This is a genomic window from Comamonas sediminis (assembly GCF_041107495.1).
Lineage (GTDB): Bacteria > Pseudomonadota > Gammaproteobacteria > Burkholderiales > Burkholderiaceae_C > Comamonas > Comamonas sediminis.
Genome location: NZ_JBGBDC010000001.1, coordinates 288358 through 346028 on the forward strand (window position 1 = coordinate 288358; position 57671 = coordinate 346028).

Sequence of the window (57671 nt, forward strand, 5' to 3'; positions counted from 1 at the left end):
CGACCAGGTCAGCCTGGAATGCATCCACTCGCATGTACCGCCTGACCTGATGAAGCTGCTGGCCGGCAAGGATGTGATGGTCGGGGTGATCGATGTTGCCAGCGACACCATCGAGACGCCCGAGGAAGTGGCCGACACCATCGCCCGGGCACTGGAATTTGTGCCCAAGGAACGCCTCTTTCCCTGCACCAATTGCGGTCTGGCACCGATGTCGCGCGACGTGGCCTGGGGCAAGCTCAAGGCGCTGGCGGCGGGCACACGGCTGGCCAAGGAGCGCTTGGCCGCCGCTTGACCCCAGCCTAGCCTGCCAATGTCGGCCGGGCGATAGCGCAGCAGACACCAAGCGGGTTTTGGAGGCAGTGAAGCCCAGCCTCGTCCTACAGACGCTGGCAGGGCAATTGGCGAAGATGGCGGCCCACCATCACCGGGGAACCGCATGGATACCATCAACAACAACACCGCGGCCGATCCGACGCCTCCTTCGCCGCCCCTGATACCGACACAAAGCGGCACCCTGGAGCTGCACGACATCACCATCGTCGACAAGGTCAAGCTCAAGAAAGCCATCTCCGCAGCTGCATTGGGCAATGCGATGGAGTGGTTCGACTTCGGCGTCTACGGCTTTGTGGCCTTTGCGTTGGGCAAGGTGTTCTTTCCCGATGCCTCGGCCAGCGTGCAGATGATTGCCGCGCTGGGCACGTTCTCGATTCCGTTTTTGGTGCGGCCGCTGGGCGGTCTGTTCTTTGGCGTGATGGGTGACAAGTTCGGCCGCCAAAAGGTGCTGTCGATCACCATCATCATCATGGCCGCCAGCACCTTCTGTATCGGCCTGATACCGTCCTATGCCAGCATAGGCATCTGGGCGCCCATCCTGCTGCTGCTGTGCAAGCTCGCGCAAGGGTTTTCGGTCGGAGGGGAATACACCGGCGCTGCTATTTTTGTCGCCGAGTTTGCGCCGGACCGCAAACGCGGCTTTCTGGGCAGCTTTCTCGACTTCGGCTCGATCGTCGGCTTTGTCACCGGTGCCGGCGTGGTGGTCTTGCTGCAAAGCCTGCTGAGCGAAGCGCGCTTTCTGGAATGGGGCTGGCGGGTGCCCTTCTTCCTGGCAGCACCGCTGGGGCTGGTAGGCCTGTATCTGCGCCATGCGGCCGAAGAGACCCCTGCGTTTCAGCAGCAGCTCGACCAGATGGAAAAGGATGACCAGGAGGATGTGGAAAACCGCCCCCGCATCTCGTTCAAGGAAATCGCAACGCGTTACTGGCGCCCGCTGCTGGTGTCCGTGGGTCTGGTGCTCACCACCAACATCACGTACTACATGCTGCTGACCTACATGCCCAGCTACCTGTCGCATAACCTGCAGTACTCGGAGGACCACGGGGTGCTGATCATCATCGCGGTGATGATCGGCATGCTGTTTGTGCAGCCGGTCATCGGCCTGGCCAGCGACCGCTTCGGACGCAAGCCCTTTGTGATCTTCGGCTCCATCGGCTTGCTGGTGCTGGCCATCCCCGCATTCAAGCTGATCATCAACGGCCAGATCGCACTGATCTTTGTCGGCCTGTTCATGCTGGCTATTGTGCTGAACTGCTTTACCGGTGTGATGGCGTCGACCTTGCCGGCCATGTTCCCCACCCGCATCCGCTACAGCGCGCTGGCGGCATCGTTCAACATCGCCATCATCGTCGCCGGTCTCACGCCCACGATCACCGCTGCGCTGGTCGACACCACCGGTAGCCTGTACCTGCCGGCCTATTACCTGATGTTCGTAGCGGTCATCGGTATCATCACCGGCATCTTCATGAAGGAAACCGCCAACCGCCCGTTGCGCGGCGCCACCCCGGCAGCCTCCAGCAAAAAAGAGGCCAAGGAGCTGCTGATCCAGACGCTGGACCATATCGAGCAAAGTGTCGAGGAGATCGATGGCGAGATCGCGAAGCTGCAAGCGCAGATCGCTGAGCTGGAGTTGCGCAAACAGAAGTACATCGACCTGCACCCTCGCCTGGATTGACAGCAGGCACTGCGCGTGGCGCGCAGTGGCCCGGTACCGGCATCCGCCGCCGCAGTGGCAAGGGCCCGGCTAGCGCACCAGCCCGCAGAGCCGATGAAACGCGCTGTCCATCTCCGCGACCAGTGCCTGCATCTGCGCGGCCACCGTCGTAGGCCCTTGAATGCCGAACACGCTCTGCCCGGCCGCCTCGTAGACTAGCGAGACGCTGTTGTGTTCGTGGATGGAGGCAAACACATCGCCGGTCAGCGCCTGCTGGTGTGGCATGCCCAGCGGCGCCGGCGCATCGGCCTCTTCCCAGGCATCGATCCAGGCACTGCGCACCACGCGGCAAGGCTTGCCGCTGTGCGCGCGGGAGATGACGGTATCTTCGCTGCTGCTGGCGACCAGCCGGTCCAGCAACGCGGGTGGCGTGTGGTTCTCTTGTGCGGCCATCCACAGGGTGCCCAGCCAGGCGCCCTGCGCGCCGGCGCAGATGCAGCCCAGGATCTGCCCGCCTGTGGCAATGCCGCCAGCGGCCAGCACGGGAACGTTCTGCGCCCCGGCGATCTCGACAATCTGCGGCAGCAGCGACATCGTGCCCACGGTGCCGGTATGGCCTCCCGCGTCATAGCCCTGGGCCACCAGCACGTCCACGCCCATGTCCAGCGCCTTGCGCGCATGGCGCAGCGATCCGATCAGCGAGAACGTGAGCTTGCCCCTGCGCTTGGCCTCCGCTATCAATTCGGCGCGCAGGCCGATGGCGGTGGCCACAGCGCAGGCCTGGGAGTTCAGCACCGCATCGATTTGCGCCTGGAACAGCGCCTCCGACCGCGCATGGGCGGTAAAAAAGCTGGGCTGGCTGGGCGGCTGGATCGCAAAGCGCTGCCGCAGCCCGGCCACAAACGCCACATGCGCGGGCGGCAGCGCCGCCTGCAGGCTTTGCGGATCGGCTTGGCTGGGCACATCGGCCGGCAGCATCAGGTCAATGCCGTAAGGCAGACCGCCCAGGCGCTGCTCGACATCGCGCACGATGGCCGGAATATCCTGCGGCGCATCGCGCGCGAGCCCCAGCACCGGAAAGCCGCCGGCTTGGGCAATCGCGACCACGACATCGGGCTCGTGCGAGAAACCAAAGATCGGATGCGCTATGCCCAGGCGCTGGCAGAGCGGTGTTTGAAATTGCGGCATGGTGCTGGCCTTGTCTGAATGCTGCCATCAGTTCGGCTCAATGCCGGCCTGCTGGATGACCTGGCCCCACTTCTCGCTCTCCTGCGCGATGAAGCTATCGAACTGCTCGGCGTTCTGCGGTGCCAGCTCCATGCCCAGCGATTCGAGCTTGGTCTTGACATCGGGCTGCGCGAGGATCTGCGCAATATCGGCCGACAGCTTTTGCTGCACGGGCGCCGGTGTGTTGGCCGGGGCCACAAAGCCAAACCAGGTGCCCACGTTATAGCGGGGCAGTTGCGCCGCTTCGGCCACGGTCGGCAGATCGGGCGATGCGCTGGAGCGCTTGGCAGTGGTGACGGCCAAGGCGCGCAGCTTGCCGCTTTTGACATGCGGAATCGCGAGCGCCGAGGTCAGCGGCATCATGTTGACCCGGCCGGAGAGCAGGTCGTTCAAGGCCTCGGACTGGCCTTTGTAGGGCACATGTGCGAGCGCGATATGGGCCTCTTGCGCCAGCAGCTCGCCCGACAGGTGGTTGGAGGTGCCCAGGCCGGCGGTGGCATAGGTCAGCGGTGGCGCGCTCTTCTTGGCCAGCGCGACGAACTCGGCCATGGTCTTGGCTTGCAGGCTGGGGTGCACGACGATGATATTGGGCACATAGCCAAAGCCGGCAATGGCCTTGAAGTCGCGCACGGGGTTCCAGGTGATGCTCTTTTGCAGCGCGGGCGCCACCGCATGGCTGGGGCTGACCGCCAGCAGGGTGTAGCCATCAGGCGCCGATTTGGCGACATAGTCGGTGCCGATGGAGCCGCCCGCGCCCGTCTTGTTCTCCACGATAAAGGGCTTGCCGTATTGGGTAGAGAGTTTGTCGCTGATGATGCGCGCGACCGAATCGACCACCCCTCCCGCCGAGAATGGAACAATGACCTTGACCGGCTTGGTGGGATAGCCTTCCGCCTGGGGCTGCGCCTGCGCAAGCGCAGTGGCGGCCAGACTGCACGCCAGCAAGGCGCGTGCCGCATGGGCGAGGGATGGGATGGTCTGCATGGCTGTGTCTCCTGAGAAGGGTGGATTGCGCTTTTGTCGGTCTGCTCTCGTTGTTGTCTCTGCGCGCGGTGCTGTTAAGCCGCTAAGCAGTCAGCGCCGCCATCGTGCGTTTGGCGATGTTGGTGATGTGGACCTGGCTGGTGCCTTCGTAGAGCCGGAACAGGCGCACATCGCGGTAGAAGCGCTCGGCCACATTGCCGGCCACATAGCCGCTGCCGCCGAAGATCTGCACGGCCCGGTCGGCCACACGGCCGCAGGTCTCGGAGGCAAAGAGCTTGCACATGGACGCTTCCATCGTCACGTCCTGGCCCTCGTCGCGCTTGCGGGCGGTCTCCAGCACCAGGGCGCGGGCGGCATGCACCTCGGTATTGCTCTCGGCAATCAGCTGCTGCACCAGCTGGAACTCGCTGATCGGCTGGCCAAACTGCTGGCGGCGCTGCGCTTGCAGGGCCATCTCCTGCACCAGGCGGATCGCGGGGCCCACGCAGAGACCGGCGAGGTTGATGCGTTGCTTGTTGAGCGCGCGCATGGCCGTGCGAAAGCCCTTGCCCTCCAGGCCGCCAACGATGGCGCTTTCATGCACGCGCACCTGGTCCAGCACTACCTCACCGACGGGCGAGCCATGCTGCCCCATCTTGCGCATCGCGGGCGGTGTGGACAGCCCTGGCGTGCCGCGCTCGATCAGAAAAGCACTGATGCCGTTGGCGCCCTTGCTGCCGGGCTCGGACCGGGCAAACACGGTGAACAGATTGGCAATTGGCGCATTGGTGATGAAGCACTTGCGCCCGCTGATGACAAAATGCGCGCCATCGCGCACGGCGGTGGTCCGCAGCGCGGTGGCGTCCGAGCCGGCCTCGGGCTCGGTCAGCGCAAAGCAGCCCGTCACCTCGCCGCTGGCCAGCAGCGGCAGGTACTGGCGCTTCTGCGCCTCGGTCCCATCGACCACCAGCGACTCCGACGCAATACCGGTATTGCCGCCAAAGCGCGCGCGGAAGGTGGTCGCTACCTGCGAGACCTCAATATTGACCAAGGCCAGCTCCTCGGTCGTCAGGCCCGCGCCGCCATAGGCCTCGGGGATGCTGTGGCCAAACAGACCCAGCTCGCGCATGCGCTGCACCACCGGCTCGGGGATCAGGTCCTGCGCATCGACCTGTTCCTCGATCGGCTGGCATTCACTGCGTAGAAAGCTGCGCAGCTCAGCCAGCATCGCTTCAAACGTCTGGGGGTCTCGGATCATCACTCTTCTTTCTGAGGTTGTGGACGGGCGCTGGTTACCGGGCTTGGGGTTCTCAAGCCCTAGCGCATGCCCAGCGCCAGTTCCAGTTGAAAAACGGCTTCCTTGAGGAGCGGCGCCACCTCGCGGGTGAGCAGGTTCCTGGATGCTCGGTGGGTGGACAAGGTGCAGTTCAGCGCCACCGGCAAACCGCCCAGGTGGGTACGCACCGGCACGGCAATCGCATGAATCTCCTTGCGCCAATCGCCCTTGGAGTGGCAGTAGCCCTCGTCCTTGAAGCGCGCTACATCGGCCTGCCAGTTGGGCAGCTGGGCGTCGTACTCGGCACGGTCCTTGACCTGGAGGTAATTGAGAATGGCGCGCTGCTCGGCCGCCGGGCAGGCCAGGATCAGCGCACGGCCTATGGCGCTGGACAGCAGCGGGCGGGTGGAGCCAATATCGGGCAGGTGCTGGTTGGTGGAATCGGCCCGCACCGAGTCGATATAGACCACCAGATCGCGGTCGCGCACGCCCATGTTGACGGTGCAGCCGGTGCTGCGCGCCAGCGACTCCATCAGCGGCTTGGCCGATTGGCGCACGGCCATGCTGGCCAGCAGCGGATGGCCCAGCGACAGCACGCCGGGGCCGAGCCGGTACTTTTGCAGCTGGCCGTCGCGGCTCAGATAGCCCAGCAAGGTGAGCGTATAGGTCAGCCGCGAGACGGTGGGCTTGGGCAGGCCGGTGCGGTCGGCAATCTCCCGGTTACCAAGCACGGGGCTGGCCGGTGTGAACGCGCGCAGCACCTCCAGACCGCGTGCCAGGTTCATCGAGAACTGGCGGTCTAGCGTGAGGTCATGGGGGCTGACGAGCCCGGGCAGGGAGATGGTGTTCACGGGGCGTTGGGCGGTGGTTCGTGTGGTCATGATTGGGGCGGCGTCCTTTCCAGGTCAATCGTTTGAGCCGAGTGTTTCGATCAGCGAAACATGCTATTGCAGCCGCCAATCCGCTGTGGGACAAAGCGGCTATTGCGCTTACTGCACAAAGAGTTTTCATGACCCACCACAACCCCATGACCCACCCTGGCTCGCTGGCCGGCGTACGCATCCTGGACATGGCCACGGTGCTGGCTGCGCCCAGTGGCGCGACGATGTGCGCCGACCATGGCGCCGATGTCGTCAAGCTGGAGCTGCCCGATGGCAACGATGCACTGCGCCACATGCAGCCCATCAAGAATGGATCACCGCTGTGGTGGAAGGTGGCCAACCGGGGCAAGCGCGGCATCACCCTGGATGTGCGCAAACCGCAGGGGCGCGAGCTGCTGCTGGCCATGCTGGCGCAGTTCGATGTGCTGGTGGAGAACTTTCGCACCGGCAGCCTGGACCGCTGGGGCCTGGACATTGCCACCCTGCACCGCGCCAACCCGCGCCTCATCGTGGTGCGGCTGACCGGCTTTGGCCAGACAGGCCCCTACCGCGCCCGCGCCGGCTTTGCGCGGGTGTTCGAGGCGATGAGCGGCTTCACCAACCTGACAGCACCGGCGGGCGGCGCGCCCATGCACAGCAACTACCCGATCGGCGATGCGGTGGCCGGCATCTTCTGCGCGTTCTCCATCGCCGCAGAGACTGCCCGCCTGCGTGCCGACCCCGAGGCCCGGGGCGTGGAGGTGGACCTGTCGGCCACCGAGGCGCTGTTCCGCATTCTGGACCCGCTGCCCGTCGAGCATGAACAGCTGGGCCTGGCCCGGCGCGGCGAAGGCAATCTGGCCACCTACACGGCGCCGTCGAATATGTACCGCAGTGCCGATGGCGTGTTCTTCTCGATGGTGGCCTCGTCCCAGGCCGTCTGGCTGCGGCTGTGCAAGGCCATGGGCAAGCCCCATCTGGCCGAGGACCCGCGCTTTGCCAGCCTGCCGCACCGCGTGGCCCATGTGCATGCGCTCGATGCCATCGTCAGCGGCTGGTTTGCCGAGCATGGCTTTGCGCTGATCAGCCAGAAGCTGGAGGCCTGCGAAATTCCGTTCAGCAAGGTCTATGACATCGCCGACATCGAGGCGGACCCGCATTTCCGGGCACGCGAGGCCATCATCCGCCTGCCCGATGCCGACCATGGCAGCCTGCCTGCGCCCTGCATTGTTCCGCGCATTATCGGCCGCGACATGCCGGTGCCCCGCACCGGCCCGGCGCTGGGCGAGCACAACGCCGAGGTCTACGGCGCGATGGGGGTGTCGGCCGATGCACTGGCGCAGTTGCGCGCGCAAGGCGTGGTCTGACCGTATACATCAATAGAGTCGCTAACACGGCCCAGCAAACCGAAGGTTTGCGATTGAGACCAGGCGTCGAGCCGCAGGCAGTACAGTAGTACGACAAGGTTCGGCAACGACGTATCAAGGGTTGTGTTAGCGACTCTTCAGGAGAACTGCATGAACTGCTACCAGGCCATGGTCACGCGCAGCGCGGACAAAGCCATCCACTCCCAGATGGAGACCTTGCAGCGCGGTGAACTCGCGTCCGGCGAGGTACTGGTCCAGTCGCACTATGCGGGCGTGAACTACAAGGACTGTTTGTCGCTGCATGGGATGGCCAGGATCATCACGCAGTTCCCCCGCGTCGCGGGGATCGAGGTGGTGGGCAAGGTGCTTGAATCACGCAGCGAGCAGTTCCGGCCTGGTGACATGGTGCTCAGCCATGGTTTCCAACGCGGCATTGATGTGGATGGTGGCTTTGCCGAGCTGGTGCAGGCGCCCGCCGAGCACCTGCAAGCGCTGCCCGCAGGCCTGAGCGCCGAGCAGGTCGCCATTCTGGGCGTACCCGGCTTTACCGCCGCCATGGCGCTGGAGCGCTTTGAAGAACTGGGCCTTCAGCCCGACAGCGGCCTGGTCGCCATCTCCGGCGCCGGAGGCGCCGTGGGCCGGTTGGCCATCCATATGCTGCACCGTGCCGGCTACCGCACCGCCGCGCTCACCCGCAACCGCAGCAACGAAGCAGCACTGCGCGCGCTGGGCGCCAGCGAGGTGATCGACATCAGCCAGGTGGTGGATTCCAAGCGTCCCATCGAAAAGCCGCAGTTCGCGGCCGGCATCGATAACGTGGGCGGCGCGGTGCTGTCCTGGATGCTGCGGTCTCTGAGCGATGGCGGCCTGCTGGCCAGCGTGGGCAATGCCTCGGGCAACAGCTTTGACGGCAGCGTGCTGCCCTTCATCATGCGCCGCGCGCAGATGTTCGGCATCGTCGCCAACGCCCCTTGGCCGCAACGGCGCCGGCTGTGGGACAAGCTGGCCGGTGACTGGAAGCCGGACTTTGCAGCGCTGCAGCCCGGTGTGCGCTTTATCGGGCTGGACGGGTTGCTGGCGCATGCGGCGCGGCAGTTAGAGGGGGCGACGAGTGGGCGCACGGTGGTGAGGTTTGGGGCCGCGTGAAGCTAGCCTATTGGGACACGCGCAAGGCATTCAAGCTGGATGCGCCAGCTGCACCATCAGTCCAGCGCACCCAGCCCCGTCGCATTGCCAAATCGGTCGCGCAGGCGCAGGAATGGCCCTGAACGCCCCATGTCTGGCAGATAGGTGGAATAGTGCGAACGCCACTGGTTGCCGTCCGGCTCGCCACAGCTCATGTTGGAGCCGGGTGTCAGGCCCACAGGCAGACAAAGAAGTTTTCCATCCGCAGTGATGACACCCTCGCCCTGCACACGATCAAACCGGGTAACGACCTCGCCGCTTCGGGCATACCAGTCACCAAACATGCGTTCAGCAAAACTGGCTGGCACATCGGTTTGCAGACGCCGGATCTTAACGGGCGGCTCACCGGGCAGTTGCAACTGTCCTTGCGTCCACCAGACGTTGCGGTCTATGGCGCCGCTTTCCAGCGGGGGGCTGTAGAACTCCACCATGGCATTGCCCGCCTCGGCCTCCAGCTCCGCCGTACTTGCCGGGCCGCCCAGGCTGCGCCCTCCCCGGTATTGCCGCAACGGAATCGTTGCCACGCTGGCGCGGCTGCCCGGACCTTTGCCCTTGTAAATGGCGCTGCCCATATGGAAAGTGGGCTGGCCATCTGCACGGTAATGGAACAGCTGCAAGATGACGGTGTCGCCTTGCACATCCAGCGCAATGCCACGACCGGGCTTACCCGTCAATTCATCTTCCACCACCCAGGTACCGTTCATAGGCATCAGGATGTTGGTCGTGACGGACGAGTAACAGGTCACCTGGCAGGCGGGGCCGTATCCGAAATTGGAAGCCAGATAGCTATGGTGCTGGACCGGCGTGATCGTGGTGCGGCCTTCAACGTAGGGGGCTTCATTCAGGGCAGCGCCCAGATCAAAACCAGTGATGGTCTTGGTATGGGGATGGCTGCCGCCCATGCGCAACACGCCTTGGATATCAAAGCCCGCAAACTGCAACTCCATGCTCTCGATATCAGCGATGTCGGCAGGTCTTTGAGCGTCCTTTGGCGTGCATTGCATGCGAGCCGTTCCTGGCAGCACATCACATTGGAACAGGGGTTGGTAGTCAACCATCCCAATGACGCTGGGCTTGATCCATCCCATATGGGTGATGCCGTCATCGGTTCGCCAAAGCTGCGCCTGGGTGGTGTAGTCAGGCTGCCCTTGTGCATCCAGCGTAAACAGCCGCAATGAGCGCCCGCCTTGTTGTGCCAGTGGGTTGGTGACGCCCGGTGCATCACTGGTCACTATGAGGCGCTCGATCGCCACCGCTGATTCGCCAGGGAACTGCAGCGTTCCCTTCAGGCCATTGCGAAAGCTGACGGTCACCTGCCCTAAGCTCCGGTCCTCCACGGCTTCCTGCATCGGCCCGGCCAGACTACGCCCATTCTTGTAGCGCATCAGCGGAGCGGTAATGCTATTGCCCTCCATCTGGCCCGTCGCAGTGTAAAAGGTCGCGTCACCATTTTTCTCGTATCCGAAGACCTGCATGAAGAAGGTGTTGCCTTGCACATCGATGGCTAAACCTCGGCCGGGTTTGCCATTGATTTCACTGCTCACGATCCAGGTGCCTGATTGCGGGGTGAAATCCCGGCCTGCCCAGCTGGAAGAGGCGTAAAGAGTCGATGCAGATATGGCGAGAATGGACGCCAAATACGGAATGTGCTTGGTTTTTGCCACCGGGTCTCCCTTGATTTTGTGACAGTATATTCACCAAACAAATAATGACTTAATCCTGAATTTCGTTTATTCAGATGAAAAGCATGGACTTGGGCATTGCAACGTCGCCATTTGTTGGACGCAGATCCATAGGAGCGGCTAGAAAAATCTCAACGCCCCACCACCCTCACGACCCCATGCGCCTCTCGCTCAATCCGCACCGGCAGCGACTGCGCCAGCAGCGCCAGGCTGGCCTCCGTGTCCTTGAGCGACAGGGCGCCCGATAGCCGCAGCTGGGCCACCGCGGGATCGCAGTGCACAGGGGCCATCCGATACCGGGCGATCTCGGCCACAACGTCGGCCAACGGCATGTTCTTGGCCAACAGCATGCCCTGCTCCCACAGCGCGGCGCTGGCTTGCACATCGGTTGGCGGGCTGATGCTTTTGTTGCTGAAGTCAGCGGTGTGTCCCTCTTGCAGCAACTGGGTAGCGCCTTGCTGGTTGGTGATGACGACGGTGTGGCTGAAGACAGCGACGCGGCTGGTGTCCGCATCCACCCGGCGCACGCTAAAGCGCGTGCCCAGCGCCTGCACGGAGCCTTGCCGTGTTTCCACGACAAAGAGACGGTAGCGGGGCGAGGGGTCGGCATGCGTGGTCACCAAGATCTCGCCCCCCAGCAGCCGCACCCGGCGCTCTTGTGCGTTGAAGCGGATGGCGACCGCGCTGGCGGTGTTGAGCGTCAACGTAGAGCCATCGGGCAGCAGCATGGAGCGCGACTGCCCCACAGCGGTGGCCTGGTCGGCCATCCAGTCGCGCCAGGACAGCTCTCGCCAGGCGAGCCAGCCGGCGGGGGCCGCCAGCAGCAGGCCACCCAGCCAGGCCAGGCTTTTGCGCCGGTCGGGCCGCTGCACGGCATTCAAGGTTTGCTGGCAGACCTCGGCAGGCACTTGGGCAAACACGCCCAGCATGGCTTCGGCCTTGTGCCAGGCCGCCTCATGCGCGGGACTTTGGCTGCGCCATTGTTCAAAGCGCGCCTGCTCCTTGGCAGTGGGCGTTTCATAGCGCAGCCGGATCAGCCAGTCGGCCGCTTCGCTGAGCAAGCTGTTTTGCGCGGCAACGCCTGCCATCACGCGGCCTCCAGGCAGCGCAGCAAGGCCTTGTGGATATGGCGGCGCACGGTGATCACCGGCATGGCGACCTGGTCGGAGATCTGCTGCAAGCTCAGGCCATCGAGCTGCGCCAGCAAAAACACCTGGCGCGTGCGGGGCGCCAGGCCTGCCAGCAGCCGGTCGATCTGCACCAAGGCCTCGATGACCTGCAGCTGGGTCTCGGGCGATGGCGCATACGGCTCGGGCAGGGCCTGCAGGGTCTCCAGGTAGGCGCGCTCGATCTCGCGCCGGCGCCATAGATCCACCACCAGGCCTTTGGCGACATGGGTCAGGAAGGCCCGCGGCTCATCGGCTGCGTCCACGTTGCGGGGTGACAGCATGAGCCGCAAAAAGGTGTCGTGGGCCAGATCGGCCGCATCGCCCGCATGGCCCAGACGGCGCCGCAGCCAGGACTGCAGCCAGGCATGGTGGTTTTTGTAGAGCGCTTCGATGGGCGAAGCCAAGTATCCGGGAGATGCCATGCGATGTCCGCGCCCTGCTGCCACAGTCAATAGTTGAGAATGACTCTCAATTATATTCAATGGCAAAGACCGTCTTTACACAGGACTTTCGAGGCCATCCGGCGCGCCCCATGCGCCCGGCAGGTCAGCGTTGCGGAGCAGGCGGCGCGGGCAGCACGTACTGCCCTGTCCAGCCGACCAGACGCAGCGCCATCTGCGTCATCTCCTGGCACAGCGCCTCGATGGACAGCTTGCCGTTGGGCTGGTACCAGCGGTGCGTCCACTGCACCATGCCGCTGATGGCAAAGGCCGTTACCTTGGGATTGCTGACGTTAAAGACGCCGGCTTCCACGCCATTGACGATGAGCCGCGTCACCAGCGCATCAAAGCCGTGGTATTTGCTGCGGATATCGCTGATTTTTTCCGGGCTCAGGCTTTTTTCCTCTTCGAGCAGGATGGCAGAGAAGCTGCTCAGCTCGATCTTGCGGCGCGTATAGGTGTCGATAAAAAACGCAAAGCGCCGCACGGGATCCTTGTCTTCCAGCTGTTCGCACTGGCTGACGGCCTCATAGAGCCCAGCAAACACCTTGTCGAAAAGCCGCTCCAGCAGCTCGTGCTTGGACTTGAAGCGCTTGTAGATGAAGGGCTTGGTCACGCCGATCGAGGCTGCGATGTCATCGAGCGTCGCGCTCTTGAAGCCGCGCTTGTAGAACAGCTCGGCAGCGGCATTGATGATCAAGGTGTCCTTGTATTCCTGGATCTGGTTCTTGGCATCGCCTGCGTTGGTGTCGGTGGGTGGTAGCTGCACTGCTGAAGGTCTCCTGGTGGGCGTGGGGCTGCGGCCGTGACGCGCGCCGGCACGCTGTACACATGGCCCCAGCATAGTGGAAAGGCGGGCCGTTTTGCACAAGATGCGATTGCGTCAACTATGCGTGAAATCCCCAATGGTACCAAACGATACTGATCAGTATCTTTGGGTTTTTCCAACGCTGAGCAGCCGTTTCAGGCCCCTGCCGAAGCGCCGCGCCAGCAGCCATTGAGCCCCGTTGATTGAGGAGACAAGCGCATGTCGAACGCAACCGCCAGCCCTGGCGAACAACTGAGTTACCAGGTCGTCGATTTTGGCCAGCCGCTGCAACTGGCGCGCCGCGCCATTGCTGCGCCTGCGGGCAGCGAGGTGCTGGTGCGCATCAGCGCCTGCGGCGTCTGCCACAGCGACCTGCACATGGCCGAGGGCTTTTTTGACCTGGGCGATGGCCGCCATTTCGGCCTGGAAAAAGTGCTCAAGCCGCCCCGCACCCTGGGCCATGAGATCGTCGGCACCGTGGCCGCCAACGGCCCCGATGCCCAAGGCGCGCTGGGCCGCTCGGTGATCGCCTTCCCCTGGATTGGCTGCGGCCAGTGTGCGCTTTGCGCCCGGGGTGATGAACACCTGTGCGCCCGCCCCGAGAGCCTGGGCACCACGCGGGATGGCGGCTTCAGCACCCATGTGCGCGTGCCCCACCCGCGCTACCTGATCGACCATGCCGGCATTGACGCCGCCTTTGCCGCCACCCTGGCCTGCTCGGGGCTGACGGCCTACTCGGCCCTCAAAAAAGTGGCGCCAGCGACCGAGCAGGCACCGCTGGTCATCATCGGCGCGGGCGGCGTGGGCCTGGCTGCTGTGGCGCTGGCCAAGGCCTTGCATGGCCTGGGGCCCATCGTTGTCGATATCGACCCGGCCAAGCGCCAGGCCGCGCTGGAGGCCGGCGCCAGCCGCGTGGTGGACCCGGCCGAGACGGATGCCGCCAAGACCCTGGCGCGCTCCAGCGCCGAAGGCGTGTCGGCCGTGCTCGATTTTGTCGGCGCCACACGCAGCTTCGAGTTTGCCCATGCCGTCGTCGGCAAGGGCGGAAAGATCCTCATCGTCGGCCTGTTTGGTGGCAGCGCCAGCATCCAGCTGCCGCTGATCCCCATGCGCGCCATCTCCATCGGCGGCTCCTATGTGGGCTCGCTGGCCGAGCTGCGTGAGCTGGTGGCGCTGGCCCAGCAAGGGGTGTTGCCGTCCCTGCCGCTCAGCAGCCGCCCGCTGGGCGATGTGCAGACCGTGCTGGACGAGCTGCGTGCCGGCAAGGTCACCGGCCGCGCCATTTTGCAAAGCTAAAGCCAGAAAAAACCAGGAGCACCGCATGAACTACCAAGTCCCATTGCTGATCGACGGCCAGTGGCGCGACAGCAGCAGCCAGGAATGGCTGGACATCACCAACCCCGCCGATGAAAGCAGCATTGGCCGCGTGGCCAAGGCCAGCCGCGCCGACCTGGATGCCGCGCTCGCCGCTGCCCAGACCGGCTTTGCCGCCTGGCGCAAGACCTCGGTGATGGAGCGCTCGGCCTATCTGCGCAAGGCCGCCGCGCTGGTGCGCGAGCATGCCGAAGAGATGGCGCTGATGCTGGTGCACGAGCAAGGCAAGCGCCTGACTGAGGCGCGCATCGAGCTGTCGGGCGCCAGCGAGGTACTGGAATGGTTTGCCGAAGAGGCACGCCGCTGCTATGGCAGCATGATCCCCCCGCGCTCACCCGAGCTGCGCCAGTATGTGCAGCATGAGCCGGTGGGCCCGGTGGCGGCGTTCACGCCCTGGAACTTCCCGATCAACCAGGCCGTGCGCAAGATTGCCGCCGCACTGGCTGCCGGCTGTTCGATCATCGTCAAGGGCTCGGAGGAAACGCCGGTGGCGCTGGCCCGCTTCATCCAGGTGCTGGAGCAGGCCGGCCTGCCCGCAGGCGTGCTGGGCCTGGTCTATGGCGTGCCGGGTGATATCTCCGAGCACCTGATTGCCTCGCCTGTGGTGCGCAAGATCTCGTTCACCGGCTCGACCTCGGTGGGCAAATTGCTGAGCGCGCAAGCGGGCGCCGCGATGAAGCGCATGTCGATGGAGCTGGGCGGCCATGCGCCTGCCATCGTCTGCGACGACGCCGACCTGGCGCGCAGCCTCAAGCTCCTGGGCGTGCAGAAGTTCTGGAACGCCGGCCAGGCCTGCATCTCGCCCTCGCGCTTTCTGGTGCAGGCGCCCTTGTATGACGAGGCCATTGCCGGTTTTCAGCGCATTGCCGAAGGCTATGTGATGGGCAATGGCCTGGACAAGGCCACCCGCATGGGCCCGCTGGCCAACCCGCGCCGGGTGGCTGCCATGCAGGCCCTGGTGGATGATGCGGTGGCCAAGGGCGCCCGTGTGGTGACGGGCGGCAAGGCACCGGATGGCAAGGGCTACTTTTTTGCGCCCACGGTGCTGGCCGATGTGCCGCAGGATGCGCGCATCTTCAACGAAGAGCCTTTTGGCCCGATTGCCGCGTTTGCGCGCTTTGACAGCGATGCGCAGGCGCTGCAAGAGGCCAACCGCCTGCCCTGGGGCCTGGCGGCCTATGTGTTCACCGGCTCGGCCACGCGCGGCGAGTGGTTCAAGAACGGGATCGAAAGCGGCCTGGTCGGCATCAACTCGATCGCAATGGGCTACCCCGAGCAGCCGTTTGGCGGCGTCAAGGATTCGGGCTATGCCAGCGAGGGCGGCGCCGATGCGCTGGCCTTCTACCTCAGCAGCAAGTTCGTCAGCCAGACCATCTGAGCGCGCAGGCCGGCGCCCAGGGCATGCCGGCCCGCTGCCGGCCCGCTGCCGCGCCGATGCGGGGCAGCGTGATCGAAGAGAGAAGGATTTCCATGCACAAGGTATTGATCGCCAACCGGGGGGAGATTGCAGTGCGCATTGCGCGCACGGCCGCAGACCGGGGCATCGCAAGCGTTGCGGTCTACGCCAGCGACGATGCAGCCAGCCTGCACCGCCGCACTGCCGACCAGGCCCGCGCGCTGAGCGCCCAGGGCGCAGCCGCCTATCTGAACGGCGCGCATCTGATCGAGATTGCGCACCAGGAAGGCTGTGATGCCATCCACCCCGGCTACGGCTTTTTGAGCGAGAACGCGGCTTTTGCGCAGGCCTGCACCGCAGCCGGCCTGCGCTTTATCGGCCCCTCGGTCCAGGCGCTGGAGACCTTTGGCGACAAGGCCCGGGCGCGCGCCTTGGCCCAGCGTGAGCAGGTACCGGTGGCACAAGGCACGCACAGCGCCACCAGCCTGGCGCAGGCCCAGGCCTTTATGCAGCAGCTGGGCGGGCCGGTGATGCTCAAGGCTTTGGCAGGTGGCGGTGGGCGGGGTATGCGCGCGGTGATGCATGCCGCAGACCTGGCCGCAGCCTTTGACCGCTGCAGCTCCGAAGCGCTGAGCGCCTTTGGCCGCAGCGATCTGTATGTGGAGCAGCTCATCGGCGGCGCCCGCCATATTGAAGTGCAGATCGTGGGCGACGGCAGCGGCGCGGTGCAGCACCTGTTTGAGCGCGATTGCACTTTGCAGCGCCGCCACCAGAAGCTGCTGGAGATAGCGCCCAGCCCCTTCATCGGCGCCGCGCTGCGCGCGCAGCTGCTGCAGCATGCCTGCCGCCTGGGCGCCGCGATGCACTACCAAGGCCTGGGCACGGTGGAGTTCCTGGTCGACAGCCGCAGCGGGCAGTGCATCTTTATCGAATGCAATCCGCGCCTGCAGGTGGAGCACACCGTCACCGAGGCCATCACCGGGCTGGACCTGGTGGCGCTGCAGTTTGCGCTGGCCGACGGCGCCAGCCTGCAGGACCTGGGCCTGGACCAGGCACTGCCACTGCCCCGCCAGCTGGCGCTGCAGGCGCGTGTGAACATGGAAAGCATGCAGCCCGATGCCCAGGCCCTGCCCACGGGCGGCACCCTGGCACGCTTTGAGCCGCCCACCGGCCCGGGCGTGCGCGTGGACAGCTTTGGCTATACCGGCTACGAGACCTCGGGCAACTACGACGCCTTGCTGGCCAAGGTGGTCGTCAGCGGGCCCAGCCAGTTCGAGGTGCTCTGCGCCAAGGCCGATCGCGCGCTGGCCGAGTTCCATATCCAGGGGGTGGAGACCAACCTGGACTACCTGCGTGCGCTGCTGCGCGACGCGCAGGTACTGCACGGCAAGATCGACACCAGCTATGTGGAGCGCCAAGGCCCGGCGCTGCATGCGGCGGCCGCAGCGCTGGCAGCACAGCGCCAGCCTGGTCCTCAGACCGCCGGCCAGAACCCTGTGCCCAGCAGCGCCAACGATGAGCCCGCGCTGCCCGAAGGCGCAGATGCGGTGCGCGCTGCGATGCGCGGGCGCTTGATTGCGCTGGAGACCGATGCCCATACCGTGCTGGCCAAGGGTGCATCGGTGGCCGTTTTGGAGGCCATGAAGCTGGAGCACAGCGTGGCCTTGGGCCAGGGCGGCCGCTTTGTGGCGCGCAGCGCGCTGCTGGGCGAGGTGGTGGCGACAGGCACCTTGCTCGGTTGGGTGCTGCCCGATGCATCGGCCGATGCGCTGGCCAGCGGGCAGCAGCAAGCCGACCTCGATGCGATACGCCCCGATCTGGCCAAGGTGCTGCAGCGCCAGCAGGGCTTGATGGATGCGGCCCGCCCCGAAGCGGTGGCCAAGCGCCGGCGCCATGGCAAGAACACCGCACGCGAGAACCTGGACCAGTTGCTGGATGCTGGCAGCTTTGTCGAATACGGCGGCCTGACCCTGGCGATGCAGCGCGGCCGCCGCAGCGAGGAAGAGCTGATTCGCCTGAGCCCGGCGGACGGCACCATCACCGGCCTGGGCCGCATCAACGGCCTGCAGTTTGGACCCGAGCAGTCGCGCTGCGCAGTGATGGCCTATGACTACACAGTGTTTGCCGGCACGCAGGGCTTTATGGCCCACCGCAAGATGGACCGCATCGTGCACACCAGCGAACGCCTGGGCCTGCCCTTTGTGCTGTTTGCCGAAGGCGGCGGTGGCCGGCCCGGTGACACCGACTACGTGGGCGTGTCGGGGCTGGAGTTCACCACCTTCACGCACATGGCGCGGCTGTCGGGCAAGGTGCCGACGATTGGCGTGGTCTCGGGCCGCTGCTTTGCCGGCAATGCCGCCTTGCTGGGCTGCTGCGATGTGATCATCGCCACGCAGGATGCCAGCATCGGCATGGCCGGGCCGGCAATGATCGAAGGCGGTGGCCTGGGCGTGGTGGCGGCCGACGAGGTGGGGCCCGTGGCCGTGCAGACGCGCAATGGCGTGATCGACCTGCTGGCCCGCGACGAGACCGAGGCGGTGGCCCTGGCCCAGACCTACCTGGGCTTTGTACAGGGCAAGCTGCCGCCCGGCGAACATGCCGACCAACGCCTGCTGCGTGCGCTGGTGCCCGAGAACCGGGTCAAGGGCTACGACATCCGTGCCGTGGTGCAGACCTTGTTTGACAGCGGCAGCTTTCTGGAGCTGCGCGCCCAGTTTGGCCGCAGCGTGGTCACCGGCTTTGCGCGGCTGCAGGGCCAGGCCGTGGGCGTGCTGGCCAACGATGGCAGCCACCTGGGCGGCGCACTCGATGCCAATAGCGCCGACAAGATTTCGCGCTTTCTGGAGCTGTGCGACAACTATGGCCTGCCGGTCGTGTCGCTGTGCGATACGCCAGGCTTCATGGTCGGGCCCGAGAGCGAGAAGGCCGCAGCCGTGCGGCACTTTGCCCGCATCTTTGTCACGGCCAGCCACATCAAGGTGCCGGTGCTGGCGATTGTGCTGCGCAAGGCCTACGGCCTGGGCGCGCAGGCCATGCTGGGCGGCAACCTGTTGGTGCCGGTAGCCACGGTGGCCTGGCCCACCGGCGAGCTGGGGCCCATGGGCATCGAAGGCTCGGTGCGCCTGGCCTACCGGCGCGAGCTGGAGGCGCTGGAGGACGCTGCCGAGAAGGCAGCCTACTTCCAGGCCAGGACCGATGAGATCTATGCCCAGGGTAAGGCGCTGAACGTGGCCAGCTACAACGAAATCGACGATGTGATCGACCCGGCGCAGACACGCGGCTGGCTCGCCCGCATGCTCGCCAGCCTGCCGGCGGCCAGCCCGGGGCGGGCGGCATCGGGCGTATCGCCCTGGTAGGCACCAGGCACTCACCCAAAGACTGCGACCGAGACCCAAAAAACACCAGGACCGTAGGAGACACTATGACCCCCATCGCGTACCGGCAACAAGAAAAGCCCTTGCATGAGTACCTGCGCCAGCATGCGCGCACCCAGCCCGACAAGCCCGCCTTCATCTGGTACGGCAGCGCCATCAGCTGGGCGCAGCTGGACCAGATGAGCGACAGCTTTGCGCACCAGCTGCAGCAGCGCGGCGTGGTCAAGGGTGACCGGGTAGCGCTCTTCATGCAGAACTGCCCACAGTACGTGATTGCGCATATCGGCATCCAGAAGCTAGGGGCGGTGGTAGGCCCCTGCAGCCCACTGTTCAAGGGCCATGAGCTGGAGTACCAGCTCTCCGACCTGGGCGCCAAGGTGATCGTCGCCGCCGATGTGCTCTACGAGATCGTGCAGGCGGCGCGCCCCAAGACGGCGATTGACCATGTGTTCCTGACCCACTACGCCGATCTGCTGCCGGCCCAGCCAACGATCGACCTGCCTGCAGAAATCGACACGCCCAAGCGCCATATCGAAGGCACGACAGACTTGATGGACTGCCTGCGCACACCGATGCCTGCGCCCGACGTGGGCGCGCTGGATATGGACGATGTGGCGCTGATGACCTATACCTCGGGCACCACCGGCCTGCCCAAGGGGGCCATGCTGACCTACCGCAATGCGCTGTTCAAGGCCCATGCAGCGGCAGACAACAACCCCATCCGCGATGACGACACCATGCTGGCAGTGGCGCCGCTGAACCACATTGCGGGCATGCTGATCGGCCTCAATGTCACGCTCTACACCGGCATCACCTGCGTGCTGCTGTACCGCTTTGACCCGGTGCAGGTGTTGCAGGCGCTGGCGCGTTACCGGGTGACCTGGTGGTACAGCGTGGCCAGCATGAATGCGGCGGTAATGCAGGTCGAAGGCGCGCGCGGCTATGACCTCAGCGCGCTGCGCATCAACCCCAGCACCAGTTTTGGCATCACCATCAACCAGGCGCTGGCCGAGCAGTGGCGCAGCCTGGCGCCGCAGTGCCAGCTGTTCGAGGTGACCTATGGCATGTCCGAAACCCACACCTGGGACACCTCGATGCCCGTCGATGCCATCAAATGGGGCGCGCACGGCATTCCTATCGAGGGGGTGGAATGCCGCGTGATCGAAGCAAGCACCGGCCAGGACCTGCCCGCCGGCCAGGTGGGCGAGCTGGTCTTGCGCAGCCCGGGCAACTTCAAGGGCTACTGGAACAAGCCCGAGGCCACGGCCAGCACCTTGAAGGACGGCTGGGTGCATACCGGCGACATGGCCAAGATCGACAGCGATGGCTACCTGACCTTTGCCGGCCGCTTCAAGGAGATGATCAAGGTATCGGGCTACAGCGTCTTCCCGGAAGAGGTCGAGTCCATCATGATCAAGCACCCTTCGGTGGCGCAGGTGGCCGTGATCGGCATTGACGATGCGCACAAGGGCCAGGCGGTCAAGGCCGTCGTCATTGCCCGCAAGGGCGCGCCAGCGGTGAGCGCGCAGCAGCTGATCGACTGGTGCCGCGAGCAGATGTCGGTCTACAAGGCGCCCCGGGAGATCGAGTTTCGCGATGCGCTGCCTACCACGGGCACCGGCAAGGTGCTGCGGCGGCTGCTGAAGGAGCCGCAGAAAGCGAGCGCCGCATGACCGCAGCTGCCCACCCCGTGGCCGCACTGGACAGGCAGGCCCTGCTGGAGCTGTTGCAGCGCGATGGCGAACTGGTCACCGAGCGCCTGGCGCACTGGGCGCGCACCAAGGGCGACCAGCTCTTCTACCTGTATGGCGAAGACGATGTACGCCTGAGCTATGCCGAGTTTGACCGCATCACCGATGCCATCGCCGGCAACCTGGCCGCTGCCGGTATCGGCCGTGGCATGCCGGTGTCGGTGTTCATGCGCAACCAGCTCATCAGCGCCTTGGCCATGTTTGGCATCTGGAAGGCCGGCGCCGTCTTTGCGCCGATCAACTTTGCGCTGACCGAGCGCCTGCTGGCCTACCAGATTGGCGACACCCAGCCGGTGATGCTGCTGGCAGAGCGCGCGCTGGTGCCGGCCCTCAATGCGATCCGTGACGAGCTGGGCCAGGTCGCAGCGCTAGCCCATGTGGTGGTCTACGAGCCGCCGGATGGCAGCCATGATGCGGTGGCGGACCGCGTGGCCTACAGCGGCCCGCATGCGGAGACAGACTGGGCAGCGCTGCTGCAACCTGCACCCAAGCCGGATTTGGCGCTGGCCTTTGACGACCTGTGCAACATCATCTACACCTCTGGCACCACCGGGCCATCGAAAGGCGTGGTGCAGAGCCACCGCTGGATGAACCAGTACACCTACCTGTTCCGCCAGATGCTCAATGGCCATGACGTGGTCTACAACGACCTGCCGATGTACCACGTGGGCGGCGCCGTGTTCAATGTGGTGCGGGCGGTGTGGGCCGGCAGCGGACTGGCCTGCTGGGACCGCTTCAGCCCCCATGACTTCTGGCGCCGCATTGCCGTCAGTGGCGCAACCAGTGCGGTGCTGGTGGACACGATGATCTCCTGGCTGGCCAAGGCAGCGCCGGCAGCCACCGACCACCACAACAGCCTCAACAAGGTCTACATGCAGCCGCTGCCCCAGCGCCATGCGGAGATTGCACGCCGCTTCGGCTTTGACTTTGTGACGGCCGGCTTTGGCCAGACGGAGTCGGGCATGTCCTGCTTCACGGTCATTGAAGAGACGGACGCCAGCTGCGAATCCCCGCCCGCCTACCGGCGCGGGCAGACGCGCGAGGCGATCCGCGCGCAGGCAGCCGCCCTGGGCCTGGAGCTGCTGGGCCCGGCGCAGGCCGGCCAGGTGGGCAAGGGCTACCTGGGCCATCCGAGCCTGTTTGTGGAGGCTGCCGTGCTGGACGAGCGCGACGGCGAATGCTCCCTGGGCGTGGCCGGGCAGCTGGCCTTTCGGTCGAAGCTGCCTTATTACCTGCTGGTGGAATACCTGGGCAAGCCCCAGACGACTGCCAAGGCCTTTCGCAACCTCTGGTTCCACACCGGCGACTCGGCGCTGCGCCATGCCGATGGCAGCCTGAGCTTTGTGGACCGCATGGGTGACCGCATCCGGGTGCGCGGCGAGAACATCTCGTCCTTCCATATCGAGGACCTGGTCAACCAGCACCCGGCCGTCGAGATGACAGCCGCCTTTGCCATCCCCGCGCATGAGGGCGACGAGGACGATGTGGTGGTCTATGTGGTGGCGCGCGAGCAGCAGCAGATCGACCGCCAGGCGCTGCATGACTGGTGCGACCGCAAGATGCCCAAGTTCATGCGGCCGCGCCATATCCGCGTGGTCGAGCAGTTCCCGCGCACGCTGACGCAGAAGATTGAGAAGTTCAAGCTCAAGGCCATGATCCTGGCCGAGCTGCAGGGCCAGCTTGCCAACGAGACAGCGGCCACGCCACCCACGAAGGAGCACCGCATGACCTGACACCTCCGCCCTGCCCCAGTTTATGCCAACCCCTTTGTGCGATCCGTTACACCGTGCCCACCAGGCTACCTGGCCGAGGCCCACGATAACAATACCAGGAGACCTTTTCCATGAAGTTCAGAACCACTTGTTTGACGACCCTGTTTGCATCTGCTGGCCTGGCCTCTGGCGCCTGGGCACAGGGCCTATCCGACAACGCCGTGCGCATAGGGGTGATCAGCGACACCTCGAGCGCCTACGCCGATATTGGCGGCAAGGGCACGGTGGCGGCGGCCACGATGGCGATCAAGGATTTTGGCGGCACGGTGCTGGGCAAGCCGATCGAGCTGCTGTCGGTGGACCACCAGAACAAGGCCGACATTGGCGCCACCCGCGCGCGCGAATGGTTTGACCGCGAGAACGTGGACATGGTCATCGGCTTGGGCAATACCGCCGTGCACAACGCGGTGGCCACCGTGGCCAAGGAAAAGAACAAGGTGCTGATCAACACCGAAGCGGGTTCCAGCTCGATCACCGGCGAGAACTGCGCGGCCAACATCGTGCACTACACCTACGACACCTATGCCACCGCCAACAGCACCGTGAAGGCGGTCACCGAGGGCGGCGCCAAGAGCTGGTACATCGTGGCGGTCGACTACGCCTTTGGCCAGGCGCTGTCCAACGACATCACAGCGGCCGTTGACAAGAACGGCGGCAAGGTGATCGGTACGGTCAAGCACCCGCTCAATGCGCCCGATTTCTCGTCGTACATGCTGACGGCGCAGGCCTCCAAGTCCGATGTGATTGCGCTGGCCAATGGCGTGAACGACACCATCAACTCGATCAAGAGCGCGCGCCAGTTCGGCATCACTGACAAGCAAAAGGTGGCCGCTGCGCTGATGTTCATCTCGGACGTGCATGCACTGGGCCTGAAGACCGCCCAGGGCATGTATGCGACGACCGCCTTCTACTGGGACCGCACGCCCGAGAGCCGCGCCTGGTCGCAAAAGTACTTCAAGGTCATGAACAAGATGCCAACCATGGCCCAGGCCGGCACTTACTCGGCGGTCATGCACTACCTCAAGGCGATCGAAGCGGCGGGCACCGACGAGACCGGCGCCGTGATGACCGCGATGAAGAAGACGCCCATCAAGGACTTCTTCAGCGACGACGGCAAGATCCGCGAGGACGGCCGCATGGTGCATGACATGTACCTGGTGCAGGTCAAAAAGCCAGAGGAATCGAAGGCGCCCTGGGACTACTACAAGATCATCGCCACGGTTCCGGGGGAGCAGGCCTTCCGGCCGCTGTCCGAAGGCAAGTGCCCGCTGGTCAAATCCTGAGGCGGAGCGCTGCGCCTGAAAGAAGGAGCGCTTCTGCACCACGGCTTGCCCCGCGCGGGCCGCTGGCAACGCCATAAGCCACCCGAGCTGGGGGAACCGCGCACTCCGCCGGTGACCCCCGCCCGCTGCTCCTGCCCGAGCGGAATGCCCGCAGCGTTCTTTACAGGCAGTACAGCAGCCTTGCCACCCGCTCTGCTGGCGCAAGCAGGCTAGCGCTACGGGTTTGAGAGAGCTGGCCGAAGGCACCCTCTGCGGCGCCAGGCTTGTCCGGGGCCGGGTGGATCGGTCTCCTGCTGGTGCAAAAACCCGGGCAAGGATCGAACGGCATGCTTCCGGCATCGCAGATTGCCCCGTTTTGCCGCGCATGGCCGTGGCCGCTTTTCTTCGCCGGATGCCCAAGTGCAATCGGAAGGGCGGAAGCGGCGGCCTTTCAGCGCCTCATCCGTATTCAGGGCAACGCACACCCGCAGCCAGTGCTGCTGTATTGCTGATGGTGGGTCGCGCCTTATGAGATTCTCCCCAAGCCACCATGCGTCCATAAAAAGGACAGCTTTAAAAGAAACCAAAAGTTTAAATCTGCTTGATCTGCGACATGGGCTGGACCCTCCGCACTGCCTTTGTCAACAATAGGGCACATGCCGATTTGGCAAGGGCAATGTAAGGATTAGTTATTAGAATGTAAAGATCTACAACGGAGCTATGATGATCTTGAAGAAATTTGCAGTGGTGGGCGCTTTGCTCGGTACAAGTTTGGCTTACGCGTTCGCGCCTCAGACCGGCACCTGGATCATGACCAGCGAGGTCAATGGCGAACCCGGCCGCGGCCTGGCCATTGATGTGCAAGACAACACATTGGTCATGCAAATGTATGCCTACGATGCCAGCGGCAATGCCACGTTCTATATGACGAGCGGCACCTTGGCCAATGACCGCTACTCTGCGCCTTTGAACAAATACCGTGGTGGCCGTTATTTGGGCAGCGGCGATCTGTCGGGCAAGGAGGACGGCAGCGCAGGTACTGTATCGATCCGCTTTGAATCGGGCACCAAGGGCTATATCACCTTGCCTGGAGAGGCAGAGAAAGAAATTTCGCGATTCAACTTTGCCTATGGCAACAATCCCGAGGGCCTCAAGGGAATCTGGATTTTCAGCCCCCTGAATTCATTGACGCCCACTTCGGACTTTTTCAGGCTCGAAAAGATGCAAGCGGCAACGGCCAACGGCAATGGGCTGATCACCACTGCCGCAGGCACCTTTGGCTGTGAATACCAGGTGTCTGGAGCCGCCGTGGGCACGGTGATTTGCGCAAAGGTGAGCACAGCGGGCAGATTGCTCGGCGGCTATCAATTCAGCTTTAGCGTGAATGAGGGAGAAGGCTACTACCTCAATAGCACTGGTGCACGAGCATCCATCGCAACCATGCACCGCTTGGCGAATCGCGCAGATACCGGAACAGGCATCGTCCTCAAGACCGAAGCCAATGACGACACCGTCGCTCCTTCGGTTAGCCCTGAACAGCTCCGCCTGGCGATCGAAAGCGTGGCTGCACAAGCTGAGTAAATGCCCTGGCTGGCCCAGGCTTTAAAACCAAAACCGCCTCAGGGCGGTTTTTTCATGCCTTTATGGCAACGCTCAACCAGATACACCAACGACGGGTTTGCGCCGGAACGGCAGCGAGAAATCCTTTTTGCTCCATGTCTTGAACAGCTTCAAAGCAGGCTCTTCCACGAGCTTCCAGGACATCAGCGCAACGACCCAGGTCAAAGGGATCGCGATCACCGTCATCTGCAGCGGCGTGGCGGCAGGATAGAACTTGGCGATCAGCTGCTGTATCGGCCAGCCATACAAATAGGTGCCATAGGAGATATCCAGCAGCCAGCGCGGGGATGGCAGGCGTAGAACATAGGCGAGCCAGAAAACAAAATAAATGAGCGCGGCGGAACAGGCCAGCTCGTAGTGAACCGTATGCCGGCAGGCCCATGCCACCACAGCCAATACGGCCACGATGGACAGATGCAAGGGGATGCGCGTTTTATGGATGTAGAACAGCGCGCCACAGGCAAAGAACAGGGTCAACCGGGCAGCCTCTTGCAAGGGGACGGATTGGAGCTGGGCAGACTGGTAGGTCCAGATCGCAAAACCCGCTATCAAGGCCGTGGTCAGCCAGCGCCAGGAAAAAATGCCCAATAGCCCGAGCAGGCCCATATAGAGGTACATGCTGCCTTCAATCGGCAGTGTCCAGAGGGAGCCGTTAACGGCAGGGCTATAGCGGTTGCCTTCAAAAACCCCGGGCAGCAGCCACTGTATCTCCGCCAAAGAAGCGTTCGACCAGACATAGGTCCACGTCTGCGGAGACGACCAGTAATCGGCCTGCGATTGCACGGTAATCAGCGGACCCATCACCAGCGCGCAGACCAGCACGCAAACCCATAGCCCAGGGAACAGACGCATCGCGCGCGCCAGTGCAAACCGAACAATGGACTTGCTGCGCTCCAGACTGCCCGCAACCAGAAAGCCGCTGATCAGAAAAAATACCGCCACCGCGACATCACCGGAATAGCGGTAGCCGAGGTACTGGGTAAAAAAGTCGCGCTGGCCACTGCCCAAGGCCGCAAGCGCAAAGCCATGGCCGTAAATCACCAGCGTTGCAGCCACCAGCCGGATCAACAGGAAATTATCCTTGCGCCCCTCTGCGCCGCCGGCTGCCTCCAGGTAATGTCCGATGCTGTGTCTCATAGATATTCATAGTTCAGCCAAGCCGCGTTGGCATGCGTATTGATAGGGTGGTTCACCAAAAAGAAACCGGCCCAGGGACAGACCATTGACCAGCTTCCTGACACGCACTCCCGGCGTCGGCTGCACATGGCATAGGCAGCCATTCAGTCACTGGAGAGAGCGCCACCCAGCGCGACCCACGCAACTATGCCATGTTTACACCGCCTTTACAGGCTTGTTCATGCGAATGTAACGAAACCACCTGGGTTTCCATGTGGTGGGGCAACGCAAAGCGGTCTGGCTCGCAGCTGGGCCATCTATATGGGGTGATGGTGTTTTGCAGCTGCGGCAAGTTCATCCGGGAAAAATGCCAGAAGCCAAGACGAGCCTAAAGGCTGTTCAATAGACACGTGCGATTTCGGTGCGATTTCGGTGTGATTTCGGTGTGATTTTCTGGACAATCACAGACAACCGGCAGGCCAAAAAATAACGCCACACAGAGCCTTTCCTCTTGTGTGGCGTTGTCTTGTATGGTGGAGCTGGCGGGAATTGAACCCGCGTCCGTCAGCCTTCGTCGAGCAGATCTACATGTTTAGTGTTCTGGTTTGAATCTCGCCTGCAAAGCCGCGCAGACACACGCTGCATTGCAAGCCAGCACCCTTAGATCTTGCCATCTACCAAGGTACCCGGTAGACGGCCAGCTGATGTAAATTCCCTTGCAGCCGGGAGGTATTGCTACCCCCTTGCCCAGCCCATCAACATACTGTTGCAAGGCTCACCGGATTTAAGCGGCGAGTGCGAAACGTTCGTCGTTTGCAGTTAGTTTTTTGAACGGAGATTTACGAGCATCATTCAAGCTCGACATGCACCACACCGATCCCGAACCCACGTCGAAACCAGGACAGCCCCATGGCATCTATTTTAGGCCAGTTTCAGACGTTTCAAGAGCTCGTGTGGAGAATTGATGACATCGTCGGCTTCCCAGTGCGCGACCGACTGCTTTTCACCCAGGTAGCCGTACACGGCAGCCACGGTATGCATGCCGGCCGCCTTGCCGGCAATGATGTCGCGCTCGTCGTCGCCGACATAGACGCAGTCCTGCGGAGCCACGCCGATGCGGCGCGCTGCTTCCAACAGCGGCTCCGGATGCGGCTTGGCATGCGGCGTCGTGTCGCCACTCACCACCGCACCGGCGCTGGCAAACAAGGCCATCTGGCGCGACAGCGGCTCGGTAAAGCGCTTGGACTTGTTGGTCACCACGCCCCAGTGCAGCTGGCGCGCCACAATGCTGGCGAGCATGTCGGAGACGCCGTCGAACACGGTCGTGTCCTGCGTCATGCGGCGTTCGTAGTTCTGGAAGAACTCCTCGCGCATTGTGGGAAACTCGGCATCCTCGGGCTGCATGCCAAAGGCCACGCGCAGCATGCCCCTTGCGCCCGATCCGGCAAACGGCCGGTAGTCGGCCATCGGCAGCGACGGCAAGCCCCGGGCTACCCGCATCTGGTCTGCTGCTGCGCCCAGGTCGGGTGCGCTGTCAATCAAGGTTCCGTCCAGGTCGAACAAAATGGCGCGTATCGATCTTTGCATCAGCCGGGCTTTCGGGTAGCGATCATGTAGTTGACGCTGGTGTCTTCATTGAGCCAGTAGCGCTGCGTCAGCGGATTGAACTGCAGGCCCTTGCTGTGCTGCTGCACCAGGCCGGCACTGCGGCAGTAGTGGGCCAGTTCCGAGGGCCGGATGAACTTGGCAAATTCATGCGTGCCCTTGGGCAGCATTTGCAGGATGTATTCCGCACCCACAATCGCCAGCGCAAAGGCCTTGGCATTGCGGTTGATCGTGGAGAAGAACACCCAGCCACCGGGTTTGACCAGGTCATGGCAGGCCTGGACTACCGAAGCCGGATCGGGCACATGCTCGAGCATTTCCATGCAGATGACGGTGTCGAAGCTCTCGGGCTGCAGCTGTGCCAGGGTTTCGACAGCGATTTCCTGGTAGCTGATATTGGGAGTCTGCGCTTCCAGTGCATGGAGCTGGGCCACGCGCAGCGCCTTGGTGGCCAGGTCGATTCCGGTCACGGTGGCGCCTTTGCGCGCCATCGAGTCACTCAGAATGCCACCACCGCAGCCCACATCGAGCACCTTCTGGCCATTCAATGGGCTGATGCCATGGATCCATTCCAATCGCAGTGGATTGATCTGGTGCAAGGGTTTGAAGTCACTGTCCGGATCCCACCAGTGCATGGCGAGTTCGGAAAACTTGGCCAATTCGGCCGGATCGGCATTCACAGTCTGGTTCATGGCCTGATTGTCCACCATCTGCAGCCGGATTCGGGCATAAAAAAAGCCCCACGAATGGGGCTTTTTGCGCAGGGGCAGAAGAATTACTTCTGGGTGCCCACCACTTCGATTTCCACGCGACGGTTTTTGGCGCGGCCAGCTGCAGTCTTGTTGTCTGCCACTGGTTGCTTTTCGCCCTTGCCTTCGGTGTACACGCGGCTCTTGTCGATGCCCTTGGACACCAGGTAAGCCTTCACAGCTTCAGCGCGACGCACAGACAGCTTCTGGTTGTAAGCATCGGAACCGATGGAGTCGGTGTGACCCACAGCGATGATCACTTCAAGGTTGATGTTCTTCACCTTGGAAGCCACATCGTCCAGCTTGGCCTTGCCTTCTGGCTTCAGCACCGACTTGTCGAAGTCGAAGAATGCGTCAGCAGCGTAGGTAACCTTTTGGGTCTGAGCGACTGGAGGAGCCACTGGAGCAGGTGCAGGAGCAGCTGGAGCAACAGCAGGTGCTGGAGCAGGTGCAGGAGCAGCCTTCACCAGGGCACCGTCGCAGCCTTCAGCAGCGGTAGCAGGGGTCCAGTTAGCATCGCGCCAGCACAGTTCGTTGGTACCGTTCTTCCAGACCAACTCACCGCTGCCGTTTTGCCAGTTGTCAACAACGTTGCCGCCGTCAGCAGCCTTAATTTGTGCTCCAGCGGCGGTTGCAAGCGCTGCAGAGGCAAACAACATCGCCACTTTGTTCAGTTTCTTCATGGTTCTCCTCTTGGGGAAAAAGCCGCAGCCGCGCTGCGAATCAAGACGTCGTCAGTGACCATCACCAAAAACGTTCTTACTTATTGTGCCATAGGCGTACCGGATCGCCATAGTTATCTGTAGCGCCAACGGTAAGACAAAAGCGCTTTGGGCCTAGAATGTTGCCGACATGCAACATCAGCTTGCGCCTAAAATGCCTCTTGTACTTCGTCACCCTATGCCAGCACTATGACCCAGTTTGCTAAAGAAACATTGCCGATCAGCCTGGAAGAGGAAATGCGCCGCAGCTACCTCGATTACGCGATGAGCGTGATCGTCGGCCGGGCTCTGCCAGATGCCCGAGACGGCATGAAACCGGTGCACCGCCGGGTTCTCTATGCGATGCATGAGCTGAACAACGATTGGAACCGCCCTTATAAGAAGAGTGCGCGTATTGTCGGTGACGTCATTGGTAAGTACCACCCGCACGGTGACAGCGCGGTGTACGACACCATCGTGCGCATGGCCCAGGATTTTTCGCTGCGCCATATGCTGGTCGACGGTCAGGGTAATTTCGGGTCGGTGGACGGTGACAGTGCTGCGGCCATGCGTTATACCGAAATCCGCCTGTCCAAGATCGCCCACGAGATGCTGGCCGATATCGACAAGGAAACCGTCGACTTTGGCCCGAACTATGACGGCTCGGAGAGCGAGCCGCTGGTGCTGCCCGCTCGCGTACCCAATCTGCTGATCAATGGATCGGCCGGTATTGCGGTGGGTATGGCCACCAATATTCCTCCGCACAACCTCAATGAAGTGGTGGATGCCTGCCTGCATCTGCTGCACCACAGCGATGCCACGGTCGATGACCTGATGGAAATCGTGCCTGCGCCCGACTTTCCGACGGCCGGCATCATCTACGGCATCAATGGCGTCAAGGAAGGCTACCGCACCGGCCGGGGCAAGGTGGTGATGCGCGCCAAGGTGCACTTTGAAGATATTGACAAGGGCCAGCGCCAGTCGATCATCGTTGACGAACTGCCCTACCAGGTCAACAAGAAGACCTTGCAGGAGCGCATGGCCGAGCTGGTGCACGAGAAGAAGATCGAAGGCATCAGCCATATCCAGGACGAATCGGACAAGTCCGGCATGCGCCTGGTGATCGAGCTCAAGCGCGGTGAAGTACCTGAGGTGGTGCTCAACAACCTGTACAAGCAGACCCAGCTGCAGGACACCTTCGGCATGAACATGGTGGCCCTGGTCAATGGCCAGCCCAAGCTGTGCAACCTGAAGGACCTGATCAAGGTCTTCCTGGAACACCGCCGCGAAGTGGTGACGCGCCGTACCGTCTATGAGCTGCGCAAGGCACGCGACCGTGGCCATGTACTCGAAGGCCTGGCCGTTGCCCTGGCCAATATCGACGACTTCATCGCCATCATCCGCAACGCCCCCACCCCACCGGTGGCCAAGGCCGAGCTGATGGCCAAGAGCTGGGACAGCAAGCTGGTGCGCGAGATGCTCACCCGCACGCGCACCGACGGCGGTGTCGTCAATGCCGACGACTACCGCCCGGAAGGCCTGGAAGTGGAATTCGGCATGCAGCAGGACGGGCTCTACCGCCTGTCCGAGACGCAGGCGCAGGAAATTCTGCAGATGCGTCTGCAGCGCCTGACCGGCCTGGAGCAGGACAAGATCGTCGCCGAGTACAAGGACATCATGGCGGTCATCGAAGACCTGCTCGACATCCTGGCCAAGCCCGAACGTGTCTCGACCATCATCGGCGAAGAGCTGGTGGCCCTGAAGACCGAGTTCGGCCAGACCAAGCTGGGCGCACGCCGCAGCCAGGTGGAATACAGCGCGCAAGACCTGTCGACCGAAGACCTGATCACCCCGACCGACATGGTGGTGACCCTGTCGCATACCGGCTATATCAAGAGCCAGCCGCTGAGCGAATACCGCTCGCAAAAGCGCGGCGGGCGCGGCAAGCAGGCCACGGCGACGAAGGAAGACGACTGGATCGACCAGCTCTTCATCGCCAACACGCATGACTACCTGCTGTGCTTCTCCAACCGCGGTCGCCTGTACTGGCTCAAGGTCTGGGAAGTGCCTGCCGGCTCGCGCGGCTCGCGTGGCCGCCCCATCGTCAACATGTTCCCGCTGCAGGACGACGAGAAGATCAACGTGGTGCTGCCGCTGACCGGCGAGTACCGCAGCTTCCCGGCCGATCACTATGTCTTCATGGCCACCCGCATGGGTACCGTCAAGAAGACCTCGCTCGACGAATTCAGCAACCCGCGCAAGGCCGGCATCATTGCCGTGGGCCTCGATGACGGCGACGTGCTGATCGGCGCGGCACTGACCGAAGGCCGGCATGACGTGATGCTGTTCAGCGACGGCGGCAAGGCCGTGCGCTTTGATGAAAACGATGTCCGCCCGATGGGCCGCAATGCCCGTGGGGTGCGCGGCATGAACATCGACGAGAACCAGAACCTGATCGCGATGCTGGTCGCAGAGCAGCACCCTGCAGAAGTCGAGGCTCGCAAGGCCAAGGATGCGCTGGACAATCTGCAGATCCGCGACAAGGAGCTGCAGGACGCTCAGGCCCCGGCCGCCGATATCGAAGCACTGCGCAAGCAGATCGACGAGGCACGCGCTGCGCTGGAAGCGGCTGACCTCGCCGCCATTGCGGCACTGGGCGAGATGCCGCGAGAGACGCTGCACAGCGTGCTGACTGCCACCGAAAACGGTTACGGCAAGCGCACCTCGATCGCCGAGTACACGCGCCACGGCCGAGGCACCAAGGGCATGATTGCGATCCAGCAGTCGGAGCGCAACGGCAAGGTCGTGGCTGCCACCCTGGTGAGCCCGGATGACCAGATCATGCTGATCACCGACACCGGCGTGCTGGTGCGCACCCGGGTGGCCGAGATCCGCGAGATGGGCCGCGCCACGCAGGGCGTCACCCTGATCGGGCTGGACGCCGGTGCCAAGCTGAGCGGCCTGCAGCGCATCGTGGAGAACGATGCACAGGCTGACGAAAACGCCGAAGCTGCCGATGGTGCAGAAGCGGCGGACGGCAACGACGCCCAGAACCCCGCAGACGGCTCCTGAGCCCCCACCGAAAAAGCCATGTTGCGACATGGCTTTTTCCTGCCCATTTTTGCTCCTTTTTTCATAGCTATCACTGCTCGCTGCGCGAGCCAACGAGGCCTTCCATGCAACGCCCCTATAACTTCTCGGCCGGTCCGGCCGCCATCCCTGAAGACGTGCTGCAGCAAGCAGCCAGCGAGATGCTGGACTGGCGCGGCAGTGGCATGAGCGTCATGGAGATGAGCCACCGGGGCAAGGAGTTCATCTCGATCTGCGAGAAGGCCGAGGCCGACTTCCGCCAGCTGTTGGCAGTGCCGCAGAACTTCCACATCCTGTTCATGCAAGGCGGTGGCCTGGCGGAAAACGCCATCGTGCCGCTGAATCTGTCGCAAGGCGGCGCGGTCGATTTTGTCGTCACCGGCAGCTGGAGCCAGAAGTCGACCAAGGAAGCGGCCAAGTTCTGCAACGCCGCCGTGGCTGCGACCGACGAAGCCCAGGGCTTTACCCATATCCCGGCCCCCGCCAGCTGGAAGCTGCGCAGCGATGCGCGCTATGTGCACATCTGCAGCAACGAGACCATCAATGGCGTGGAGTTCCAGCAGCTGCCCGACCTGGCCAGCCTGGGCTGCCAGGCTCCGCTGGTGATCGACTTCTCGTCGCATGTGGCGTCGCGCACGGTGGACTGGAGCCGCGTGGGCCTGGCCTTTGGTGGTGCGCAGAAGAACCTGGGCCCGGCAGGCCTGACCATGGTCGTCGTGCGCGATGACCTGCTCGGCCACGCGATGGCCATGTGCCCCAGCGCGTTCAACTACCGCCTGGTGGCAGACAACCAATCGATGTACAACACGCCGCCGACCTGGGGCATCTACATCGCCGGCCTGACCTTTGAATGGATCTTGCGCCAGCAGGAAGGCGGCGCCAGCGGCGTTGCCGCGCTGGAGGCCCGCAACACCGCCAAGGCCGAGCTGCTCTACCAGGCCATCGATGGCTCGCAACTCTACGAGAACCGCGTCGCACGTGACTGCCGCTCGCGCATGAATGTGCCCTTCTTCCTCAAGGACGAATCGCGCAACCAGGCTTTCCTGGATGGCGCCAAGGCGCGCGGTCTGCTGCAGCTCAAGGGCCACAAGTCCGTGGGCGGCATGCGCGCCAGCATCTACAACGCCATGCCACTGGCCGGCGTGCAGGCGCTGGTGGACTACATGCAGAGTTTTGAAAAACAAGGCTGATCCCCAGCGTCCCCGGTTTGTACCGGGAAACACTCTTACGTTATCCTTACTGGTTGGCAGCCTTCTGAGGCGCTGCCCGCACTGCACACCCAGGCCACCATGAGCACTTCACCCCAAGCGTCCCCTGAACTCGCCGCGCTGCGCGTCCAGATCGACAACCTCGACACGCAACTGCTGACCCTGCTGAACCAACGCGCACTGGTCGCCGAACGGGTGGGCGAGCTGAAAAAACGCGAAGGCACGCCCTTCTTCCGCCCGGACCGGGTCGCCCAGGTCATCCAGAAGATCGAGAACGCCAACCCCGGCCCACTGAAGGCGGCCCATGTCTCGGCCATCTGGCGCGAGATCATGTCCGCCTGCCTGGCGCTGGAATCACCCCAGCGTGTGGCCATCCTGGGCCCGGCGGGCACCTTCTGTGAAGAGGCAGCGATCCAGTACTTCGGCGGTGCCGCCGATATCAAGTACTGCAACAGTTTTGAAGAGGTCTTCCACTCCACTGCCGCCGGCAGTGCGCAGTTTGGCGTCGTCGGTGTGGAGAACTCGAACGAAGGCGTGGTCACCCGTTCGCTGGACATGTTTCTGCATACACCCTGCCACGTCGTGGGCGAGGTGAGCCTGCTGATCCGCCACAACCTGATGCGCACGACCAACTCGCTCGATGGCATCGAGGTCGTGGCCGCGCACCCCCAGGCGCTGGCTCAGTGCCAGGGCTGGCTGTCCAAGCACCTGCCCCATGCCGAGCGCCGCCCGGTAGAGAGCAATGCCGAAGGCGCGCGCCTGGCGGCGCTGCACCCCAACATTGCCGGCATCGCCAGCGAGCGTGCCGCCCAGCAATACGGCCTGCACATCATCAGCCACGCGATCCAGGATGACGCCTACAACCGCACGCGTTTTGCGATCATCTGCCTGCCCCACACCTTGGCCACGCCTGAGGCCAGTGGCAAGGACTGCACCAGCCTGGTCGTCTCGGTGCCCAACCGCCCAGGCGCCGTGCATGAGCTGCTGATGCCGCTGAGCAAGCACGGCGTGTCGATGACGCGCTTTGAATCCCGCCCGGCCCGTACGGGCCAGTGGGAATACTATTTCTATATTGATCTGGACGGCCACCCGTCGCAGCCCCATGTGGCCAAGGCCCTGGAAGAGCTGCGCGCGCTGTGCGCGTTCTACAAGGTGCTCGGCGCCTACCCTGTCGGGAGTTGAACCGGTGAAAAAGTTTGAACATATGGCGCTGATCGGCTGCGGGCTGATGGGCGGCTCATTTGCCCTCGCAGCCAAGCGGGCCGGGCTGGTCAAACGCATTGTCGGCTACAGCAAGTCGCCATCCACCACCAGCCGTGCGCGCCAGATGGGCGTCATCGATGAAGAAGCCAGCTCGGCGCTGCAGGCCGTCTCGGGCGCCGATCTGGTGCTGCTGGCCATCCCGGTCGCATCGACCGAATCCACGCTGGCCAATATCAAGCACCTGATCAACCCCGACACGCTGGTGATGGATGTCGGCTCCACCAAGATGGATGTCGTGGCAGCCGCGCGCCGTGCGCTGCGCGACCGCTTTGGTTGCTTTGTGCCGGCCCACCCCATTACCGGCAAGGAAGTGTTTGGCGTCGACCATGCCGATGTCAACCTCTACCGCGATGCCCAGGTGGTGCTCACCCCGACCGAGTTGACCAAGGTAGCCCAGCTGCGCCAGGCCGAAGCCATCTGGAAAGCGATTGGCAGCCATGTCACCAGCATGGCGCCCGAGCAGCATGATGCAGCGCTGGCCGCCAGCAGCCATGCGCCGCATCTGGTGGCCATGGCCTACATCAACTCGCTGCTGTCGCAAGACGGTGCGCACCGCATGCTGTCGCTGGCCGGACCGGGTTTTCGCGATTTCACCCGCATTGCTGCGGCCGAGCCGCAGATGTGGCGCGACATCTTCCTGGCCAATCGCAGCGAGATCCTCAAGCAGATCCAGTCGCTGCAGCATATGCTGGGCAGCTACGAAGCGGCATTGCTGACCGACGATCAGCCCGCACTCGAGCAGCTGCTGCGCGAAGCCAGCAGCACGCGCGCCCAGTGGAAGCAAGGCAAGCTCTACACCCCCGAGTCGCTCTCCAAGCACAAAACCACCGTCTGATCCGCCTACCAAAGTTGCCGGCGCAGCCGGTGGACCGATAATAGCCAGTGGCGCTGCCTGAGGACACAGGTAGCGCCACCTTCTTTTTGTGACACCGCGCCGCCTGCACTGCAGGCCAGGCGCCACCATCCCACCGCAGAGCCCGCCATGTTCTCCACTGCATTTCTCGATATCCCCGCCTTGCAAAGCGCCCATGGTGAAGTGCAGCTGCCCGGCTCCAAGAGCATCTCCAACCGGGTGCTGCTATTGGCCGCATTGAGCGCGGGCACGACCACCATCCATGACCTGCTGGACTCCGACGACACCCAGGTGATGCTGCGCGCGCTGGAGCAACTGGGCTGCGCCGTGGTGCGCAGCACCGATCCGGCCCACCTCAACAGCTACCACATCACCGGCATTGCCGGCCAGCTGGCGCCCGCGCTGGCAGCCCGCAGCACCGCGCTGTTCCTGGGCAATGCCGGCACGGCCATGCGGCCGCTGACCGCTGCGCTGGCCCTGTTGGGCGGCCACTTCGAGATGAGCGGCGTGCCCCGCATGCACGAGCGCCCCATCGGCGACCTGGTCGATGCGCTGCGCCAGCTCGGCTGCCAGATCGACTACCTGGGTAACGACGGCTTTCCGCCGCTGCGCATCCAGCCGGTGACGGCCGCGCAGCTGCAGCTGAACACACCCATCACCGTGCGCGGCGATGTCTCCAGCCAGTTCCTCACCGCGCTGCTGATGGCACTGCCCTTGGTGGCCACGCGCCAGGACATCGTCATTGAAGTGGCCGGCGAGCTGATCTCCAAGCCCTATATCCACATCACCCTGGAGCTGCTCAAGCGCTTTGGCATCCAGATCAAGAACGAGCAGTGGCAGCGCTTTACCGTGCTGGCCGGCAGCCGTTACCAGTCCCCGCACGAGATCCATGTCGAGGCCGATGCCTCGTCGGCCAGCTACTTCATCGCGCTGGGCGCCATTGCTGCCAGCAAGGGCAGCAAGCCCAATGCGCAGGGCGGCACCTCCACGGTGGACCGTGTCGTCAAGGTCATGGGCGTGGGCGCGCAATCCATCCAGGGCGATATCCGCTTTGTCGATGCCGCGCGCGCGATGGGCGCTGCCATCACCAGCGGCCCCAACTGGCTGGAGATCCGCCGGGGTGCCTGGCCGCTGCAGGCCATCGACATGGACTGCAACCACATCCCCGATGCGGCGATGACCTTGGCGGCAATGGCGCTGTATGCCAACGGCACCACCACCTTGCGCAATATTGCCAGCTGGCGCGTCAAGGAAACCGACCGTCTGGCGGCGATGGCCATCGAGCTGCGCAAGCTCGGCGCCGTGGTCGAAGAAGGCGCCGATTATCTGCGCATCACGCCGCCGGCCAACCGCGAGGCCTGGAAGCCCGCCAGCATCCACACCTATGACGACCACCGCGTGGCCATGTGCTTCTCGCTGGCCGCCTTCAACCCGGCCGGCCTGCCGGTGCGCATTGAAGACCCCAAGTGCGTGGCCAAGACGTTCCCCGGTTACTTCGAGGCCATGTTCTCGGCCGTGCGCGCCGTGCCCGGCTCGGTCCCGGTGATCTGCATCGACGGGCCCAGCGCCTCGGGCAAGGGCACGGTGGCCTCGGCCGTGGCACAGCAGCTGGGCTACCACCTGCTCGACTCGGGCGCGCTCTACCGCATCACCGGGCTGGCGGCCCTGCGCGCCGGCATTCCGATCGATGCCGAGCATGCCAGCCAGATTGCCGCGTTGATTTCGCAGATGGATATCCAGTTCGGCGCCGACCAGCGCGTGCGCCTCGATGGCGAGGACATCAGCCTGGCCATCCGCAGTGAAGAAGCGGGCACCAACGCCTCCCTGGTCTCCGCGCTGCCCGCCGTGCGCCAGGCGCTGGTACAGGCCCAGCACGATTTTCGCCAGCTGCCGGGCCTGGTGGCCGATGGGCGCGACATGGGCACCGTGATTTTCCCGCTGGCCCCTTTGAAGGTCTACCTGACGGCCAGTGCAGCCAAGCGCGCCGAGCGCCGCCATAAACAGTTGATTGAAAAAGGAATACCGGCTACAATAGCCGACCTTCGTGCTGACTTGGAGGCCCGCGATGCGCGCGACATGAACCGCGCCACCGCCCCCTTGCATGCAGCGCAGGATGCATTCTTGCTGGACAACTCCGAGATGAGCGTGGACAACGCGGTCGCTCAGGTGCTGTCCTGGTGGGAAAAGCGACAGCCGTTTGGCAAAGAACAGGCCTGAAGCGCTCCGCGCGCCTCGCACCTGCCTTTGGCGCCGGTGTTACCCGCCCCTGCAGCCTTCTACTGGTGGATCTAGCCGCCATGGGTTGCCGGGTTGTTTAACTTTGAACCCCGTGGTGTCACAACCACACAACCTGCACGGCCAGCCTTAAAAACGTCAGCAATGGTGCTGCCGGAAACCTGCCCGTGTCTAAGGAAATACATGTCTGAATCTTTTGCCGCCCTTTTTGAAGAGTCGTTGACACGCACCGAAATGCGTCCTGGCGAAGTGATCACTGCTGAAGTCGTGCGCGTTGAGCACAACTTCGTGGTGGTGAACGCCGGCTTGAAGTCCGAAGCCTATGTGCCAATCGACGAATTCAAGAACGACCAGGGCGAAATCGAAGTCCAAGTGGGCGACTTCGTGTCCGTGGCCATCGGTTCCATCGAAAACGGCTACGGCGACACCATCCTGTCGCGCGACACCGCCAAGCGTCTGGCTTCCTGGCTGGCCCTGGAAAAGGCGCTGGAATCGGGCGAATTCGTGACCGGCACCACCTCCGGCAAGGTCAAGGGCGGTCTGACCGTTCTGGTCAACGGCATCCGCGCCTTCCTGCCAGGCTCGCTGATCGACACCCGTCCGATCAAGGACCTGACCCCTTACGAAAACAAGACCCTGGAATTCAAGGTCATCAAGCTCGACCGCAAGCGCAACAACGTGGTGCTGAGCCGCCGCGCTGTGGTGGAAGCCTCGATGGGCGAAGAGCGCGCCAAGCTGATGGAAACCTTGAAGGAAGGCTCCATCGTTCAAGGCGTGGTCAAGAACATCACCGAATACGGTGCGTTCGTGGACCTGGGCGGTATCGACGGCCTGCTGCACATCACCGACATGGCATGGCGCCGCGTGCGTCACCCATCCGAAGTGGTGACCGCTGGCCAGGAAATCACCGCCAAGATCCTGAAGTTCGACACCGAAAAGAACCGTGTCTCGCTGGGTCTGAAGCAAATGGGCGACGATCCATGGATGGGCGTGTCGCGCCGTTATCCATCGAGCACCCGTCTGTTCGGCAAGGTCACCAACATTGCCGACTACGGCGCGTTCGTGGAACTGGAACCAGGCATCGAAGGTCTGGTGCACGTGTCCGAAATGGACTGGACCAACAAGAACGTTGCTCCTTCCAAGCTCGTGACCCTGGGCGACGAAGTCGAAGTCATGGTTCTGGAAATCGACGAAGACAAGCGTCGTATCTCCCTGGGCATGAAGCAGTGCAAGGCCAACCCATGGCAGGAATTCGCGCAGAACACCAAGCGCGGTGACCGCGTCAAGGGCCCGATCAAGTCGATCACCGACTTCGGCGTGTTCGTGGGCCTGGCCTCCGGCATCGACGGTCTGGTGCACCTGTCTGACCTGTCGTGGAACGAAACCGGCGAAGCCGCGGTTCGTAACTACAAGAAGGGCCAGGAAGTGGAAGCCATCGTGCTGGCCGTGGACGTGGACCGTGAGCGTATCTCGTTGGGCATCAAGCAGCTCGACAGCGATGCATTCACCACGTTCGCTACCGTGAACGACAAGGGCCAGATCGTGACCGGCAAGGTCAAGTCTGTGGATGCCAAGGGCGCTGAAATCGACCTGGGCGACGACATCGTCGGCTACCTGCGTGCCTCCGAAATCTCGGTGGACCGCGTGGAAGACGCACGTTCCGTGCTCAAGGAAGGCGATGAAGTGACCGCCGTGGTGACCAATGTGGATCGCAAGAGCCGCAGCATCTCCCTGTCCATCAAGCAGAAGGACCACGCTGAACAGCAAGAAACCATGGCTTCGCTGTCGCAGCAATCGTCCAAGGAAAATGCAGGTACCACCAGCCTGGGCGCACTGCTGCGCGCCAAGCTGGACGCCGACAAGTAATTGACGGCGCCGCTACCGACCCATGCCTTGCCAGCCTTGGTATAGTCGGTAGCTTGCAGACAAGGTGGGCGCCCAGTGCGCCCACCAACGCTTTGACTATTTGATTCACGAAGATTCCACATTCGTATGACCCGATCCGATCTGATTGAAGAGCTTGCCGCTCGCTTCCACCAGCTGACACAGCGGGATGCGGAGCAGGCCGTCAAAACGATTCTGGAGGCCATCGAAGACTCGCTGGTACGCGGACAACGCATCGAGATCCGTGGCTTTGGCAGCTTCACCATCACCCACCGCCAACCCCGCCTGGGCCGCAACCCACGCAGCGGCGAAGCCGTGCAGGTGCCCGCCAAGCGCGTCACCCATTTCAAGCCCGGCAAGGCCTTGCGCGAATCGGTGGACGACCCCAGCAACATCCTGACCTCGACCGCCAGCCCCAAGAACAACGACGAATAAGCGCCGGCTGAACCACCCGGATGGCCCATCTGCCCCAGGCAGTTAGAAGCTAAACCAACAAACGCTCCCTCGAGGAGCGTTTTTTTATGCCGGCCATTCCCCACGCTGCACTGATGTCCCCGAGGTACCTGTGCAGCCTGCTGCGGATCGGCGCCAGCGCTATGCTGCGCTACCAACCGTCACCTTATGCTGCAGCAACCACCACCCGGCCACCCGACCCAAGATGGGCACCCAGACCTGGCCCAGCACCCCAACCGACGCCAATGGCTGCAAGGCCTGGGCGCCTTGGGCCTGGCCGCCCAGCTGCCGGCCATCGCGCAAGCAGGCAGCAACGCCCCGCTGCCCATGGCGCCTTGGCCGGTCTCGGAGCAGCTGTTTGGCCTGGGCGTGGCCAGTGGCGAGCCCGATGCCAGCAGCGTGGTGCTGTGGACGCGGCTGCTGCCCAGTGCCAGCACACCCCTGCTGCGCCCGATGGAGGTGCACTGGGAATTGGCCCATGATGCGCAGTTCCGCCAGATCCTGCGCCAGGGCGAGGCCATGGCCAGCCCAGACGGCGGCCACAGCGTGCATGTGCTGGCCCAGGGCCTGGAGGCCGGCCGCTGGTACTACTACCGCTTTCACTGCCAGGGCCAGACCAGTGCCACCGGCCGCACCCGCACTGCGCCGGCTGCCGGTGCTGCGGTGGCGCAGCTGCGCTTGGTCTATGCCTCCTGCCAGCGCTGGGAACATGGCTACTACGCCGCCTGGCGCCATGCCCGCGAGGACGATCCCGATCTGGTGGTCTTTCTCGGCGATTACATCTACGAATATGCCTCGCCCGCGTCTGCGGCCAAGCAAAAAAGCAGCCATCTCGCGCGGCTGCAGCCGCTTGTCCATGCCGCAACACTGCAGGATTACCGCGACCGCTATGCGCTGCACAAGAGCGATCCGGATCTGCAGGCCATGCATGCCCACTGCCCCTGGCTCGTGACCTGGGACGACCACGAGGTCGAAGACAACTATGTGGGCGACTATGGCGTCGGCCAAATCCAGGCCTTTGCCGCCAAGCGCATGGCGGCCTACCAGGCGTTTTACGAGAACATGCCGCTGCGCGCATCGGTGGCCTGCAAACAGGCGGGCCTGGCCCTGCCCCCTGCCCACACGCCGCTGTACCGCCAGCAAAGCTGGGGCGCGTTGGCCGATATGTGGGTGCTCGATGCACGCCAGTACCGCGATGCCCAGGCCTGCCGCGCAGCGACAGAAAAAAGTCCGGCCTCGGTCAAGGCCGCAGACTGCGCCGATCTGGCCCGCAACAGCCGCAGCTTTCTGGGCTGGGAGCAAGAGCGCTGGCTGGCGGCGCAGCTGGCGGGCAACCGCGCGGACAAGCCCCAGAGCCGGCGCTGGAGCGTTATCTGCCAACAAACCCTGTTTGCCGCGCGTAACTTTGCCAGCGGCCGCAGCAGCGCCGATACCTGGGATGGCTACCCCGCCGCACGCCAACGGCTGCTGCGTGCGGTGGCTGAGGCGCAGCTGCGCAACACCGTGCTGCTGGGGGGCGACATCCACCAGAACTATGTCTGCCGCATCCAGGACCTGGAGAGCGCCACCCCAGAGCGCGTGCTGGCCAGCGAATTCTGTGGCACCTCGATCAGCTCGCACTCCGGCACCACCCAGGCCCGGGTCGACGCCATCGTGGCCCGCAACCCCCATGTCTTGCTGGCCCGCTGCGATGAACGCGGCTATGGGCTCTGCGATATCACCCCCAAACTCTGGACCACCCAGTTGCGCGTCATTGACCAGCCGCAGTACGCGAACAGCGGCGCACACACCTTGGCCCGCTTTGTGGTGGAGGACCAGGTGGCTGGGCCCCAATGGGCCTGATCCTGTAGTCCTAGGCGGCCAACATTCTGCAACGTCCCAGCCCCTCTGTCCGCTACGCCTGCGGCGGCAAAGCGGTTAGCATGCCAGACATTGCCGCCACAACAAGGAGATCGCCATGCCACGACTGTCCCCGGGGTCACGCACCCACCGCCCGCATCTACTGCCAACCCGCACGACGGCCAGCCGCTGGTCGCTGTCTCTGGCAGCAGTGGCAACGGCAGCCCTGTTGGCCGCCTGCAGCAGCCAGCCCCAGTTGCAATACCAGCCCCCGTCCGCGTCTGACCAGCCCGAAGGCAGCTCCGGCTGGACCGATAAGCCCGGCTGGGCCACCGAGCAGTATGCGGTAGCTGCTGCCAACCCCTTGGCCACCGATGCCGGCTACCAGGTGCTGAAGGCCGGGGGCTCGGCGATCGATGCAGCCATTGCCGTGCAACTGGTGCTGGGCCTGGTCGAGCCCCAGTCGAGCGGCATCGGTGGTGGTGCCTTCTTGCTGCATGCACAAGGCAGCCAGGTCGAAGCCTATGACGGCCGCGAGGTCGCACCGATGGCGGCCGATGAGAACCTGTTCATGCGCGATGGCAAGCCCATGGCCTTCCACGACGCCGTCGTGGGCGGCCGCTCGGTCGGCGTGCCCGGCGCCATCCGCATGCTGGAGATGGCGCACAAGGAGCATGGCAAGCTGCCCTGGGCGAGCCTGTTCGAGCCCGCCATCCGCCTTGCTACCGATGGCTTCAAGGTCAGCGCACGGCTCAACGCGCTGACTGCGCAGGAAAAGTTTCTGGGCCAGGACCCGGTGGCCAGCGGCTATTTTCTGGATGCCCATGGCAAGCCCTGGCCCGTAGGCCATCTGCTGAAGAACCCCGAGTACGCCGCGGTGCTGCGCGATATCGCCCAGCACGGCTCCAAGGCCTTGCTGGAAGGGCCGGTGGCCGAAGCCATCGTGCGCAAGGTGCAAGGCCATGCCACCAATCCCGGCAAGCTCAGCCTGGCCGATCTGGCCGCCTACCAGCCCGTCAAGCGCCAGGCGCTGTGCAGCGATTACTCGCCCAGTGCCGCTGGCGCCCCGGCCAGCCAGCCCGCATCCACCCGCAGCTACCGGCTGTGCGGCTTTCCGCCCCCCAGCTCGGGCGGCATCGCGGTGGCGCAGATCCTGGGCATCATGGCCAACACGCCGGCCGGGCAAATGGGCCTGGACGCCGACGGCCTGCCCAGTGCCGACTGGCTGCACCTCTATGCCGAGGCCTCGCGCCTGGCCTTTGCCGACCGCAACCAGTACGTTGCCGACCCGGCCTTCGTCGGCGCACCCGCCGGTGACTGGTCCAGCATGCTGCGCCCGGACTACCTGGCCCAACGCGCCGGGCTGATTGGCGCGCGCAGCATGCAGCAAGCCCAGCCCGGGCGGCCAGGCAGCGTTCAGCTGGCCTATGCCAGCCAGCCCTACCAGCAGGAATACGGCACCAGCCACATCAGCATCGTGGACCGCTACGGCAACGCCATCGCGATGACCACGACCATCGAAGACCAGTTCGGCTCGCGCCAGATGGTCAACACCGGGCGGGGCCTGGCCGGCGGCTTCCTGCTTAACAACGAGCTGACCGATTTCAGCCTGGCACCGCGAGATGCGCAAGGACAGCCCATCGCCAACCGGGTCGAGCCCGGCAAGCGCCCGCGCTCGTCGATGGCGCCCACCCTGGTGTTCGACAAGGCCACCGACCGTCTGGTGATCAGCGCGGGCAGCCCAGGCGGCGCCTGGATCATCCACTACACCACCAAGACCTTGTACGGCATGCTCAACTGGGGCTTGATGCCGCAGCAAGCCATCAACCTGCCCAACTTCGGCAGCCTCAACGGCCCCACGGTGCTGGAGGAAAAGCGCTTCCCCGCTGCCACCGTGCAGGCCCTGCAGAACCGTGGTGCCGAAGTCAAGGAGCAGAACCTGACCAGCGGCCTGCAGGCCATCTCGCGGGGCGAAGCCCATGGCAAGTCCTGGTGGTTTGGTGGTGCTGACCCACGCCGCGAGGGCATTGTGATGGGCCAGTAAGCGGGCCGCATGGGATGGACAACGGGCCGCTTGCGGCCCGTTGGGGTGTCTGGTCATCAAGGATCGCTACACCTGGTCACATTGGCTGCGGGCTGTGCATTGCCGGGGTTGCGAGCCGCCCTCTACAATGCGGGCTCCACGCAAGACGCAGCATCCAAGCACTACACAAGCTGTGCCAACACAGTTTCAAACCGCAGAGGGGAAATACATGAAAAAACTAGGCATCGGCATTGCCGCAGCCGTGGCCGTGCTGGCCGCGGGCGGAGCCACCACCGGCTACCTGGTGGGCAACCGTATCGAAGAGGGCTTTGCCACCGCCGCCCAGGAGTGGAGCAAGCCGCCGCTGCTGGTGCAGGTGCAGGATTACCAGAAGGGCATCTTCTCATCGACCGCCCACACCTTGTGGACGGTGGATACCGGCGAAGAAAAGCTGCAGTTCACCGCCCAGCATGACATCAGCCACGGCCCGCTCCCGATTGCGCACCTGGCCGAAATCGTCTCCACCTTTGCGATCAATCCCGATGCCCCGCCTGAGTGGGTGGTGGCCTTCAAGGACAAGGCACCGCTGGTCTGGAAGAGCAAGGTGGGCTGGTCCAAGAGCACCCAGAACGAGGTGACCTCGCCCGCCTTCAATGGCGAATTCGGTGGTGACAAGCTCGCATTTGGCGGCTTCAAGTCCGATTTCGAGATGTCCTCCGATTTCAGCCGCATCAAGGGCGATGCATCGATGCCCAGCCTGCTGGTACAGCCCAAGCCCGGTGAAGAAGATGACGGCCAGACCGCCGATATGCTGATGAGCGGCAACACCATGCGCTTTGACATGCACCAGCCCAAGGGCCAGGAGTTCATGGTGGGCAGCATCGAATGGGCGTTGGCCAGCCTCAAGCTCACCCCCAAGAGCGGCGAAGGCCCGGCCGAGCTTGCCGACCTGAAGCTGGCCGCAGACACCCAGCTGCAAGGCGAGGTGGTCAACACCACCATCAACACATCGATCAAGTCCTTTGTGCAGAAGGACCACAAGATCGACGACATGGTGATGGACCTGGGCCTGCACAACCTCGATGCCGGCTGGCTGAACCAGTTCACCAAGGAGTCGCAGAAGATTCAGGGAGATCCCCAAGCCATGCAGATGCTGCTGATGCAGGGCATGCAGCAGCTGCTGGCCCGCAAGCCCGAGCTGGAGGTCAAGCGCATCAGCTGGCGCACCGCCGAAGGCACGGCCGAGGTGGCCGCATCGCTGTCCTACCAGGGCGATGCCGCCAAGCCGCTCAACCCGATGACCGACTTCAAGGCGCTGCTGCGCCTGGACATGCCCAAGCCCGTGCTGCAGTCGCTCTACGCCAGCAAGGTGCGCGAGACCTATGTGCTGGAGAACGAAGGCTCGGACGACATCGATGACAAGCAGATCGACAGCGCCGTGCAGCAGGATGTGGACGCGCGCCTGGCCGGCCTGGTGGACGCGGGCTTGTTGGTGGACAACAAGGACCGCATGGCCAGCGAGCTGCAATGGACCGATGGCAAGCTGCAAGCCAATGGCAAGCCGCTGGACCAGAACGGCATGATGAGCCTGCTGTCCGCGATGCCCTGAGCGACGGCAAACGGCGAAAATCAGCGAGGCCAGCAATGGCCCCTGCAAAAAGACAAGCCCGCCATGTTCCACGATGGCGGGCTTGTCCTTTTTGCTGCTTTGGCGACGCGGCACACGGGCCGCTGCGCCGGATTACTCGACGAACTCTTCGTCGCCGGTCAGGCTTTGCTGGCGCAATTCATCGTCCTGGCGCAGGTAGGATTTGATCAGGTCAAAAAAACTGTCGTAGAAGGTGGCTGAGCTCACGGTCTCGCTGGCCACCTTCACCATAGAATCGTTGCCGGCAGAAAAAGGCAGCGACAGCGAACCCAGGGCACCGACTCCCACGCTGGCAGAGTTGCTGCTCTTCTTGAGGTTGTAGGTGTCCTTGAGCGCCGACACAAAGCCCAGGGTCACCTTGCCATCCTTGCTGTCGGCTGCGCAGACCACGCGAATGGTGATGATCTGGTGGTTGTCCGTGGCGGGCTGGAAGCTCTTTTGCCCCTCCACCTCTTTGCCCTTGGCCACATTGATCAGGTAGCCTTGGCTCAGCAGCGCACGGCGGGCAGCCTCGCAGGCCCGCTCGGGCGGCGCATCAAAAAGGCGCGAATAGGTGGACGACGATCCGAAGGTTTCGTGGGCTACGACGTTGTAGCGATGGCTGTCGGTGTCGCGGTCGAGGCTGCCACAACCCGAGACCGCAAGCGCCAGTGCCGCCACCAACGACCAGCCCGCCAAAGGGCGTTGAAGTTTGCAGCGGGTGGATGCAGCAAGTAAAAGTAGGTCTGAATGCTTGCCCAACATGAACGAAACGAACTCCCGAAACAACATGATGACCTGGATGACAGAGACAGGCCCAAGCGCACCACTGTAATGGATAGAGCCGGTGCAGCCTGTCAGCCAACGTCTGTATAGCACGCCCGGTGCGAAGGGCAAAGCGGCATGCTACCAGCCGTGTCCCAGGGCGCTTATAGCGGCGCTCTTGTTTACCAAATTTTGCATATTATGCGCGGCATTTGCCCAGGATGGAAAAGCACAACGCGCTATGCTTTTAAAAGCACATGCCACCACCTAGAACAACACCCATGCCCATGCCAGAACCTGCCCGCCCTACCGAGTCACCGCGCCTGCAGCGCCGCCTTTTGCTGCAGGCCGGCAGTGGCCTGGCGCTGTTGCCCTGGCTGCCCAGCGCACAGGCTGCGGCAACCGATGGCTGGCCCGCTGACTCCCGCGTTCCCGGGGGTGTGGCGCGCCTGTCGCTGGGCCCTGCGGCTGAGCGGCCACAGGCCTATGCAGGCGATATTCCGCTGCTGGTGCTGGGCGATGCCATCGAGTGGACGGCGCTCGTCGGCATACCGCTGTCGGCCCCCACGGGCCCGGCAGAGATCAAGCTGCAAACGGCCAGCGGGCCACGCAGCATTGCCTACACCGTGCGCGACAAGAAATACAGCGAGCAGCGCCTGAAGGTTGCTCCCAAGACGGTCGACCTGTCTGCCGCCGACAATGCCCGCTATGAGCGCGAACGTGACCACCAACAAACGGTGATGGCCACGTTCAGCACGCCGCTGCCCGCGCAGATGCAACTGCCGGTGCCGGTGCCCGGCCGGCGCTCGAGCTCCTTCGGGCTGCGCCGGGTGTTCAATGGCCAGTCACGCAATCCGCACAGCGGCATGGACATCGCAGCGGCCACCGGCACGCCGGTCAAGGCGCCCATCGATGGCAAGATCATCGATGTGGGCGACTACTTCTTCAACGGCCACACCATCTGGATGGACCACGGGGGCGGCTTTCTGACGATGTACTGCCACCTGAGCGCTACCCAGGTGACCGTGGGCCAGAGCGTACGAGCCGGCGAAGTCATTGGCAAGGTCGGCGCCACCGGCCGGGTGACCGGCCCGCACCTGCACTGGGGTGTGATGCTCAACCGCAGCATGGTCGACCCTGCGCTCTTCCTGACGGCCTGACAGCCCGCCTGTGGTTATCCCAGATATCTGTGGGTCAGCATGTGGACAAGGCTCTGGACAAGATGGCAACCCATTGACTGGCTTCGATATTTTTCATGCGCCTAAGTTTTAGGCAGACACGGCTGCGACAGCCCGCATGGACTGGCTGCCAAGCGACAAGCTTGGCCTACATCGGCGCCTGCAGGCAGCCTCTACGATAGCAAGCTGAGATCGTAAACACGTTCAAGGTTTGCTTTCACCCACTGCAGCGCGCGCCCAGTGCGCTGCCTCTAATAAGGAAAACTTCATATGCAACGTTGGAAACTGATGAGCCTCAGCGCCGCGGCTGCCATGGCCCTGGCCGCCTGCAGCAGCAACCCATCGTCCACGCCTGCGGCACCTGCCCCAGGCAGCACCGCACCCGCCATGAACGCATCCTCCGCTGAAAAAACCCTGCAGGCCTACCACTGGGATCTGGAGCGTGCCGAAGACCAATCCGGCCGCGCACTGCCTGCCTTCACCGCACTGGCACCGAAGAAGGTGCTGCGCCTGGGCTTCAGCGGCGATGCCAAGACGGCGCACCGCGTGAGCATTGGCAACCTCTGCAATGTCATGGGCGCTGGCTACCAGCTCGATGGCGACAAGATCAGCATCACCAACCCGATTGGCACGATGATGGCCTGCGAGCCACCCCTGATGCAGCTGGAGCAAGCGGTGAGCGCACAGATCACGCGCGCCGAAAGCCTGCGCATCACACAGGACAACAACGCACCGCGCCTGACCCTGCAGTTCAACGACGGCAGCCGCTGGCTGTTGAAGTCGGTGCCCACCAACGAAACCAAATATGGTGGCGCGGGTGAGACCATGTTCTACGAAGTCGGCCCCCAGACCAAGCCTTGCAACCACGGCGTTGCCAAGGGCGTGCAATGCCTGCAGGTGCGCGAGCTGCGTTATGACAGCAATGGTCGCAAAACCGTGGCCGGCGCTTGGCAGCATTTCTACGGCAACATCGAAGGCTACCAACACGAACCCGGCTACAGCAATGTGCTGCGTGTGAAGCGCTACACCATTGCCAACCCACCTGCCGATGCCTCGCGCTACGCCTACGTGCTGGACATGACCGTCGAGACCGCCAAGGCCCCTTGATGGGGCAAGCGGGTGCTGCTGACAGCGCTCGCTTACTCACCTGAGATGGAGGCACTGCAGCTCACAGCTATTGCCAGCTAAAAACCTCCAGCTAAATCCAAATCTCCAACCCCCAGTCGCCCACCAGCGGTGACTGGGGGTTTGGTTTTTGCCGCCCACGTTGATGCAATGCGCGCATCGCAGCGGCGTTTGCGCCATGCCCCGCTTTTGGGCATGCCCTGCTTGCCGCATGGATAAGCCCAACTCTTATATAAGAGTTGGGCAGGCATGGCAGAATGGCGCCACAAACACCTATAGCCACTCAGCGGTTGCAGCAGCTGTACCTCTGCAGGCTGCGCCCCACTCCATGCCAGCGACCACTCACCCTGCCCCTCCGCCGCTGCTGCGCGACCAGCACAGCGGCTTTCTTACTTTTCTGATCGCGCGGGTCTTCGCCGTCGGCGCCACCCAGATCCAGGCCGTGGTCGTGGCCTGGCAGGTCTATGACCTCACGCGCAATCCCATGGCGCTCGCCTTTGTGGGCCTGGCGCAGTTCATCCCCATGCTCTTGCTGCTCTTGCCTGCGGGCGAGCTGATTGACCGGCTGCCGCGCAAGAAGGTGCTGGCCACCAGCTGGGCGCTGGGCAGCGTTTGCAGCGCGCTGCTGCTGTGGCTGTCGGGCCATGGCAACGCAGGGGTGGCAGGCATTTATGCGGTGCTGGTACTGTATGGCGCCACACGGGCCTTCTCAGGCCCGGCGCTGCAAAGCCTGTTGCCGCAATTGGTGCCGATGGCGCTGTTGCCCAAGGCCATCGCCACCAACAGCGTGGTGATGCGCTGCTCGGCCATTGGCGCGCCGATGCTGGGTGGGTTTTTGTATGCGGCTGGGGGGGCGGTGTGGACCTATGGCGTCTGCATGCTCGCATTTGCAATCGGCACCGGGCTGCTGCTGCGCGTCAAGGTGCTGTATGCTGCGCCCAAGGCCGCCACCGAGCCGGGCGCTGCACGTGACACGATCTGGCAGCGCTTTGGCGCGGGCATCCGCTTTATCTTTGGCCGCCCCATGGTGCTGGGCACCATCTCGCTCGACCTGTTCGCTGTGCTGCTGGGCGGCGTGGTGGCACTGCTGCCCATTTATGCCCATGAGGTGCTGCACACCGGCCCCGAGGGCCTGGGCCTGCTGCGCAGCGCCATGGCCATCGGCGAAGTTTGTGCAGGCCTTTACCTGAGCAGCCGCCCCTTTGGCACCCACGTGGGCCGCCGCATGATGCTGGCGGTGGCCGTGTTTGGCATCGCCAACCTGGTGTTCTCGCTGTCGCACTGGCTCTGGCTGTCCTGCCTGGCGCTGGCTGTGGCTGGCGCTGCAGACATGGTCAGCGTTTATGTGCGCGGCTCGCTGCTGCAATTTGCCACACCCGACAACATGCGCGGCCGCGTCAATGCGGTCAACATGCTGTTCATCGGCTCGTCCAACGAACTGGGCGAATTCCGCGCCGGCAGCAGCGCCGCCCTGCTGGGCGCCGTGCCCGCTGCGGTGGCGGGCGGCCTGTGCTCGCTGGCCGTGGTGGCCTTGTGGACGCGGCTCTTTCCCAGCCTGTGGAAGGTGAACCGCTTTGAAGACGCGCAGCACCAGTCTGCGGGGCGCTAAGACCGGGCGTTACTGGCCCCTCAGAGCGCATCGACCGGCAGCTTGAGAAAACGCCGGCCCTGTGCATCGGCATCGGGCAGGCGGCCGGCGCGGATGTTCACCTGCACCGAGGGCAGCATCAGCTGCGGCATCGCCAATGTCGCATCGCGCGCCTCGCGCATCGCCACAAAGGCCGCCTCATCCACGCCATCGTGCACATGGATATTGTGCGCACGCTGCTCGGCCACCGTGCTGCACCAGGCGGCAGCGCGGCCGGCTGGCGGATAGTCATGGCAGACATACAGCCGCGTTTGCGGCGGATGCGCCAGCAGCCGGCCAATGGATCGGTATAGCGCACGTGCATCGCCGCCGGGGAAATCACAACGCGCCGTGCCCACATCGGGCATGAACAAGGTATCGCCCACAAAAATGGCGGCCACCTCTCCCGCCTCTTCTACCGCATAGGCCAGGTCCGCCGGCGTATGGCCCGGCACACCCAGCGCGCGGATGCGGCTTGCGCCCAGCGCCAGCACATCGCCATCGCTGAGCAGGCAGTCAAAGTCCGCGCCTTGCGGCGCAATGCAGTCCTCCATGCCGTAAATGCCGCCAAACACTTTTTGCACTTGGGTGATGCGCTGGCCAATCACCACCGGTGCTGCAATACGCACTGCCCCTGCGGGCATCTGCATGCGCAGCCACTGGGCGGCAGACAGGTGGTCCGCATGGGCATGGGTCTCCAGCACCCAGCGCAAGGTCAGCTGCTCGGCCTGCAGGTAGTCGGCAATGCGCTGGGCCGATGCGGTACTGGTGCGGCCACTCTTCGCATCAAAGTCCCAGACCGGGTCGATGACGGCGGCCTCACGGCTGGCCGCATCGTGCAGCACATAGCTGACGGTGCCGGTCACTGCGTCAAAAAAGGCCTGAACACCAAAAGAAGTGGCAGAGTGCATGGTCAAACACATTCACACAAAACAATATATCTTTTAATATAATAAAAACCACCCTGTTCGGCAAGCCCGCTGTACCAAGTCTTCTGCCCATGTCTGTAAATACCAAGGCCGCCCCTTCCCCAGAGGCCATGCGCGAGGCCGCGCAGCATGCCGTATCCGCCCTCAAGCTGCTCGGCAATGAAGACCGCTTGCTGCTGCTCTGCCACCTCAGCCAGCGCGAATGCTGCGTCAGCGATATGGAGGCACAGCTGGGCATTCAGCAACCGACCTTGTCGCAGCAACTGGCGGTGCTGCGGCGAGAGAACGCGGTCAGCACCCGGCGCGAGGGCAAGAACATTTTTTACCAGGTGGCCGATGCGCGCCTGCTGGCGCTGCTGCAGACACTGTATGCACAGTACTGCCCGGCAGCCTGAGGCGGCGCCTTCACCCTCGTCTCCAGAAAGCCTTCCTATGTCGATCGATCTGTCTGCCTTTACGCCCCTGACCGCCCTCGCTGGCGGTGCCTTGATTGGCCTGGCTGCCGTGCTGCTGGTGCTGTTCAACGGCCGCATTGCCGGTATCAGCGGCATCGTGGGCGCGCTGCTGCCACCGCGCCCCCAGCGCGGCGCCTGGCGCCTGGCCTTTGTGCTTGGCTTGCTGGCGGCCTCTTGGCTTTACCAGTGGTTTGCACCGCTGCCAGCGGCCGCCAGCCCCGCCGCTTGGCCGCTGCTGGTGCTGGCCGGCCTGCTGGTGGGCTTTGGCACGCGCCTGGGCTCGGGCTGCACCAGTGGGCATGGCGTTTGCGGGCTCTCGCGCCTGTCGCTGCGCTCCCTGGTTGCCACCTTGGTCTTCATGGCCACCGGTTTTGCGACGGTGTATGTGGCGCGCCATGTTCTGTAAGGAGAGAACGATGACTATCATGATGGCAGCCCTCGCAGGCCTGGTCTTTGGCCTGGGCCTGCTCGTGTCCGGCATGGCCGATCCGCAGAAGGTGCTGGGTTTTCTGGATATTGCCGGCGCCTGGGACCCTTCATTGGCGCTGGTGATGGGCGGCGCAATCGCACTGGGGTTGCCCGGTTTTGCACTGGCCCGCAGGCGCAGCCGCAGCCTGCTGGGCGCGCCCATGCAATTGCCCGCGCGCCAGACAATAGATGCCCCGCTGCTGTTCGGCTCTGCGCTGTTTGGCATTGGCTGGGGCCTGGCCGGCTACTGCCCCGGCCCGGCGCTGGTGGGCACGGCGGCGGGCCTGGGTTCCGCAGCGATTTTCAGCTTGGCCATGCTGGCAGGCATGCTGTTGTACGGGCTGTGGTCAAACCGGTCTTGAAACCCAGCCACTATAAAATCCATAGCTGAACACCCCAGCACCATCGCTCCACCTTCCCCCTCCCCGCGCTCCCATGTCTCTCGCCATCGACCCTGCTGTTGCGCATGCCCATGCCCAGGACTGCCCCCTGCCCGTGTTGTGGCGCGACGAGCATCTGGTGGCCATCTACAAGCCCGCCGGATGGCTGGTACACCGCACGGGCCTGGATGCGGGCGAGATGCGCTTTGTCGTGCAGACCCTGCGCGACCAGATGGGCCAGCATGTGTTTCCGCTGCACCGGCTCGATAAGGGCACCTGCGGCGTGCTGCTGCTGGCGCTGCATGCCGAGGCAGCCAGCCGCACGCGCCGCCAGTTTGAAAACCACCAGATGGACAAGCGCTACCTGGCCATGGTGCGCGGCTGGGCGCCGCTGCATGCGGAGGTGGACCACGCACTGCGCCCCGACGATGCCCCGCAAGACGCGCCCGCCCAGCCGGCCCAGACCCGCTTTGCGCGCCTGGCCACGCTGGAGCACCCCGAGGCTTACGATGGCCGCTTTGCCGGCACGCGGCTGTCCTTGGTGCAGGCCGAGCCACTCACCGGGCGCCGCCACCAGATCCGCCGCCACCTCAAGCACATCGCCCACCCCATCATTGGCGATGCCACGCATGGCAAGGGGCCGCTGAACCGCTGGTGGGCCGAGCGCCTGGGCCTGCAGCGGCTGTGGCTGCATGCCTGGTCGCTGTCCTTGCTGCACCCCTACACGCAGGCGCCGTTGCATATCGACAGCGGACTGCACTGGCCGAACGCAGAGCCGGCAGCGGGCACCTCCGAGCCGCAGTCTCACCCCAGCCTGCAGCAATGGCAGGCGCTGCTGCGCAGCCCGGACTGGTTGCACGACGACCCGGGAATGGCGCGATAGCCGCTGCGCCAAGACCAAGGGCGCACATTGTTTTTCTGATGCGCGCACACTCACGCTGTGCAAAATCAACGAACAACAACTTCTCCCGCCCGCCCCGGCACAGCCGCTTCCGCCACAACGCTCAGCCCTGCCGTGCTGCTGCTGATGGCCACCGCCTGCGGCCTGTGCGCAGGGGCCAATTACTTCAACCAACCGCTGCTCAACTCCATCGCCCATGCGCTGCAGGTGAGCGAGAGCACGGCCGGCATTCTGGTCACCTGCGCCCAGGTGTCGTATGCCATCGGCCTGCTGTTTCTGGTGCCGCTGGGCGATATGCTGGAGCGCCGCAAGCTGACCGTCGGCCTGATGCTGCTGGCCGCGCTGGGCCTGCTGGTCAGCGGGTTTGCCGGCCTGATGCCCTCGCCCTTCATCGCGCTGGTGCTGGGCACCTTGGTGACCGGCCTGTTCTCGGTCGCCGCCCAGGTGCTGGTGCCGATGGCCGCCAGCCTGGCGCCGCGTGAATCGAGTGGCCGCGCCGTGGGCCTGGTGATGAGCGGCCTGCTCACCGGCATCCTGCTGTCACGCACCGTTGCCGGTCTCCTGTCGGCCGTGGGGGGCTGGAGCCTGGTCTACAAGGTCGGCGGTGTCGCGATGGTGCTGGTGGCGCTGGCTCTGTACCGGGTGCTGCCCAAGGTGGCGCATAGCGGCGCACGCCTGCCCTATGGCCAAGTGCTGGGCAGCATGGCCACGTTGATCCGCACGCAGCCCCGCCTGCGCACCCGCACCTTGCTGGGGGGCCTGGCCTTTGCGTCGGTCAGCGTGCTGTTTTCTACGATGGCCTTGATGCTCGGCGGCCCGGAGCACGGTTTGAGTGATTCGTCGATCGGCCTGATTGGCCTGTCCGGTGTGGCCGGTGCGTTGATGGCCAATGCCGCAGGCCGGCTGGTCGACAAGGGCCTGGAGCGCCCGACCACCGCCTTCTCGGTGCTGCTGCTGGTCGTCAACTGGGCGCTCTTGTGGTACAGCCAGCACTCCGTATTTCTGTTCATCGCCGGCATGCTGGTCATCGAGCTGGCGCTGCAAGGCACCCATATCTGCAACCAGAACGTCATCTACCGGCTGGCCCCCGAAGCGCGCTCGCGCATCAATGCCTGCTATATGACGGGCTACTTCATCGGCGCATCGGCTGGCTCGGCCATCGGCGCCTGGGCCTGGCACCACGGCGGCTGGACGGGCGCCTGCATCGCCGGCGCGGTGCTGGCCCTGCTCAATGTGGCGGCCTTGCTGGCGGACCGCAGACTGTCCCATCCGGGCGCAGCGGCCTCTGCTGCCAGGGCCGGTTAAGGGCGCCGACACAAGCGGCCCGCCACCGCCAAGCTTGCATCAGACTGCAGCGGCAGTGGCGAGGCCCTCGCTTGCAAGGTCAGGGCCTGACCAGCGGCCCCATCCCGGTGAGGTTGCCCAGGCGGTCACGCACCCGGAAGGCGATGCCATAGGAGCTGTTCCTGATGGCGCTGCGCCCCTGGAAGCTGAAAGGAAAGCTGAAACGCTCTGGCTGCGCGCCATCGCTGGGTGTGCTGCTGCAGTCCACCACGGTGTCGGTCAGCAGCGGCGTGAACCGGCATTCAAAATCTCCAGCTGCATTGGTCAGCACATCGCCCTTGACCACGTTCAGCGCCACCACTTTCGGCTTTGAAGATAGGCTGTGGCTGAATACCCAGTCCCCCATCAAGCTGCTCAGCGCGGGCCGCGTGGGCTGCATCTCAAAGCGCTCCATCACGCGCAAAGGCTCTCCAGCCAGGCGGATCGAGCCTTCATTCATGTCCTTTCGGCTGTCCAAGCGGTCAAAATTGATGGCGGCGACTCCCCCGTCAGAGGCCTCCGTGGCCGGCTGCCAAGGCCCACCCAGATAGCGCCCCCCTTGGTAGGTTTTCAGCGCAATGTTGGCGCGTGATTGAGAAAATTCGCCGGACCCCATATGAAAGGTCGCGGTGCCTTCGGGCCTGTAATGGAAGATTTGCATCAGGGCCTGACCAAACTGCACATCGAGGCTGATACCGCGACCGGGCTTGCCGGTTTTTTCGTCGCGCATGATCCAGGTTCCCGGCTCCGGTAGGCGTTGTTCTGCATCAAAACCCTGCAAGGCCGAGTACCAGTTTCTGTCGCCATTAGTAGGAATTCCTGCAGGCGTGCGGGTATGCATGTAGGCACCGACAAGCCTGCGTGCCGCCTCCCCGTCAACTTCCAGCAAGGCGCTGGCGTTATAGAGAAATTGCTGATAACTCAGGCGGATGCGCGGGGTAGATGAGGATGCCTCAGAGATGCATTCCACCGTGCCTTGATCGTTGGCAGGCTGGCACTGCAAATTCCATTCTGCAAACGGGGATGGTCTGCGTAGAGTGAGCAGCCCAGTGGGCACAACATCCATGAACCAGAGGTTCAGCGGCTGGTTCTCGCTGCCCAGCTCTGCCAGCGCAAAGCGCTGGGAAGGATTGGGCACTGACATATCACCTTGGCCGTTGAACACAAAGCGGCGCATCGCATAGGCAGGCTCCCCCGGCAGCTGGATGCTGCCTTGCACACCATTGGCAAATTGCAGCTGGACTTCGCCCATATTCGCGGCCAGCTCCGCGTCGCGCACCGGGCCACCCAATGCGGTGCCGCCCTGGAATTTCTGCAGAGACAGCACGGCGCCGTTACCAACCATGGGGCCAGACGCCATATAAAACGTGGCCTCACCGCTGGACTCATAGCCATAGACCTGCAGCACCACGGTATCGCCCTGCACGTCGATCGCCAAACCGCGTCCAGGCTTGCCATCGAGTTCTGCATCGATCACCCAGGTCCCCGATAACGGGGTGAAATCACGACCAGCCCAGACGAGAGACATGCTTGTCGCAGCACCCAGCAGCAACAGCGTTTTTCTACACCAATGCGTCATACGAATCCTTGTTGTCAGTGCCCATCGGCAGATCAATAAGTTCTGGGCAAGCCTATGCCCACGCCAAAAGCGGTGTACGAATTGCTTCTGCGTATCAAGGGCACCTGCCCCAACAGCAGCAGTGATTTGTCTCTCTGCAGCTGATAGACCGTGGCCAAGCTTCGTCCCCGGTAACTGAGGGCAAAACGGTATTCCAACTCTGGATCTACGCCGAGTCGCTTTCCAGTTACCGCGCAACGCACGTTGCCGTCGGCAGTCTGTTCGTATCGGCACTTGACGCTGGCGCTGGAGCCGACTTCGGGCCAGGTGTCATACGAGGTGGGCGGCTGCTTGCCCGGTTGCCAGTTCATAGGATGGAGTTCAAACTGCAGCGCCAGCTTGGGATGGGTCGACACAGCGGTCCATAACCCTTGGAGGTACATCAGCGGTTGGCGATCTGCCTCCACAAACCAATGGTTCACGCCAAATTGAAAGCGCTCAATGCGCTTGGCCGCTTCACCTGGGAACTGCACCCAACCGCTGTTTGCGCTGTCAAATTGCAGGCCCAGGGTCTGGGTCTCTCCCGTCTCCACGCCTGAAGCAGCAGGCCCGCCCAGGGACCGGCCGCCTCGGTACTGCTTCAAGGGCACGGACGCCGCAGCTTGCAGGTACGGGCCAACGCCCATGTGGAAGGTGGGCTTGCCATCACTGCCGTAATTGAAGACCTGCACCAGCACCTGACTGCCTTGCGCATCAATGCTGAGCCCCCGGCCAGGTCGGCCCGTTTTTTCTTCCGTCACGAC

45 protein-coding genes and 1 other RNA gene (2 of these 46 only partly in view) are annotated in these 57671 nt (G+C 63.8%); 29 read left to right on the forward strand and 17 right to left on the reverse strand.

What is annotated here, in order from left to right; all coding sequences use genetic code 11:
* Both AB7A72_RS01230 and proP read left to right on the forward strand, forming a co-directional pair.
* Window positions 1–292, forward strand: partial view of a methionine synthase gene (locus AB7A72_RS01230; protein WP_369458780.1) — the final stretch only. 734 nt of this gene lie to the left of the window's left edge; 292 of the gene's 1026 nt are visible here — the last part of the coding sequence; its start codon lies beyond the left edge, outside the window; the stop codon is at window positions 290–292.
* 144 nt (window positions 293–436) lie between these two features.
* The gene (gene proP, locus AB7A72_RS01235; RefSeq protein WP_312834632.1) at window positions 437–2008 is read left to right on the forward strand and encodes a glycine betaine/L-proline transporter ProP; all 1572 of its coding nucleotides are present in this window, start codon (window positions 437–439) and stop codon (window positions 2006–2008) included.
* 69 nt (window positions 2009–2077) lie between these two features.
* Here proP and AB7A72_RS01240 read toward each other — a convergent pair whose 3' ends face one another.
* From AB7A72_RS01240 to AB7A72_RS01255, 4 genes are all read right to left on the reverse strand, one after another.
* On the reverse strand, window positions 2078–3175 hold the full coding sequence (locus AB7A72_RS01240) for a nitronate monooxygenase (RefSeq protein WP_369458781.1): 1098 nt from the start codon (window positions 3173–3175) through the stop codon (window positions 2078–2080).
* A 27-nt stretch (window positions 3176–3202) separates the two neighbouring features.
* The gene (locus AB7A72_RS01245; protein WP_369458782.1) at window positions 3203–4198 is read right to left on the reverse strand and encodes a tripartite tricarboxylate transporter substrate binding protein; all 996 of its coding nucleotides are present in this window, start codon (window positions 4196–4198) and stop codon (window positions 3203–3205) included.
* A gap of 82 nt (window positions 4199–4280) precedes the next feature.
* Window positions 4281–5435: an acyl-CoA dehydrogenase family protein gene (locus AB7A72_RS01250; RefSeq protein ID WP_369458783.1), complete on the reverse strand. Its 1155-nt coding sequence runs from the start codon at window positions 5433–5435 to the stop codon at window positions 4281–4283.
* A gap of 59 nt (window positions 5436–5494) precedes the next feature.
* Entirely contained in the window at window positions 5495–6334 is an 840-nt protein-coding gene (locus tag AB7A72_RS01255; protein WP_407064939.1) for an IclR family transcriptional regulator, read from the reverse strand.
* A gap of 128 nt (window positions 6335–6462) precedes the next feature.
* Here AB7A72_RS01255 and AB7A72_RS01260 point away from each other — a divergent pair, with 128 nt between their 5' ends.
* The gene (locus AB7A72_RS01260; protein ID WP_369458784.1) at window positions 6463–7680 is read left to right on the forward strand and encodes a CaiB/BaiF CoA transferase family protein; all 1218 of its coding nucleotides are present in this window, start codon (window positions 6463–6465) and stop codon (window positions 7678–7680) included.
* 150 nt (window positions 7681–7830) lie between these two features.
* Window positions 7831–8826, forward strand: coding sequence for a YhdH/YhfP family quinone oxidoreductase (locus tag AB7A72_RS01265; protein ID WP_369458786.1), 996 nt, complete (start codon window positions 7831–7833; stop codon window positions 8824–8826).
* 56 nt (window positions 8827–8882) lie between these two features.
* Here AB7A72_RS01265 and AB7A72_RS01270 read toward each other — a convergent pair whose 3' ends face one another.
* The 4 genes from AB7A72_RS01270 to AB7A72_RS01285 form a co-directional block, all read right to left on the reverse strand.
* The gene (locus AB7A72_RS01270; RefSeq protein WP_369458787.1) at window positions 8883–10529 is read right to left on the reverse strand and encodes a hypothetical protein; all 1647 of its coding nucleotides are present in this window, start codon (window positions 10527–10529) and stop codon (window positions 8883–8885) included.
* Between the two features lie 149 nt (window positions 10530–10678).
* Complete coding sequence (locus AB7A72_RS01275) at window positions 10679–11635, reverse strand: FecR domain-containing protein (protein WP_369458788.1); 957 nt, start codon at window positions 11633–11635, stop codon at window positions 10679–10681.
* Entirely contained in the window at window positions 11635–12138 is a 504-nt protein-coding gene (locus AB7A72_RS01280) for a sigma-70 family RNA polymerase sigma factor (RefSeq protein ID WP_369458789.1), read from the reverse strand. The genes AB7A72_RS01275 and AB7A72_RS01280 overlap by 1 nt, the downstream gene beginning before the upstream one ends.
* A gap of 124 nt (window positions 12139–12262) precedes the next feature.
* Window positions 12263–12925, reverse strand: a complete 663-nt coding sequence (locus tag AB7A72_RS01285; RefSeq protein WP_312409595.1) for a TetR/AcrR family transcriptional regulator — start codon at window positions 12923–12925, stop codon at window positions 12263–12265.
* Between the two features lie 258 nt (window positions 12926–13183).
* On the opposite strand from AB7A72_RS01285, the gene AB7A72_RS01290 reads away from it, so the two are divergent.
* The 7 genes from AB7A72_RS01290 to AB7A72_RS01320 all read left to right on the forward strand — a co-directional run bounded on the left by AB7A72_RS01290 (window position 13184) and on the right by AB7A72_RS01320 (window position 25474).
* The gene (locus AB7A72_RS01290) at window positions 13184–14260 is read left to right on the forward strand and encodes an alcohol dehydrogenase (protein ID WP_369458790.1); all 1077 of its coding nucleotides are present in this window, start codon (window positions 13184–13186) and stop codon (window positions 14258–14260) included.
* 25 nt (window positions 14261–14285) lie between these two features.
* Entirely contained in the window at window positions 14286–15716 is a 1431-nt protein-coding gene (locus AB7A72_RS01295) for an NAD-dependent succinate-semialdehyde dehydrogenase (protein ID WP_369458791.1), read from the forward strand.
* A gap of 92 nt (window positions 15717–15808) precedes the next feature.
* Window positions 15809–19090 carry a carboxyl transferase domain-containing protein gene (locus tag AB7A72_RS01300; protein ID WP_369458792.1) on the forward strand — a complete coding sequence of 1094 codons (3282 nt, stop codon included), beginning with the start codon at window positions 15809–15811 and terminating at the stop codon, window positions 19088–19090.
* Window positions 19091–19155: 65 nt separating this feature from the next.
* On the forward strand, window positions 19156–20781 hold the full coding sequence (locus AB7A72_RS01305) for an AMP-binding protein (protein ID WP_369458793.1): 1626 nt from the start codon (window positions 19156–19158) through the stop codon (window positions 20779–20781).
* On the forward strand, window positions 20778–22592 hold the full coding sequence (locus AB7A72_RS01310; RefSeq protein WP_369458794.1) for a class I adenylate-forming enzyme family protein: 1815 nt from the start codon (window positions 20778–20780) through the stop codon (window positions 22590–22592). The genes AB7A72_RS01305 and AB7A72_RS01310 overlap by 4 nt, the downstream gene beginning before the upstream one ends.
* Before the next feature lie 110 nt (window positions 22593–22702).
* Window positions 22703–23914: an ABC transporter substrate-binding protein gene (locus AB7A72_RS01315; RefSeq protein ID WP_369458795.1), complete on the forward strand. Its 1212-nt coding sequence runs from the start codon at window positions 22703–22705 to the stop codon at window positions 23912–23914.
* Between the two features lie 699 nt (window positions 23915–24613).
* Window positions 24614–25474: a hypothetical protein gene (locus AB7A72_RS01320; RefSeq protein ID WP_369458796.1), complete on the forward strand. Its 861-nt coding sequence runs from the start codon at window positions 24614–24616 to the stop codon at window positions 25472–25474.
* A 72-nt stretch (window positions 25475–25546) separates the two neighbouring features.
* Here AB7A72_RS01320 and AB7A72_RS01325 read toward each other — a convergent pair whose 3' ends face one another.
* The 5 genes from AB7A72_RS01325 to ompA form a co-directional block, all read right to left on the reverse strand.
* Complete coding sequence (locus AB7A72_RS01325) at window positions 25547–26650, reverse strand: acyltransferase family protein (RefSeq protein ID WP_369458797.1); 1104 nt, start codon at window positions 26648–26650, stop codon at window positions 25547–25549.
* Window positions 26651–27160: 510 nt separating this feature from the next.
* Window positions 27161–27538: a transfer-messenger RNA gene (ssrA, locus tag AB7A72_RS01330) on the reverse strand.
* Window positions 27539–27550: 12 nt separating this feature from the next.
* The gene (gene gph, locus AB7A72_RS01335) at window positions 27551–28216 is read right to left on the reverse strand and encodes a phosphoglycolate phosphatase (RefSeq protein ID WP_312409629.1); all 666 of its coding nucleotides are present in this window, start codon (window positions 28214–28216) and stop codon (window positions 27551–27553) included.
* Entirely contained in the window at window positions 28216–28926 is a 711-nt protein-coding gene (gene ubiG / locus AB7A72_RS01340; RefSeq protein ID WP_369458798.1) for a bifunctional 2-polyprenyl-6-hydroxyphenol methylase/3-demethylubiquinol 3-O-methyltransferase UbiG, read from the reverse strand. Before ubiG ends, gph begins: the two co-directional genes overlap by 1 nt.
* 83 nt (window positions 28927–29009) lie before the next feature.
* On the reverse strand, window positions 29010–29666 hold the full coding sequence (gene ompA, locus AB7A72_RS01345) for an outer membrane protein OmpA (RefSeq protein WP_305852716.1): 657 nt from the start codon (window positions 29664–29666) through the stop codon (window positions 29010–29012).
* A 228-nt stretch (window positions 29667–29894) separates the two neighbouring features.
* On the opposite strand from ompA, the gene gyrA reads away from it, so the two are divergent.
* The 10 genes from gyrA (at window position 29895) to AB7A72_RS01395 (ending at window position 46141) form a co-directional block, all read left to right on the forward strand.
* A complete protein-coding gene (gyrA, locus tag AB7A72_RS01350) occupies window positions 29895–32756 on the forward strand; it encodes a DNA gyrase subunit A (protein ID WP_239811411.1) in 2862 nt (953 codons plus the stop codon).
* 104 nt (window positions 32757–32860) lie between these two features.
* Window positions 32861–33964: a 3-phosphoserine/phosphohydroxythreonine transaminase gene (gene serC / locus AB7A72_RS01355; RefSeq protein WP_312462023.1), complete on the forward strand. Its 1104-nt coding sequence runs from the start codon at window positions 32861–32863 to the stop codon at window positions 33962–33964.
* A gap of 99 nt (window positions 33965–34063) precedes the next feature.
* Window positions 34064–35164, forward strand: a complete 1101-nt coding sequence (gene pheA, locus AB7A72_RS01360) for a prephenate dehydratase (protein WP_312409637.1) — start codon at window positions 34064–34066, stop codon at window positions 35162–35164.
* A gap of 22 nt (window positions 35165–35186) precedes the next feature.
* Entirely contained in the window at window positions 35187–36080 is an 894-nt protein-coding gene (locus tag AB7A72_RS01365) for a prephenate dehydrogenase (protein ID WP_239812664.1), read from the forward strand.
* Window positions 36081–36227: 147 nt separating this feature from the next.
* Window positions 36228–38315, forward strand: a complete 2088-nt coding sequence (locus AB7A72_RS01370; protein WP_239811408.1) for a bifunctional 3-phosphoshikimate 1-carboxyvinyltransferase/cytidylate kinase — start codon at window positions 36228–36230, stop codon at window positions 38313–38315.
* Between the two features lie 201 nt (window positions 38316–38516).
* Window positions 38517–40199, forward strand: coding sequence for a 30S ribosomal protein S1 (gene rpsA / locus AB7A72_RS01375; RefSeq protein ID WP_021027334.1), 1683 nt, complete (start codon window positions 38517–38519; stop codon window positions 40197–40199).
* 126 nt (window positions 40200–40325) lie between these two features.
* Window positions 40326–40652, forward strand: a complete 327-nt coding sequence (locus tag AB7A72_RS01380) for an integration host factor subunit beta (protein WP_021027333.1) — start codon at window positions 40326–40328, stop codon at window positions 40650–40652.
* 186 nt (window positions 40653–40838) lie between these two features.
* Entirely contained in the window at window positions 40839–42512 is a 1674-nt protein-coding gene (locus AB7A72_RS01385) for an alkaline phosphatase D family protein (RefSeq protein WP_369458799.1), read from the forward strand.
* 115 nt (window positions 42513–42627) lie between these two features.
* Window positions 42628–44553: a gamma-glutamyltransferase family protein gene (locus tag AB7A72_RS01390; RefSeq protein WP_369458800.1), complete on the forward strand. Its 1926-nt coding sequence runs from the start codon at window positions 42628–42630 to the stop codon at window positions 44551–44553.
* Window positions 44554–44761: 208 nt separating this feature from the next.
* Window positions 44762–46141 carry a YdgA family protein gene (locus AB7A72_RS01395; protein ID WP_369458801.1) on the forward strand — a complete coding sequence of 460 codons (1380 nt, stop codon included), beginning with the start codon at window positions 44762–44764 and terminating at the stop codon, window positions 46139–46141.
* 132 nt (window positions 46142–46273) lie between these two features.
* Here AB7A72_RS01395 and AB7A72_RS01400 read toward each other — a convergent pair whose 3' ends face one another.
* Window positions 46274–46858, reverse strand: a complete 585-nt coding sequence (locus tag AB7A72_RS01400) for a DUF2242 domain-containing protein (RefSeq protein ID WP_239811403.1) — start codon at window positions 46856–46858, stop codon at window positions 46274–46276.
* Window positions 46859–47205: 347 nt separating this feature from the next.
* On the opposite strand from AB7A72_RS01400, the gene AB7A72_RS01405 reads away from it, so the two are divergent.
* The 3 genes from AB7A72_RS01405 to AB7A72_RS01415 all read left to right on the forward strand — a co-directional run bounded on the left by AB7A72_RS01405 (window position 47206) and on the right by AB7A72_RS01415 (window position 50836).
* Window positions 47206–48084, forward strand: coding sequence for a peptidoglycan DD-metalloendopeptidase family protein (locus AB7A72_RS01405; protein ID WP_407064940.1), 879 nt, complete (start codon window positions 47206–47208; stop codon window positions 48082–48084).
* Window positions 48085–48372: 288 nt separating this feature from the next.
* Window positions 48373–49209 carry a DUF4377 domain-containing protein gene (locus AB7A72_RS01410; protein ID WP_369458802.1) on the forward strand — a complete coding sequence of 279 codons (837 nt, stop codon included), beginning with the start codon at window positions 48373–48375 and terminating at the stop codon, window positions 49207–49209.
* 346 nt (window positions 49210–49555) lie between these two features.
* Window positions 49556–50836, forward strand: coding sequence for an MFS transporter (locus AB7A72_RS01415; protein WP_369458803.1), 1281 nt, complete (start codon window positions 49556–49558; stop codon window positions 50834–50836).
* Between the two features lie 20 nt (window positions 50837–50856).
* On the opposite strand, the gene AB7A72_RS01420 is transcribed toward AB7A72_RS01415, so the two are convergent.
* Window positions 50857–51765, reverse strand: coding sequence for an MBL fold metallo-hydrolase (locus tag AB7A72_RS01420; RefSeq protein ID WP_369458804.1), 909 nt, complete (start codon window positions 51763–51765; stop codon window positions 50857–50859).
* Between the two features lie 89 nt (window positions 51766–51854).
* On the opposite strand from AB7A72_RS01420, the gene AB7A72_RS01425 reads away from it, so the two are divergent.
* From AB7A72_RS01425 to AB7A72_RS01445, 5 genes are all read left to right on the forward strand, one after another.
* Window positions 51855–52178 (forward strand): ArsR/SmtB family transcription factor, encoded by a 324-nt coding sequence (locus AB7A72_RS01425; RefSeq protein WP_239811398.1) that lies wholly within the window; start codon window positions 51855–51857, stop codon window positions 52176–52178.
* A gap of 37 nt (window positions 52179–52215) precedes the next feature.
* Entirely contained in the window at window positions 52216–52644 is a 429-nt protein-coding gene (locus tag AB7A72_RS01430) for a YeeE/YedE family protein (RefSeq protein WP_369458805.1), read from the forward strand.
* A 10-nt stretch (window positions 52645–52654) separates the two neighbouring features.
* Window positions 52655–53068 carry a DUF6691 family protein gene (locus AB7A72_RS01435; protein WP_239811397.1) on the forward strand — a complete coding sequence of 138 codons (414 nt, stop codon included), beginning with the start codon at window positions 52655–52657 and terminating at the stop codon, window positions 53066–53068.
* 73 nt (window positions 53069–53141) lie between these two features.
* Window positions 53142–53969 (forward strand): pseudouridine synthase, encoded by an 828-nt coding sequence (locus AB7A72_RS01440; protein ID WP_239811396.1) that lies wholly within the window; start codon window positions 53142–53144, stop codon window positions 53967–53969.
* A 132-nt stretch (window positions 53970–54101) separates the two neighbouring features.
* The gene (locus AB7A72_RS01445) at window positions 54102–55292 is read left to right on the forward strand and encodes an MFS transporter (RefSeq protein WP_407064941.1); all 1191 of its coding nucleotides are present in this window, start codon (window positions 54102–54104) and stop codon (window positions 55290–55292) included.
* A gap of 79 nt (window positions 55293–55371) precedes the next feature.
* On the opposite strand, the gene AB7A72_RS01450 is transcribed toward AB7A72_RS01445, so the two are convergent.
* Both AB7A72_RS01450 and AB7A72_RS01455 read right to left on the reverse strand, forming a co-directional pair.
* The gene (locus tag AB7A72_RS01450; RefSeq protein WP_369458806.1) at window positions 55372–56889 is read right to left on the reverse strand and encodes a hypothetical protein; all 1518 of its coding nucleotides are present in this window, start codon (window positions 56887–56889) and stop codon (window positions 55372–55374) included.
* A gap of 32 nt (window positions 56890–56921) precedes the next feature.
* Window positions 56922–57671: the 3' end of a hypothetical protein gene (locus tag AB7A72_RS01455; RefSeq protein ID WP_369458807.1), read on the reverse strand. 867 nt of this gene lie beyond the right edge of the window; the window shows 750 of its 1617 coding nt (coding positions 868–1617); its start codon lies beyond the right edge, outside the window — the gene reads right to left on this strand; the stop codon is at window positions 56922–56924.

What these genes read in the sequence shown, in the direction of transcription:
- proP (WP_312834632.1), top strand. Translation starts at nt 437, where the DNA reads ATGGATACCATCAACAACAACACCGCGGCCGATCCGACGCCTCCTTCG.
- AB7A72_RS01240 (WP_369458781.1), bottom strand. Translation starts at nt 3,175, where the DNA reads ATGCCGCAATTTCAAACACCGCTCTGCCAGCGCCTGGGCATAGCGCAT.
- AB7A72_RS01245 (WP_369458782.1), bottom strand. Translation starts at nt 4,198, where the DNA reads ATGCAGACCATCCCATCCCTCGCCCATGCGGCACGCGCCTTGCTGGCG.
- AB7A72_RS01250 (WP_369458783.1), bottom strand. Translation starts at nt 5,435, where the DNA reads ATGATCCGAGACCCCCAGACGTTTGAAGCGATGCTGGCTGAGCTGCGC.
- AB7A72_RS01255 (WP_407064939.1), bottom strand. Translation starts at nt 6,334, where the DNA reads ATGACCACACGAACCACCGCCCAACGCCCCGTGAACACCATCTCCCTG.
- AB7A72_RS01260 (WP_369458784.1), top strand. Translation starts at nt 6,463, where the DNA reads ATGACCCACCACAACCCCATGACCCACCCTGGCTCGCTGGCCGGCGTA.
- AB7A72_RS01265 (WP_369458786.1), top strand. Translation starts at nt 7,831, where the DNA reads ATGAACTGCTACCAGGCCATGGTCACGCGCAGCGCGGACAAAGCCATC.
- AB7A72_RS01275 (WP_369458788.1), bottom strand. Translation starts at nt 11,635, where the DNA reads ATGGCAGGCGTTGCCGCGCAAAACAGCTTGCTCAGCGAAGCGGCCGAC.
- AB7A72_RS01280 (WP_369458789.1), bottom strand. Translation starts at nt 12,138, where the DNA reads ATGGCATCTCCCGGATACTTGGCTTCGCCCATCGAAGCGCTCTACAAA.
- AB7A72_RS01290 (WP_369458790.1), top strand. Translation starts at nt 13,184, where the DNA reads ATGTCGAACGCAACCGCCAGCCCTGGCGAACAACTGAGTTACCAGGTC.
- AB7A72_RS01295 (WP_369458791.1), top strand. Translation starts at nt 14,286, where the DNA reads ATGAACTACCAAGTCCCATTGCTGATCGACGGCCAGTGGCGCGACAGC.
- AB7A72_RS01300 (WP_369458792.1), top strand. Translation starts at nt 15,809, where the DNA reads ATGCACAAGGTATTGATCGCCAACCGGGGGGAGATTGCAGTGCGCATT.
- AB7A72_RS01305 (WP_369458793.1), top strand. Translation starts at nt 19,156, where the DNA reads ATGACCCCCATCGCGTACCGGCAACAAGAAAAGCCCTTGCATGAGTAC.
- AB7A72_RS01310 (WP_369458794.1), top strand. Translation starts at nt 20,778, where the DNA reads ATGACCGCAGCTGCCCACCCCGTGGCCGCACTGGACAGGCAGGCCCTG.
- AB7A72_RS01315 (WP_369458795.1), top strand. Translation starts at nt 22,703, where the DNA reads ATGAAGTTCAGAACCACTTGTTTGACGACCCTGTTTGCATCTGCTGGC.
- AB7A72_RS01320 (WP_369458796.1), top strand. Translation starts at nt 24,614, where the DNA reads ATGATGATCTTGAAGAAATTTGCAGTGGTGGGCGCTTTGCTCGGTACA.
- AB7A72_RS01325 (WP_369458797.1), bottom strand. Translation starts at nt 26,650, where the DNA reads ATGAGACACAGCATCGGACATTACCTGGAGGCAGCCGGCGGCGCAGAG.
- gph (WP_312409629.1), bottom strand. Translation starts at nt 28,216, where the DNA reads ATGCAAAGATCGATACGCGCCATTTTGTTCGACCTGGACGGAACCTTG.
- ubiG (WP_369458798.1), bottom strand. Translation starts at nt 28,926, where the DNA reads ATGAACCAGACTGTGAATGCCGATCCGGCCGAATTGGCCAAGTTTTCC.
- ompA (WP_305852716.1), bottom strand. Translation starts at nt 29,666, where the DNA reads ATGAAGAAACTGAACAAAGTGGCGATGTTGTTTGCCTCTGCAGCGCTT.
- gyrA (WP_239811411.1), top strand. Translation starts at nt 29,895, where the DNA reads ATGACCCAGTTTGCTAAAGAAACATTGCCGATCAGCCTGGAAGAGGAA.
- serC (WP_312462023.1), top strand. Translation starts at nt 32,861, where the DNA reads ATGCAACGCCCCTATAACTTCTCGGCCGGTCCGGCCGCCATCCCTGAA.
- pheA (WP_312409637.1), top strand. Translation starts at nt 34,064, where the DNA reads ATGAGCACTTCACCCCAAGCGTCCCCTGAACTCGCCGCGCTGCGCGTC.
- AB7A72_RS01365 (WP_239812664.1), top strand. Translation starts at nt 35,187, where the DNA reads ATGGCGCTGATCGGCTGCGGGCTGATGGGCGGCTCATTTGCCCTCGCA.
- AB7A72_RS01370 (WP_239811408.1), top strand. Translation starts at nt 36,228, where the DNA reads ATGTTCTCCACTGCATTTCTCGATATCCCCGCCTTGCAAAGCGCCCAT.
- rpsA (WP_021027334.1), top strand. Translation starts at nt 38,517, where the DNA reads ATGTCTGAATCTTTTGCCGCCCTTTTTGAAGAGTCGTTGACACGCACC.
- AB7A72_RS01380 (WP_021027333.1), top strand. Translation starts at nt 40,326, where the DNA reads ATGACCCGATCCGATCTGATTGAAGAGCTTGCCGCTCGCTTCCACCAG.
- AB7A72_RS01385 (WP_369458799.1), top strand. Translation starts at nt 40,839, where the DNA reads ATGCTGCAGCAACCACCACCCGGCCACCCGACCCAAGATGGGCACCCA.
- AB7A72_RS01390 (WP_369458800.1), top strand. Translation starts at nt 42,628, where the DNA reads ATGCCACGACTGTCCCCGGGGTCACGCACCCACCGCCCGCATCTACTG.
- AB7A72_RS01395 (WP_369458801.1), top strand. Translation starts at nt 44,762, where the DNA reads ATGAAAAAACTAGGCATCGGCATTGCCGCAGCCGTGGCCGTGCTGGCC.
- AB7A72_RS01405 (WP_407064940.1), top strand. Translation starts at nt 47,206, where the DNA reads ATGCCCATGCCAGAACCTGCCCGCCCTACCGAGTCACCGCGCCTGCAG.
- AB7A72_RS01410 (WP_369458802.1), top strand. Translation starts at nt 48,373, where the DNA reads ATGCAACGTTGGAAACTGATGAGCCTCAGCGCCGCGGCTGCCATGGCC.
- AB7A72_RS01415 (WP_369458803.1), top strand. Translation starts at nt 49,556, where the DNA reads ATGCCAGCGACCACTCACCCTGCCCCTCCGCCGCTGCTGCGCGACCAG.
- AB7A72_RS01420 (WP_369458804.1), bottom strand. Translation starts at nt 51,765, where the DNA reads ATGCACTCTGCCACTTCTTTTGGTGTTCAGGCCTTTTTTGACGCAGTG.
- AB7A72_RS01425 (WP_239811398.1), top strand. Translation starts at nt 51,855, where the DNA reads ATGTCTGTAAATACCAAGGCCGCCCCTTCCCCAGAGGCCATGCGCGAG.
- AB7A72_RS01430 (WP_369458805.1), top strand. Translation starts at nt 52,216, where the DNA reads ATGTCGATCGATCTGTCTGCCTTTACGCCCCTGACCGCCCTCGCTGGC.
- AB7A72_RS01435 (WP_239811397.1), top strand. Translation starts at nt 52,655, where the DNA reads ATGACTATCATGATGGCAGCCCTCGCAGGCCTGGTCTTTGGCCTGGGC.
- AB7A72_RS01440 (WP_239811396.1), top strand. Translation starts at nt 53,142, where the DNA reads ATGTCTCTCGCCATCGACCCTGCTGTTGCGCATGCCCATGCCCAGGAC.
- AB7A72_RS01450 (WP_369458806.1), bottom strand. Translation starts at nt 56,889, where the DNA reads ATGACGCATTGGTGTAGAAAAACGCTGTTGCTGCTGGGTGCTGCGACA.